The 54,041-nt window shown below is 59.5% G+C and carries 59 protein-coding genes and 1 tRNA gene (2 of these 60 only partly in view); 29 read left to right on the top strand and 31 right to left on the bottom strand.

Translation table 11 applies throughout. From position 1 onward, the window contains the following. The 3 genes from ACSQ3J_RS17975 to ACSQ3J_RS17965 form a co-directional block, all read left to right on the top strand. Window positions 1-682 carry the 3' portion of a cell division protein FtsX gene (locus ACSQ3J_RS17975; RefSeq protein ID WP_060506407.1) on the top strand. Its footprint begins 329 nt before the window's first position, so only the last 682 of its 1,011 coding nucleotides appear in the window; its start codon lies beyond the left edge, outside the window; the stop codon is at window positions 680-682. A 100-nt stretch (window positions 683-782) separates the two neighbouring features. Continuing rightward, window positions 783-1,478 carry a YdcF family protein gene (locus tag ACSQ3J_RS17970; RefSeq protein WP_060506408.1) on the top strand — a complete coding sequence of 232 codons (696 nt, stop codon included), beginning with the start codon at window positions 783-785 and terminating at the stop codon, window positions 1,476-1,478. Window positions 1,479-1,570: 92 nt separating this feature from the next. Continuing rightward, window positions 1,571-2,365, top strand: a complete 795-nt coding sequence (locus tag ACSQ3J_RS17965; RefSeq protein ID WP_060506409.1) for a lysophospholipid acyltransferase family protein — start codon at window positions 1,571-1,573, stop codon at window positions 2,363-2,365. Here the strand turns inward: ACSQ3J_RS17965 and ACSQ3J_RS17960 are convergent. Continuing rightward, the gene (locus ACSQ3J_RS17960; RefSeq protein WP_060506410.1) at window positions 2,362-2,901 is read right to left on the bottom strand and encodes a gamma-glutamylcyclotransferase; all 540 of its coding nucleotides are present in this window, start codon (window positions 2,899-2,901) and stop codon (window positions 2,362-2,364) included. The genes ACSQ3J_RS17965 and ACSQ3J_RS17960 overlap by 4 nt on opposite strands. A gap of 198 nt (window positions 2,902-3,099) precedes the next feature. On the opposite strand from ACSQ3J_RS17960, the gene ACSQ3J_RS17955 reads away from it, so the two are divergent. After that, window positions 3,100-4,143: a DUF2125 domain-containing protein gene (locus ACSQ3J_RS17955; RefSeq protein ID WP_060506411.1), complete on the top strand. Its 1,044-nt coding sequence runs from the start codon at window positions 3,100-3,102 to the stop codon at window positions 4,141-4,143. 177 nt (window positions 4,144-4,320) lie between these two features. On the opposite strand, the gene ACSQ3J_RS17950 is transcribed toward ACSQ3J_RS17955, so the two are convergent. The 3 genes from ACSQ3J_RS17950 to ACSQ3J_RS17940 all read right to left on the bottom strand — a co-directional run bounded on the left by ACSQ3J_RS17950 (window position 4,321) and on the right by ACSQ3J_RS17940 (window position 7,200). Beyond that, window positions 4,321-5,247 carry a prephenate/arogenate dehydrogenase family protein gene (locus ACSQ3J_RS17950; RefSeq protein ID WP_112834512.1) on the bottom strand — a complete coding sequence of 309 codons (927 nt, stop codon included), beginning with the start codon at window positions 5,245-5,247 and terminating at the stop codon, window positions 4,321-4,323. Then, window positions 5,244-6,350 carry a histidinol-phosphate transaminase gene (gene hisC / locus ACSQ3J_RS17945; RefSeq protein ID WP_436039716.1) on the bottom strand — a complete coding sequence of 369 codons (1,107 nt, stop codon included), beginning with the start codon at window positions 6,348-6,350 and terminating at the stop codon, window positions 5,244-5,246. Before hisC ends, ACSQ3J_RS17950 begins: the two co-directional genes overlap by 4 nt. Before the next feature lie 79 nt (window positions 6,351-6,429). Further along, window positions 6,430-7,200, bottom strand: coding sequence for a class I SAM-dependent methyltransferase (locus ACSQ3J_RS17940; protein WP_436039895.1), 771 nt, complete (start codon window positions 7,198-7,200; stop codon window positions 6,430-6,432). 88 nt (window positions 7,201-7,288) lie between these two features. Between ACSQ3J_RS17940 and gloB the strand changes: the two genes are divergently transcribed. Beyond that, on the top strand, window positions 7,289-8,059 hold the full coding sequence (gloB, locus tag ACSQ3J_RS17935; RefSeq protein ID WP_436039714.1) for a hydroxyacylglutathione hydrolase: 771 nt from the start codon (window positions 7,289-7,291) through the stop codon (window positions 8,057-8,059). Further along, a complete protein-coding gene (locus ACSQ3J_RS17930) occupies window positions 8,059-8,502 on the top strand; it encodes a cupin domain-containing protein (RefSeq protein ID WP_436039712.1) in 444 nt (147 codons plus the stop codon). The genes gloB and ACSQ3J_RS17930 overlap by 1 nt, the downstream gene beginning before the upstream one ends. Before the next feature lie 2 nt (window positions 8,503-8,504). Here the strand turns inward: ACSQ3J_RS17930 and yddG are convergent, their stop codons facing one another. Together yddG and ACSQ3J_RS17920 are read right to left on the bottom strand one after the other, a co-directional pair. After that, entirely contained in the window at window positions 8,505-9,395 is an 891-nt protein-coding gene (gene yddG / locus ACSQ3J_RS17925; RefSeq protein WP_060506417.1) for an aromatic amino acid exporter YddG, read from the bottom strand. 29 nt (window positions 9,396-9,424) lie between these two features. Then, complete coding sequence (locus tag ACSQ3J_RS17920) at window positions 9,425-10,201, bottom strand: DUF3108 domain-containing protein (protein WP_436039710.1); 777 nt, start codon at window positions 10,199-10,201, stop codon at window positions 9,425-9,427. 370 nt (window positions 10,202-10,571) lie between these two features. Between ACSQ3J_RS17920 and rpmB the strand changes: the two genes are divergently transcribed. Then, window positions 10,572-10,868 (top strand): 50S ribosomal protein L28, encoded by a 297-nt coding sequence (gene rpmB / locus ACSQ3J_RS17915; protein WP_037163865.1) that lies wholly within the window; start codon window positions 10,572-10,574, stop codon window positions 10,866-10,868. 163 nt (window positions 10,869-11,031) lie between these two features. Beyond that, the gene (locus tag ACSQ3J_RS17910) at window positions 11,032-11,670 is read left to right on the top strand and encodes a VUT family protein (RefSeq protein ID WP_436039707.1); all 639 of its coding nucleotides are present in this window, start codon (window positions 11,032-11,034) and stop codon (window positions 11,668-11,670) included. Window positions 11,671-11,727: 57 nt separating this feature from the next. Here ACSQ3J_RS17910 and ACSQ3J_RS17905 read toward each other — a convergent pair whose 3' ends face one another. The 4 genes from ACSQ3J_RS17905 to ACSQ3J_RS17890 all read right to left on the bottom strand — a co-directional run bounded on the left by ACSQ3J_RS17905 (window position 11,728) and on the right by ACSQ3J_RS17890 (window position 16,487). Continuing rightward, window positions 11,728-12,693: an esterase-like activity of phytase family protein gene (locus ACSQ3J_RS17905; RefSeq protein ID WP_436039893.1), complete on the bottom strand. Its 966-nt coding sequence runs from the start codon at window positions 12,691-12,693 to the stop codon at window positions 11,728-11,730. A 161-nt stretch (window positions 12,694-12,854) separates the two neighbouring features. Beyond that, on the bottom strand, window positions 12,855-14,759 hold the full coding sequence (gene cobT, locus ACSQ3J_RS17900) for a cobaltochelatase subunit CobT (protein ID WP_436039706.1): 1,905 nt from the start codon (window positions 14,757-14,759) through the stop codon (window positions 12,855-12,857). Between the two features lie 3 nt (window positions 14,760-14,762). Further along, on the bottom strand, window positions 14,763-15,758 hold the full coding sequence (gene cobS, locus ACSQ3J_RS17895; protein ID WP_060506421.1) for a cobaltochelatase subunit CobS: 996 nt from the start codon (window positions 15,756-15,758) through the stop codon (window positions 14,763-14,765). A 93-nt stretch (window positions 15,759-15,851) separates the two neighbouring features. After that, window positions 15,852-16,487: a J domain-containing protein gene (locus tag ACSQ3J_RS17890; protein WP_112834521.1), complete on the bottom strand. Its 636-nt coding sequence runs from the start codon at window positions 16,485-16,487 to the stop codon at window positions 15,852-15,854. 152 nt (window positions 16,488-16,639) lie between these two features. Here ACSQ3J_RS17890 and ACSQ3J_RS17885 point away from each other — a divergent pair, with 152 nt between their 5' ends. Both ACSQ3J_RS17885 and ACSQ3J_RS17880 read left to right on the top strand, forming a co-directional pair. Next, window positions 16,640-16,921: a BolA family protein gene (locus ACSQ3J_RS17885; protein WP_037099750.1), complete on the top strand. Its 282-nt coding sequence runs from the start codon at window positions 16,640-16,642 to the stop codon at window positions 16,919-16,921. Between the two features lie 219 nt (window positions 16,922-17,140). Beyond that, window positions 17,141-18,724 carry a caspase family protein gene (locus ACSQ3J_RS17880; RefSeq protein WP_060506422.1) on the top strand — a complete coding sequence of 528 codons (1,584 nt, stop codon included), beginning with the start codon at window positions 17,141-17,143 and terminating at the stop codon, window positions 18,722-18,724. 19 nt (window positions 18,725-18,743) lie between these two features. Here ACSQ3J_RS17880 and ACSQ3J_RS17875 read toward each other — a convergent pair whose 3' ends face one another. From ACSQ3J_RS17875 to ACSQ3J_RS17865, 3 genes are read right to left on the bottom strand one after another with little or no spacing between them, the layout of a single operon-like run. Continuing rightward, window positions 18,744-20,078: an HlyC/CorC family transporter gene (locus ACSQ3J_RS17875; protein WP_060506423.1), complete on the bottom strand. Its 1,335-nt coding sequence runs from the start codon at window positions 20,076-20,078 to the stop codon at window positions 18,744-18,746. Continuing rightward, window positions 20,075-21,208, bottom strand: coding sequence for a 3-dehydroquinate synthase (gene aroB, locus ACSQ3J_RS17870; protein ID WP_060506424.1), 1,134 nt, complete (start codon window positions 21,206-21,208; stop codon window positions 20,075-20,077). Before aroB ends, ACSQ3J_RS17875 begins: the two co-directional genes overlap by 4 nt. A 4-nt stretch (window positions 21,209-21,212) precedes the next feature. After that, window positions 21,213-21,791, bottom strand: coding sequence for a shikimate kinase (locus tag ACSQ3J_RS17865; protein ID WP_037099760.1), 579 nt, complete (start codon window positions 21,789-21,791; stop codon window positions 21,213-21,215). 158 nt (window positions 21,792-21,949) lie between these two features. Between ACSQ3J_RS17865 and ACSQ3J_RS17860 the strand changes: the two genes are divergently transcribed. The 7 genes from ACSQ3J_RS17860 (at window position 21,950) to ACSQ3J_RS17830 (ending at window position 28,134) form a co-directional block, all read left to right on the top strand. Continuing rightward, window positions 21,950-22,099, top strand: coding sequence for a hypothetical protein (locus tag ACSQ3J_RS17860; RefSeq protein WP_037099764.1), 150 nt, complete (start codon window positions 21,950-21,952; stop codon window positions 22,097-22,099). Then, a complete protein-coding gene (xerD, locus tag ACSQ3J_RS17855; RefSeq protein ID WP_436039702.1) occupies window positions 22,096-23,052 on the top strand; it encodes a site-specific tyrosine recombinase XerD in 957 nt (318 codons plus the stop codon). Before ACSQ3J_RS17860 ends, xerD begins: the two co-directional genes overlap by 4 nt. Before the next feature lie 79 nt (window positions 23,053-23,131). Then, the gene (locus ACSQ3J_RS17850) at window positions 23,132-24,085 is read left to right on the top strand and encodes an acetyl-CoA carboxylase carboxyltransferase subunit alpha (protein ID WP_436039700.1); all 954 of its coding nucleotides are present in this window, start codon (window positions 23,132-23,134) and stop codon (window positions 24,083-24,085) included. Window positions 24,086-24,287: 202 nt separating this feature from the next. Then, entirely contained in the window at window positions 24,288-25,958 is a 1,671-nt protein-coding gene (locus ACSQ3J_RS17845) for a L,D-transpeptidase family protein (protein WP_436039698.1), read from the top strand. Beyond that, window positions 25,958-26,188 carry a sulfurtransferase TusA family protein gene (locus tag ACSQ3J_RS17840; RefSeq protein ID WP_436039696.1) on the top strand — a complete coding sequence of 77 codons (231 nt, stop codon included), beginning with the start codon at window positions 25,958-25,960 and terminating at the stop codon, window positions 26,186-26,188. The genes ACSQ3J_RS17845 and ACSQ3J_RS17840 overlap by 1 nt, the downstream gene beginning before the upstream one ends. A 172-nt stretch (window positions 26,189-26,360) precedes the next feature. Further along, window positions 26,361-26,783 (top strand): YciI family protein, encoded by a 423-nt coding sequence (locus ACSQ3J_RS17835; RefSeq protein ID WP_060506429.1) that lies wholly within the window; start codon window positions 26,361-26,363, stop codon window positions 26,781-26,783. Window positions 26,784-26,853: 70 nt separating this feature from the next. Next, entirely contained in the window at window positions 26,854-28,134 is a 1,281-nt protein-coding gene (locus ACSQ3J_RS17830) for an RNA polymerase sigma factor (protein WP_060506430.1), read from the top strand. Here ACSQ3J_RS17830 and ACSQ3J_RS17825 read toward each other — a convergent pair. From ACSQ3J_RS17825 to ACSQ3J_RS17815, 3 genes are read right to left on the bottom strand one after another with little or no spacing between them, the layout of a single operon-like run. Continuing rightward, entirely contained in the window at window positions 28,131-28,886 is a 756-nt protein-coding gene (locus ACSQ3J_RS17825) for a DUF930 domain-containing protein (RefSeq protein ID WP_060506431.1), read from the bottom strand. The genes ACSQ3J_RS17830 and ACSQ3J_RS17825 overlap by 4 nt on opposite strands. Before the next feature lie 20 nt (window positions 28,887-28,906). Beyond that, complete coding sequence (locus ACSQ3J_RS17820; protein WP_060506432.1) at window positions 28,907-30,064, bottom strand: CobW family GTP-binding protein; 1,158 nt, start codon at window positions 30,062-30,064, stop codon at window positions 28,907-28,909. A 28-nt stretch (window positions 30,065-30,092) separates the two neighbouring features. Beyond that, a complete protein-coding gene (locus ACSQ3J_RS17815) occupies window positions 30,093-31,217 on the bottom strand; it encodes a D-alanyl-D-alanine carboxypeptidase family protein (RefSeq protein ID WP_436039692.1) in 1,125 nt (374 codons plus the stop codon). Between the two features lie 141 nt (window positions 31,218-31,358). Between ACSQ3J_RS17815 and ACSQ3J_RS17810 the strand changes: the two genes are divergently transcribed. The 4 genes from ACSQ3J_RS17810 (at window position 31,359) to ACSQ3J_RS17795 (ending at window position 34,583) form a co-directional block, all read left to right on the top strand. After that, a complete protein-coding gene (locus ACSQ3J_RS17810; RefSeq protein WP_436039690.1) occupies window positions 31,359-32,522 on the top strand; it encodes a M20 aminoacylase family protein in 1,164 nt (387 codons plus the stop codon). Window positions 32,523-32,591: 69 nt separating this feature from the next. Further along, the gene (locus ACSQ3J_RS17805; protein WP_037099784.1) at window positions 32,592-33,056 is read left to right on the top strand and encodes an Lrp/AsnC ligand binding domain-containing protein; all 465 of its coding nucleotides are present in this window, start codon (window positions 32,592-32,594) and stop codon (window positions 33,054-33,056) included. 153 nt (window positions 33,057-33,209) lie between these two features. Beyond that, window positions 33,210-34,061, top strand: coding sequence for a 3-deoxy-8-phosphooctulonate synthase (kdsA, locus tag ACSQ3J_RS17800; protein ID WP_060506433.1), 852 nt, complete (start codon window positions 33,210-33,212; stop codon window positions 34,059-34,061). Between the two features lie 159 nt (window positions 34,062-34,220). Next, window positions 34,221-34,583 carry a hypothetical protein gene (locus ACSQ3J_RS17795; protein WP_060506434.1) on the top strand — a complete coding sequence of 121 codons (363 nt, stop codon included), beginning with the start codon at window positions 34,221-34,223 and terminating at the stop codon, window positions 34,581-34,583. 68 nt (window positions 34,584-34,651) lie between these two features. Here the strand turns inward: ACSQ3J_RS17795 and ACSQ3J_RS17790 are convergent, their stop codons facing one another. Beyond that, window positions 34,652-35,692, bottom strand: a complete 1,041-nt coding sequence (locus ACSQ3J_RS17790; RefSeq protein ID WP_060506435.1) for an NAD(P)-dependent alcohol dehydrogenase — start codon at window positions 35,690-35,692, stop codon at window positions 34,652-34,654. Between the two features lie 220 nt (window positions 35,693-35,912). On the opposite strand from ACSQ3J_RS17790, the gene ACSQ3J_RS17785 reads away from it, so the two are divergent. Continuing rightward, window positions 35,913-36,851, top strand: coding sequence for an AraC family transcriptional regulator (locus ACSQ3J_RS17785; protein WP_060506436.1), 939 nt, complete (start codon window positions 35,913-35,915; stop codon window positions 36,849-36,851). A 223-nt stretch (window positions 36,852-37,074) separates the two neighbouring features. Continuing rightward, entirely contained in the window at window positions 37,075-37,863 is a 789-nt protein-coding gene (locus ACSQ3J_RS17780) for an ABC transporter permease (RefSeq protein ID WP_244482364.1), read from the top strand. 53 nt (window positions 37,864-37,916) lie between these two features. Here ACSQ3J_RS17780 and ACSQ3J_RS17775 read toward each other — a convergent pair whose 3' ends face one another. From ACSQ3J_RS17775 to ACSQ3J_RS17740, 8 genes are all read right to left on the bottom strand, one after another. After that, window positions 37,917-38,936, bottom strand: coding sequence for an ABC transporter substrate-binding protein (locus ACSQ3J_RS17775; protein ID WP_060506438.1), 1,020 nt, complete (start codon window positions 38,934-38,936; stop codon window positions 37,917-37,919). A 127-nt stretch (window positions 38,937-39,063) separates the two neighbouring features. Continuing rightward, window positions 39,064-40,743 (bottom strand): flagellin, encoded by a 1,680-nt coding sequence (locus ACSQ3J_RS17770; protein WP_060506439.1) that lies wholly within the window; start codon window positions 40,741-40,743, stop codon window positions 39,064-39,066. Between the two features lie 221 nt (window positions 40,744-40,964). Beyond that, entirely contained in the window at window positions 40,965-41,624 is a 660-nt protein-coding gene (locus ACSQ3J_RS17765; RefSeq protein ID WP_060506440.1) for a hypothetical protein, read from the bottom strand. A 120-nt stretch (window positions 41,625-41,744) separates the two neighbouring features. Continuing rightward, complete coding sequence (locus ACSQ3J_RS17760) at window positions 41,745-42,299, bottom strand: hypothetical protein (protein WP_060506441.1); 555 nt, start codon at window positions 42,297-42,299, stop codon at window positions 41,745-41,747. Beyond that, window positions 42,281-42,511: a hypothetical protein gene (locus tag ACSQ3J_RS17755; RefSeq protein ID WP_156393906.1), complete on the bottom strand. Its 231-nt coding sequence runs from the start codon at window positions 42,509-42,511 to the stop codon at window positions 42,281-42,283. Before ACSQ3J_RS17755 ends, ACSQ3J_RS17760 begins: the two co-directional genes overlap by 19 nt. Window positions 42,512-43,028: 517 nt before the next feature. Next, a tRNA-Met gene (locus ACSQ3J_RS17750) sits at window positions 43,029-43,105 on the bottom strand. Between the two features lie 171 nt (window positions 43,106-43,276). Beyond that, entirely contained in the window at window positions 43,277-44,473 is a 1,197-nt protein-coding gene (mnmA, locus tag ACSQ3J_RS17745) for a tRNA 2-thiouridine(34) synthase MnmA (RefSeq protein WP_112834522.1), read from the bottom strand. A 180-nt stretch (window positions 44,474-44,653) separates the two neighbouring features. Continuing rightward, window positions 44,654-45,400 (bottom strand): helix-turn-helix transcriptional regulator, encoded by a 747-nt coding sequence (locus tag ACSQ3J_RS17740; protein WP_060506596.1) that lies wholly within the window; start codon window positions 45,398-45,400, stop codon window positions 44,654-44,656. Window positions 45,401-45,897: 497 nt separating this feature from the next. Here ACSQ3J_RS17740 and sciP point away from each other — a divergent pair, with 497 nt between their 5' ends. After that, a complete protein-coding gene (gene sciP / locus ACSQ3J_RS17735; protein WP_037099805.1) occupies window positions 45,898-46,173 on the top strand; it encodes a CtrA inhibitor SciP in 276 nt (91 codons plus the stop codon). A gap of 37 nt (window positions 46,174-46,210) precedes the next feature. On the opposite strand, the gene ACSQ3J_RS17730 is transcribed toward sciP, so the two are convergent. After that, a complete protein-coding gene (locus tag ACSQ3J_RS17730) occupies window positions 46,211-46,501 on the bottom strand; it encodes a paraquat-inducible protein A (protein ID WP_436039687.1) in 291 nt (96 codons plus the stop codon). A 322-nt stretch (window positions 46,502-46,823) separates the two neighbouring features. Between ACSQ3J_RS17730 and ACSQ3J_RS17725 the strand changes: the two genes are divergently transcribed. Next, window positions 46,824-47,105 (top strand): GNAT family N-acetyltransferase, encoded by a 282-nt coding sequence (locus ACSQ3J_RS17725; RefSeq protein ID WP_060506443.1) that lies wholly within the window; start codon window positions 46,824-46,826, stop codon window positions 47,103-47,105. Window positions 47,106-47,211: 106 nt separating this feature from the next. Here the strand turns inward: ACSQ3J_RS17725 and ACSQ3J_RS17720 are convergent, their stop codons facing one another. Further along, window positions 47,212-47,562 carry a hypothetical protein gene (locus ACSQ3J_RS17720; protein ID WP_037099811.1) on the bottom strand — a complete coding sequence of 117 codons (351 nt, stop codon included), beginning with the start codon at window positions 47,560-47,562 and terminating at the stop codon, window positions 47,212-47,214. A 441-nt stretch (window positions 47,563-48,003) separates the two neighbouring features. Between ACSQ3J_RS17720 and ctrA the strand changes: the two genes are divergently transcribed. Then, a complete protein-coding gene (ctrA, locus tag ACSQ3J_RS17715) occupies window positions 48,004-48,702 on the top strand; it encodes a response regulator transcription factor CtrA (RefSeq protein ID WP_037099813.1) in 699 nt (232 codons plus the stop codon). A 223-nt stretch (window positions 48,703-48,925) separates the two neighbouring features. Here ctrA and ACSQ3J_RS17710 read toward each other — a convergent pair whose 3' ends face one another. Beyond that, entirely contained in the window at window positions 48,926-49,288 is a 363-nt protein-coding gene (locus ACSQ3J_RS17710; RefSeq protein ID WP_060506444.1) for a response regulator, read from the bottom strand. A gap of 111 nt (window positions 49,289-49,399) precedes the next feature. Beyond that, window positions 49,400-50,047, bottom strand: coding sequence for a histidine phosphotransferase ChpT (gene chpT, locus ACSQ3J_RS17705; protein WP_060506445.1), 648 nt, complete (start codon window positions 50,045-50,047; stop codon window positions 49,400-49,402). Window positions 50,048-50,372: 325 nt separating this feature from the next. Between chpT and ACSQ3J_RS17700 the strand changes: the two genes are divergently transcribed. Both ACSQ3J_RS17700 and ACSQ3J_RS17695 read left to right on the top strand, forming a co-directional pair. Next, complete coding sequence (locus ACSQ3J_RS17700) at window positions 50,373-50,906, top strand: DUF1134 domain-containing protein (protein ID WP_436039891.1); 534 nt, start codon at window positions 50,373-50,375, stop codon at window positions 50,904-50,906. Between the two features lie 165 nt (window positions 50,907-51,071). Continuing rightward, the gene (locus tag ACSQ3J_RS17695) at window positions 51,072-52,271 is read left to right on the top strand and encodes a hypothetical protein (protein WP_436039684.1); all 1,200 of its coding nucleotides are present in this window, start codon (window positions 51,072-51,074) and stop codon (window positions 52,269-52,271) included. 9 nt (window positions 52,272-52,280) lie between these two features. On the opposite strand, the gene ACSQ3J_RS17690 is transcribed toward ACSQ3J_RS17695, so the two are convergent. Both ACSQ3J_RS17690 and ACSQ3J_RS17685 read right to left on the bottom strand, forming a co-directional pair. Further along, on the bottom strand, window positions 52,281-53,102 hold the full coding sequence (locus ACSQ3J_RS17690) for a TrmH family RNA methyltransferase (protein ID WP_436039683.1): 822 nt from the start codon (window positions 53,100-53,102) through the stop codon (window positions 52,281-52,283). 12 nt (window positions 53,103-53,114) lie between these two features. After that, the gene (locus tag ACSQ3J_RS17685) at window positions 53,115-53,498 is read right to left on the bottom strand and encodes a hypothetical protein (protein ID WP_060506449.1); all 384 of its coding nucleotides are present in this window, start codon (window positions 53,496-53,498) and stop codon (window positions 53,115-53,117) included. A 30-nt stretch (window positions 53,499-53,528) separates the two neighbouring features. Between ACSQ3J_RS17685 and ACSQ3J_RS17680 the strand changes: the two genes are divergently transcribed. Then, window positions 53,529-54,041 carry the 5' portion of an RluA family pseudouridine synthase gene (locus ACSQ3J_RS17680; protein WP_436039680.1) on the top strand. The gene runs 510 nt beyond the window's last position, so only the first 513 of its 1,023 coding nucleotides appear in the window; it begins with the start codon at window positions 53,529-53,531; the stop codon falls past the right edge of the window.

The raw sequence follows: 54,041 nt of genomic DNA, 5'->3' as shown, positions 1-54,041 counted from the left end.
CATCGTCGACAAGGCAGCGACCGCACGGTTGCTGGAGCCGTGGCTGGGAGCCGGGCTCGATCTTGACGACCTGCCGGTGCCACGCCTCGTGATCATCACCATCGACGAGCAGAACCCGCCGGACTTTGCGGCGATGCGGACGATGCTGACGGAGACCATTCCGCAAGCCTATCTCGACGATCACCGCACCTGGGTCGACCGGCTGGTGGCGATGGCGCATACAACGGCCCTGATCGGTACCGGCATCCTGGTGCTGGTGTTTTCCGCGATGGTGCTGACCGTGATCTTTGCCACGCGCGGGACGCTGTCGGGCAACCGGCACATCGTCGAGGTCTTGCATTTCGTCGGCGCGGAGGCCGGGTTCGTCGCTTCCGAGTTCCAGAAGCACTTCTTGAAGATCAGCCTGAAGGGCGCAGGCGCAGGCGGGCTTCTGGCAGCGGCCTGTTTTGCGATCGCGGGCTTCTGGCAATCGCGCTCGCTGGCCACCCCGCAGAGCGACCAGACGACGGCCATGTTCGGCAGCTTCTCCATCGGCTTTACCGGCTATCTTGGCATTGCCGCCATCATGATTGTCATCGCGCTGCTCACGACGCTCACGGCCCGCTTCACGGTGATGCGGACCATCGACGAGATCGATCTGATCCGGTCGGACCCGGCTCGCATCGACGGCAATCAGACCTGATCGTCATGATTGCTTTGTCCTGCATCCATCCGTTGCCGCAATCTGCTTCTATGGAAGAATCGGAAGCGGTCCTGATTCTAGCGGAGCAGCCGGAACAGCAATGAGCGACAACGGCGAAACACGGCGGAGGGGAGCGCTGGTGCGACGGCATGTAAGCCTTCGCCGCAGGATCGTGCGCGTAACGTTTTATGTGCTGCTGCTGATTGCCGGTCTTGCCGCAGCCAGCTTTCTCTATTTTGCCGATTCGGTCGCCTCGCTGCAACCGCCAGCCAACCCGAAGGCCGATGCGATCGTTGTTCTGACCGGAGGCTTCCAGCGGATCGACCAGGCTGTCGAGCTGCTGCAGACTGGTGCCGGAAAAAGGCTGTTGATCTCGGGCGTCCACCCGTCGACGACAGGCGGCCAGATTCGCCGCAACACCCAGAGTTCGGCAGATCTGTTCAAGTGCTGCGTCGATATCGGCCATGATGCGATCGATACGATCGGCAATGCCAACGAGACGGCGAACTGGATCCGCGACAACGGCTACCGCAGTATTCTGGTCGTCACCAACAACTACCATATGCCGCGCAGCCTGCTGGAACTGCGCCGGGCCAATCCGGGCATCGAATTCATCGCCTATCCCGTCGTCAATTCCGACCTGAAAAGCACCAACTGGCTGGCAAATCCGATGGTGTTGAAGACGATCCTGCTGGAATATCTCAAGCTGACGATCGCGTCGGCGCGCGATGCGCTGGGCGCTCATCCGGCAAGCGGACTGCGCACCGAAACGAAAGACGCCGGTAGCAAGCAATAGACATCCTGCCGGATCTCGCGAACCCAGCTGTTTTCCTTGCCGGAATATTCGTGTAGGCAGCGGGACAACCTTTTTGCTGCGAAAGCCTGCCGATGATCATCCTGCGTTCAGTCCTGTTCAACATCGTGTTCTACATCAACCTGATCCTCCAGATGGTCGTGATGACGCCGTTCTACTTCCTGGCGCCGCGCAAGACCTCATGGTTCGTTCCGAAAAACTGGGCGCGCAGCAATCACTGGCTGTTCAAGGTCATCGTCGGCACGACGTTCGAGATCGAAGGCCTGGAGAACATTCCCAAGGATGGATACATCTTTGCCCCCAAGCACCAGTCGTTCTGGGACGTTTATGCGCTCCTGCCCTGGCTGTCCGATCCCTTCTTCATCTTGAAGCGCGAGCTTGTCTGGATCCCCCTCTTTGGTTGGTACATCCAAAAGCAGCGCATGGTCCCGGTCGATCGCGGCGCACGCGGCAAGGTGATGGCGGCGGTAATGAAACGCGCCCATGACGAGATGGCGACAGGCCGTCAGCTGATCATCTACCCCGAAGGTACCCGCCGTCCGCCCGGCGCTCCACCCGAGTACAAATATGGTATTGCGAGGCTCTACCGCGACCTGAAAATGCCCGTCGTGCCCGTTGTCATGCATCCGGGTCTGTTCTGGCCGCGCCGCAAGTTCCTGCGGTATCCCGGCCATTTCAAGGTGCAGATCCTGCCGCCGATCGAAGCAGGGCTCGATCCGGACGTGTTCCTGAAGAGGCTCGTTGACGTGATGGAAACTGCCAGCGATGCGCTGCTGGTGGAGACGGTGAAGAACAATCCGCACGTCCCGCTGCCGCCGACGGCCGTCCAGCGCCTGAAAGAGCTCAAGGAGTTGGGCGCTCAAGCCTAATGCTTCGTCCTCTCGATGAGAGCAGCCACCTCTTCCAACCAATGATCGCGAATGCCCATTTCCTTCAGGTGGGCAAGCGTGTTGACCAGATAATCCGTATTGGGTCCTGATTTCCCATGGGAAACGGCCACGGTCGCGGCTGCGTCCTCGGCGCTCAGCGCGCCGGCATATTGCGCATGACCGCGGTCGATCGTGTAGGTGAGAGCTGCGACGCGGCGGCCGTCTGCAAGCAAGACCGGCATGGTGCGCTCGAGATAAACATGGGTGACCAGTTCACGCTCGCGCAGGTAGCCGATAACGTCTTCCTTGTCCTTCAAGGCCACCTTGAATGCCATGCCGCGGCAGGAACCGCCATGGTCGAGACCGAGCACGAGACCGGGGCGTTCCGGGGTTCCCCGGTGCACGAAAGAGCGGACACAGAGCGAGCGCCGATAACCGAACGCCCGGGCTGTCATCTTGTCCTCGAAGGCAAAGCCGGGGTTCCACATCAGCGAACCGTAGCCAAACACCCAAAAATCGTCCATATCCACTGCCATTCACATCCATGCCATTCCGGCGCCACAAACCACGGCCAGGAGCGGCGGACAGTCCACTCTGATGTTTTCCTAGCGCATCTGCCCGGCAATCGGAATCGATTTCCTCCACGCTTTTGAAGCACGGCGGCGGTAAACGGCCAGAGCGGCAGACCAGAAATTCTCGTGCCGCAGCGTCGCGGACGAACGACGGAGCAGACCATGACCGCAGCAGATATCGCCGCCCCCTCCGCCGGCAGCCGGAAAATCAGACGGCTGGCGATCGGCGTCGTGCTGTTCCTCATCGTCTATGCCGGCGCGTGGTTTTTCGCGGCCAACCAGATCGAGACGCGGCTGGCCGCCTTTCTGACAGAGAAGAAGGCCAGCGGCTCATCGGCGGAATGCGACGATTTGAGCGTGCGCGGCTTCCCCTTCCGTATCGGCGTGTTCTGCGACAGCGTCCGCCTCGATAACATTTCACGCGGAGCATCGGCCTCCTTCGGCGCGCTGCGCTCGGCGGCACAAGTCTACCGGCCGGGCCATGCCATCATCGAACTCGACGGTCCGGCCGAAATCCGCTTTTCGCCCGGCATGACTGTCTCTGCCGATTGGGAATTGCTCCACGCCAGCGCGAACGCAACGCTATCCGGCCTCGACCGCACATCGCTCACCTATGACAAGCTGGCTGGCACGGCGATGCTACCGTCCTTCGACGACGACGCTGCACCGGGTGACATGCACAAATTCATCTTCAATGCCGGACATGGCGAGGCGCATTTTCGCCAGAACGGCGCTGATCTCGACGCGGCCCTCAGTGTCGATCAATTCGATCTGAAGCTGGACAAGGGATTAAGCCTGCTGCCCCTCCTTAACGCCAGCGTCGACATGACCTTCGCCGATCGCGCCAATCTGATGCAGCGTGGCGGGTGGAAGCCGGATGCCCTGCGCGGCAGCAAGGGCGAGATGCGCAACCTGACGCTCGATCTCGGCAACGGCATGGTGACATCAGCGTCCGGCCCGTTCACCGTCAACGACCAAGGGCTGATCTCGGGCGAATTCAGCGTCACCATGAAGAATATCGAGGGCTGGCGTCAGAACCTCGTCAAGGTCTTCACCGACGAGGATGGCACGGTGATGGTCAACAATATTGCCAACATGCTGACGGCCCTGGCCGACGGCAAGAACGAGGCAACGGTGAAGCTGAATGTCCGCGACGGGATCGCGTTTCTGGCGTTCTTCCCGATTGGGGAACTGCCGCAGCTTTGAGGTTGGCTGGATAAAACCAAAGCAAGCCTCCCAGCGTCACACGCCCCTCATCCGCCCTGTCGGGCACCTTCTCCCCGTAAACGGGGCGAAGGGATATGCGGCTCACTCCGTCGTCCTCTCTCCCTGCTTGCGGGGAGAGGGCTAGAGTGAGGGGCAAAGCGGAATGTTTGCTGCCACCTACTTCTGATCCATCGCATGCCGCCCGAAATCGGCCATATCGGTATCCTGACCGGCCTGGACGATCGAGCGGCGGATGGCGCGGGTGCGGGTGAAAAGGTCGAACAGCTTGTCGCCGTCGCCCCAGCGGATCGCCCGTTGCAGATAGGCCAGATCCTCGGAAAACCGAGCCAGCATTTCCAGGATCGCATCCTTGTTGTGCAGGCAGACGTCGCGCCACATGGTCGGGTCTGACGCCGCAAGACGGGTGAAGTCGCGGAAACCCGAGGCGGAATATTTGATCACTTCCGATTCGGTCACCGCTTCCAGATCATCGGCCGTGCCGACGATGTTGTAGGCGATGATATGCGGCAGGTGCGAGACGATCGCCAGAACCTTGTCGTGGTGCTCCGGATCCATGTCATCGACCATGGAACCCAGCGTTTCCCAGAAGCCTCGCAGCTTCGCTTTGGCCGTTTCGTCCGTATCGGGCAGCGGTGTCAGGATGCACCAGCGGCCCTTGAACAGGCCGATAAAGCCCGCATCCGGACCGGAATATTCGGTGCCGGCAATCGGATGGCCCGGGATGAAATGGACACCTTCCGGCATATGCGGCGCCATCTGGGCGATGACAGAGCCTTTGGTCGAGCCAACGTCAGTGACGATCGCACCGGGCTTCAGATGCGGAGCGATTTCGGCGGCAACCGCGCCGGAGGCACCGACGGGCACGGAGACGATGACCAGATCGGCATTCTTGACCGCATCGGCAGCCGACGTCGTGTAGCGGTCGCCGAGGTTCAGCGCCTCTGCCCGCTTCAACGTCGCGTCGCTGCGCGTCGAGACGGTGACGGAACCTGCAAGGCCCTTGTCCTTGATTTCGCGAGCGATCGACGAGCCGATCAGGCCGATGCCGATCAGCGCGATGGTTTCAAACTGCTTTGCCATCACGCCCGGCCCATGAACTCGGTGAGCGCGGCAATCACGCCTTCATTGGCTTCCGCCGAGCCGATGGTCATGCGCAGCGCATTGGGAAGGCCATAGCCCCGCACCGCCCGCAGGATGAAACCGCGGCTGGTCAGGAATTCGTCGGCTTCCGGCGCGCGCTTGCCGTCGGTATCCGGGAAATGGATCAGCACGAAGTTGGTGACCGATGGGGTGACGCGCAGACCGAGCGACGAGAAGGCATCGGTCAGCTTGCCGAGCCAAAGCGAATTGTGCTCGACGGCTGTGGCCGCAAAGGCCTGATCACGGATCGCGGCGGCACCGGCAGCGATGGCAGGTGCGTTCATGTTGAACGGGCCGCGCACGCGGTTCAGCGCGTCAATGATGGCAAGCGGCGCATACATCCAGCCGATTCTGAGCGCTGCAAGCCCGTGGATCTTCGAGAACGTGCGGGTCATCACCACGTTCTGGTTGGACGATACCAGTTCAAGGCCGGCCTCGTAATCGTTGCGGCGAACATATTCCGCATAGGCGGCATCGAGAACCAGAATGACATTCTTCGGCAGACCGGCCTGCAGGCGGCGGACTTCATCGACAGGCACATAGGTGCCGGTCGGATTGCCCGGGTTGGCGAGGAAGACCATTTTCGTCTTCGGCGTTACCGCAGCAAGGATCGCATCGACGGTGACCTGGCAATCGTTTTCCGGCACCGTGACCGGCGTCGCACCGGCGCCCATGATCTGGATCTTGTAGACCAGAAAACCATGCTCGGTGATGATGGCTTCGTCGCCGGGGGCGAGATAGACATGGCAGAGCAAGCCAAGCAGCTCGTCTGAGCCGTTGCCGCACATCAGGTTGGCCGTGTTCACGCCGTAGACAGAGGCGATGGCTTCACGCAGCTCGATCGCCTGGCCATCGGGATAGATTTCCAGCTTGGCGGCAGCCTTCTGGAAGGCCTCGATCGCCTTCGGGCTCGCGCCCAGCGGCGTCTCGTTCGAAGAGAGCTTATAGACCTTGGCCACACCCGGCGCATGCTCCTTGCCCGGCACGTAAGCGGCAATATCGAGGATACCGGGGCGTGGGGTTGGGCTCGTAAGGTCTGTGCTCATGGGATCAGCTTTCGGCGACAGGGAAAATGACGCTCTGGCAATACCGGTGCAGCGGGTTTTTGTCGAGTGTGGCGCGACGTCACAAATCGATTCGATTCGCCTGCCCCAGCGGCTTTTCCCGCGTCGTCGGCACGCCGTGCGGCGCCAGCACCGGCACGAAGACGCGGCGCGAGGCGCGGGCGGCGACAGGCAGGCCCTGATAGAGCCGCTTCTGCGCCTCGACGATGATGACGCCTGAGAATACCGGCCAGAGCGAGCGGCCGATGCGCTCGAAGGCCTGGCGCATTTTCAGGATCAGTTTCAGCTTCGAGGGCGGAAAGAACAGGGCATCGGCGGAGGCGCCGGGGGTAAAATTGGTTTCGCGCAGCAGCGACGTCAACTGGCCGCGTGAATAGGGACGGCCGGAACCGAAGGGCGTGTGCTCCATCCGCGCCCAGACGCCGCGGCGATTGGGGACCACGATCACCAGGCGTCCGCCCGGCGCCAGAACACGCCAGAGTTCCTTCATCGTCTCACGCGGGTTTTCGGCAAATTCCAGCGAATGCACCATCAGCACCCGGTCGATCGACGAATCGGGCAGTGGCAATTCTTCGTCGAAGATCAACGCCGTGGACGAGAGCTCCGCGACCGGCCAGTTCACCGCCCCCTGCCCCGCCGGCATAAAGGCAAACGTGCGTTCGGTATCGGCGCGAAAACGATCGAGATAGGGGACCGCGTAGCCAAGCCCCACCAGCCGCTCTTCCGGCAGCTTGGCCCAGACCGACGACAGCGCCATGCTGATCGATTGCTCGGCAAAACGGCCGAGGCGGGAATGATAGAACTGGCGAAGGTCGACGATATCTGCGTGCATGACCTGCATGTTAGACTGGAACGGGTGGACTTCAAGGCGGCGCTCACTACATTCGCCACAACGACGTGTCCTCTTCAGGAATTCCATCATGGCCAAGCTCGATATCGAACTCTTCCCGTGCCGCACCGATAATTTCGGCGTGCTGATCCACGATCCAGCAAGCGGCGCCACCGCCTCGATCGATGCGCCGGAGGAAGCAGCCATTCTGGCGGCGTTGAAGCGCCGGGGCTGGACACTGACCCATATCCTCACCACGCATCATCACCCGGATCATGTCGACGCCAATCTGGCACTGAAGGCCCGCTATGATGCAACGATCATCGGCCCGGAAAACGAGGCATCGAAAATTCCGGGCATCGACAAGACGATCGGCGATGGCGGTGATTTCGAATTCGCAGGCCACCCGGTGCATGTCTTCGAAACGCCTGGGCATACGGCCGGGCATATCTGCTTCTACCTCCCCAACGACAAGCTGCTGTTTTCCGCCGACACGCTGTTTGCGCTTGGTTGCGGCCGCCTGTTTGAAGGTACGCCGACGCAGATGTGGACCTCGCTGCAGAAACTGATGGCACTCCCTGATGATACCATCGTCTATTTCGGCCACGAATATACGCTGTCCAATGCGCGCTTCGCAGTGACTGTGGATCCGGAGAACGCGGCGCTGAAGGCCCGTGCTGCCGAAATCGATGCCCTGCGCGCCAAGGGCGTTTTCACCGCGCCGACAACGCTTGGGCTGGAAAAGGCTACCAACCCCTTCCTGCGGCCGCATGATGCCGCCATAAGGGCACATCTTCAGATGGACAACGCACCGAACGCCGAGGTGTTTGCCGAAATCCGCAAGCGCAAGGACAATTTCTGATGGACGTTCAACTGCCGCTGTCGGCGCAAGCCATCATTGAAACGTTGGAAATGGAGCGCCATCCGGAAGGCGGGTGGTACATCCAGACCTTCAAGGACACAGCGGGCGGTCCACGCGGCCACTCGACCGCTATCTATTATCTTTTGGAGCGCGGCGAGCGTTCTCACTGGCACCGCGTGCGCGATGCGGCCGAGGTCTGGCATTTCTACGCCGGGGCGCCGCTGACGCTCAGCATCGCCGAAGACGGCAAACCGGGCACCACCGTCACGCTCGGCTCGAACATCCTGACCGGCGAGAGGCCGCAGGCAATCGTCCCCGCCAACTGGTGGCAATCGGCAACGTCGCTCGGGGCATGGACGCTGTTCGGCTGCACGGTTGCGCCGGGCTTCGATTTTTCAGCGTTTGAAATGGCCCCGCCCGACTGGCAGCCGCCGGCAGCCTGAACCTATTCAGCGGGCTGTGCGGCTCTGGAGCGGCCACGGAAAATAACGTCCTTGGCCGCCAGAACCGCGCCGCCGGTCACGAACAGGCAGGCCAGCGCAATCCGCCAGGACGGCTCGGCGAAACCGAATGCGATCAGGATCAGCGTCGAGAGAACCGGCGCCGCATAGCTGGCGACGCCGAGGATCTGGATATTGCCGTTCTTGACGCCGTAATCCCAGGCGTAGAAGGCAGCGCCGACCGGCAACAGGCCGAGACCCGCCACCGCGATCCACTGTGTTGCTGTTTCAGGCCAGACCGTCGTTTCGAGGCCAAGGTGGCAGAGGAAGGACAGGGCCGCCGTTGCCAGGCAGAAGCCGGTGACGACATCCGTCGAGACGGCTTCGAATCGCCGCGTCAGCAGCGAATAGCCGGACCAGGTGAAGGCACAGGCCAGAGCCGCACCATAGCCCATGACATAGGCGTCATCGAACTGAACGCCATTGCGCGCCACGATCAGGATCGTGCCGGCAAGTCCGCAGATGGCCCCGGCGACATGATACCAGCGTAGCCGCTCACCCGGCAGAAGCGCGGAACCGACAACGATCAGGAGCGGCCAGAGATAGGCAATCAGTCCGGCCTCGACCGCAGGCGCATTGCGAAGAGCGGTGAAATAGAGAAAATGGTAACCGAACAGCCCGGCAATCCCGACGATCCAGACCTTTGCGGGCTGCTTCAGCAGCGCCAGCCGCTCAGGCTTCAGCGCCAGGACAACGAGGCCGGGAATGCTGCCGATGGAAAAGCAGATGGCAGACAGCTGGAAGGGCGGCATGGTGCCGGAGGCTGCCGTGAACAGCGCCAGCAGCGACCACATCAGGATCGCCGAAAAGCCGATCAGCGTTGCCTTGACTTTCATGCACATGCCCCCCGGCCCGAATGGAAATATCAGCTTCCGAACCGCGTCGCCCAGATGGTGACAGGGCCATAGCTGGTCGGGATGCGGACGTAGACCGGAGCATATACGTTCACAGTGTCAGCCTTGGCAAACCAGATTTCCATGGTTTCCAGCTTGCGCAGGTAATCGACGTCGTCGCGCCCTTTGCGATAACCGGATTTCGGCACGAACTTGATGCCGCAGACGATGACGTCTCCCTGAAAACCTTCCGTCTTGAAGGGCCGGGTCCCCTTCGGCGACAGCTTCAGGTCCATGCGCGATTCGCCGTCGAAGATCGGTACGCTTTTCGGGCAGACCCGCGTATCGGCCGGAAAGATCAGGCCCGAGAGAGGATCGACAACATTGCGCATATCCGCCTTGGTGACCGGCACCCAGTTCTTCGGAATCTTGCGCGGCGGCCTCATCGAGGCGGACACGACATCGCCGTCGCGGAACTGCACGTCGATCGCACGGCCCTTCTTGCCGCTCTGATACTTGACCCGATATTCCGAGGCGCTCAACTGGTCACGCCCGACGACGCCGGAGACCGAGGTCTCCCCTGAGGTCTTCGCGAAGATATCGGCAAGACCAGCGGAGTTCATCGTCCCGGAAATGGTGTAGCGCTTGTCATTCAATTCGGTGTGGAACGAGGCCTTTGCAATTGGCAGGCCGGCAAGCGATATACTGTAGTCCGTCGTGTGCGTCACATCGACGGCATAGGCCGTGCCTGTGGAAAACGTTGCCGTGGCCAATGCCAGAAGCGCCGAAAAACCGTTGCGCCAGTTCATTCCAGTTGCCCTTCCATTTTCGCTGACGCGACACGTCCGTTCACTTAATCTTAGGCGATAGGGCGGGTTTGCGGCATTTCTGCGCCGGAAAACCCGCTTTTGCCACAAGGCTTAACCCATGGAGCAATAAAGTGGAATTGGTCGCAGTAAAGATGTATAGGCACGGAAAGAATCTGAACCGAACGGTATCTCCGGCTTGATGGACCCCGCGTTTCTCAAGAGTTTTTCCCGGAAAACGAAGGTTTGGCTTGACGCCGCGGCTCTCGCTGACTATAGAACCGCAACTTTCCAATCATGGCCAACGGAATGCGGCCTGGGCTTACGGCCCGCCAACGCATGGACCGAAGGCGAAAAGAAAAATAGGTGCATCATGTCCCGTAGTTGCGAATTGACCGGCAAGGGCGTCCAGTCGGGCAACAATGTGAGCCACGCAAACAACAAGACCAAGCGCAAGTTCCTGCCGAACCTGTGCCAGGTTACGTTGATTTCCGACGTGCTCGGCCAGCGTTACCGTCTGCGCGTTTCGGCCGCAGCCCTGCGTTCGGTTGAACACCGCGGTGGTCTCGACGCATTCCTGATCAAGGCTGACGAAGTCGAGCTGTCGATGCGCGCTCGCCTGCTGCGCCGCCAGATCGTTAAGAAGACGGCTGAAGCTGTCGCCGCTTAATCGGCACTCTTGGCTTTACAGATTAAAAGGCTTGCCAGGGCAACCGGCGAGCCTTTTTCTCGTGCAAGATTGACGCTAAACCGTTCGCGGTCTACCGGGTGCAAACCACGGCAAACTGCGGGCTTAGATGACTCCAACTGGTGGCATACCCCAGGATAAAAAAATGCTGACAAACCGCACGTTCCTAACTTATGTCGCGCTGATGACCCTCGTGGTCGTGGCCTCCAATTTCCTGGTCCAGTACCCCCTGCCCGGCTCGATCGCCGGCATGCAGCTGGGTGATCTCCTTACTTTCGGCGCCTTCAGCTATCCGATCGCCTTTCTCGTCACAGATCTCACCAACCGCCAGTTCGGCCCCCGCACAGCCCGCAAGGTGGTTGTCGCCGGTTTCGCGGTGGCGGTCCTGCTATCCGTGCTGGTGGCCAGCCCCCGCATCGCGATCGCGTCCGGCTCCGCCTTCCTGCTCGGCCAGCTTCTGGATATCTCGGTGTTCAACAAGCTGCGGGCACAGAGCTGGTGGCGCGCGCCGCTGGTCGGCTCGCTGTTCGGCTCCTTCCTCGATACGGCGATCTTCTTCTCGTTCGCCTTTGCCGCGTTTTTCGTCTTCTTCGGCCCGAACGAGCCTTTCGCGCTGGAAGGCGCCCCGATCCTCGGCATAATGACCGCAGAGGCGCCGCGCTGGATCTCCTGGGCGCTCGGCGACCTCAGCGTCAAGATCATCGTCGGCCTGGTGATGCTGCTGCCCTATGGCGCGTTGATGAACGTGATAAAGCCGATGCCGGGAGTGAAGGCAAACGCCTGATCTGGAAAGCTGGATAAAAGAACTGAACCCGCATCACCCCGTGGTGCGGGTTTTTTCTTATGCCGGATTCTGTTCGAGCAACCGGAATTCCAGCATCAGGTTGCGCTCGAGAATGGAGTGATTGTCGTCGGAAACGATGATGAGGCGAATATCGCCGCCGGGTTCGACGACAACGTCCAGGCCTTCCATATTGTCGATCTGGTAGCCCATATCGGCGTTGAGCAGGACCTCTCCATCGACCACGGCACCGGGCTTGATATCGTCAGCCTTGATGCGGCGGATCTGCATGCCGATACCTTCGGCGAAGCTGAAGCGGCGCTCCAGAATCAAAAAATCGCCATTGGGCAGGAACGCGCCGTCAGTCACCGCGAACGGGCCTTTTCGAACAACACCGAAAATACCCTTGCGGGGACCATCGAGGACGGCGGCCAGGAGATGCCCATTGCTGTCAAAGCTCAGCTCGGAAACCACAGTGACGCCGCCCGCAAGCGGGCTGTCCTTCGGTGAAACCGCGATGGTTTCAAGACCGCGATTGCCCCGCAGCGCGGTGGCCGGGATAAGAAGCGGCAAGCTCGCCAGCGGCCCTGATTGGGCAAAGCCGGGATCCGGATAGACATCGACGCGGTGGAGCCCCTCATAGCTTGCAAGGACCATACCATCGCGCAACGCCACGCCTTCACAGTCCATGCGCTCCTTGACCTGTTCAGACCGCCCGTTGGCATCGATCATCGAAGTGACCGTCAGATCGCTCGTGCCTGCCAGCCGGCCTTGCTGGTCACGCTCGATTGCACCTTCGACCCAATGCCCCGTGTCCATGATCGCAAGAAAGGATTTCCGGTCCGGGCGAAAGCGGATCGATGAGATCGCGCCAAGCAGCGCGTTCGACGACGACATCTCGATACCGCCGATAAATTCCAGCTTGCCGAACAGCTTCTGGTCTGAACCGATCTTGAAGTTTTCAATCTGCCGGCTCTTTACCGGAACGATTTCCGAGGGCGCCAACGGTGCCGCAACCGATGGCATGACGGCCAGAAGCAGGGAAAAGGCGGCTGCTTGAATCAGTGTCGCTTTCAAAAGACGTCCTTCCGGCAGGCCGGCATGGAGCGCAAAGCAGCTCCGGAAAAATCAAAGAATATGCAAAGCAAGACCGGGGCGCCACGCGACGCACCGGTCAGACAATATTATCAGCTCGCACGCCGCCGCGCAGGCGCGGCCCGGCGGCGGGAACTCTCGTCGTCGAACAGCGAAGCAAGCTGCTCGGTCATCGCGCCGGCGAGCTCGTCGGCATCGACGATGGTCACGGCCTTGCGGTAGTAGCGCGTCACATCATGACCGATCCCGATCGCCAGCAACTCGACCGGTGAGCGCGTCTCGATCTGCTCGATGACGGCACGCAGGTGCCGCTCGAGATAGTTGCCCGGATTGACCGACAGGGTGGAATCATCGACCGGCGCACCATCCGATATCATCATCAGGATGCGGCGCTGCTCAGAGCGGCCGAGCAACCGGTTGTGTGCCCAGATCAGCGCCTCGCCGTCGATGTTTTCCTTCAGCAGGCCTTCACGCATCATCAGGCCGAGATTGCGGCGCGCGCGGCGCCACGGGGCATCTGCGGACTTGTAGATGATGTGGCGCAGATCGTTGAGGCGGCCCGGTGTCTGCGGCTTGCCGCTGGCCAGCCATTTTTCACGCGATTGCCCGCCCTTCCAGGCCTTGGTGGTGAAGCCGAGGATCTCGACCTTGACGCCGCAACGTTCCAATGTACGGGCCAGAATGTCGGCACAGGTGGCGGCAACCGTGATCGGCCGGCCGCGCATCGAGCCGGAATTGTCGATCAGCAGCGTCACGACCGTATCGCGGAAATTGGTATCCTTTTCCCGCTTGAACGACAGCGGCTGCATCGGGTCGATGATCATGCGCGTCAACCGCGCTGAATCGAGATAACCCTCTTCCAGATCGAATTCCCACGAGCGGTTCTGCTGCGCCATCAGGCGGCGTTGCAACCGGTTGGCAAGACGGCCAACGGCACCCTGCAAATGTGCCAGCTGCTTGTCGAGGAACGCCCGTAGACGGTCGAGCTCGGCCTCGTCGCAAAGCTCCTCGGCCGTGGTGGTTTCGTCGAATTCCTCGGTGAAGACGCCGTAATCGACTTTCTCGTTGAAATCGTCGAAAGGATGGTTCGGCCGCTTGACCTCGCCAGGCGTTTCGCTGTCGTCCTCGCCGTCATCCGACATCTCCTCTTCGGAGATTTCGGCGCCGTCCATTTCGCCTTCGTCCATCTGCTCGTCGGCAGATTCGTTCTCGTCGGCGGGCGCTGCGTCGGAACCGGCATCCTCGTCGGAGCTGTTTTCATCCTGCTCCTGGCTGCGCGGCTGATCTTCGTCGGTCTGGGTTTCCTGGTCGTCCGGCTCGACATCCTCGTCGCCGTATTTCTCGGCCATCTCCATCGATGTCAGCATGTTACGCACGACACGGGCGAAAGCCTGCTGGTCGTTGACCGCAGCAGACAGTTCCTTCATGTCGCCGGCAGCTTTTTCCTCGATGAAATCGCGCCAGAGATCGAGCACCTTGCCGGCCGACGCAGGCGGCTTCTGGCCGGTCAGTTTTTCACGCACGATCAGCGCAACGGCTTCTTCCAGCGGCGCATCCGCCTGCCGGTCGATATTGCCGAAATTGGCGCGGGCGTATTTTTCATCCAGCATCGAGGTGAGGTTGCTGGCAACGCCGGTCATGCGCAACGAACCGATCGCCTCGACGCGCGCCTGTTCGACGGCATCGAAGACGCCGCGCGCATCAGCCCCCTGCGGGGCCATGGTCGCGTGGATGCGGGCATCGTGGCAGGCCTTGCGAAGAGCCATCGAATCGCCAAGCCCGCGGGTGACGGCGAGTTCCTGGCGTGTCGGCCGCTTGGAAATTTCGGGCAGCCGCATGCGCTCGCCGGAAAGGCCCGGGCGCTCGTTGGCAAACACGACCTCGATTTCCGAATCCCCGGCAATCGAGCGGATGCAACCGGTCAGTGCGCGGCGGAATGGCTCCACATCCACGACACCGGCCGGCCTTGCTTTCGAATTATCGCCCCGGCCTGCCATGGATCAGGCCGTGGCTTCGAGCACGATATTGGCAGCACTTTCCTTCAGCTCTACACCGAAGGCGCGCTGATAGTGTTCCGCCACCAGCGCACGCTCAAGCTCGTCGCACTTGTTGAGGAAGGTAACGCGGAAGGCAAAAGCGATATCGCCGAAGATATGTGCGTTTTCAGCCCAGGTGATGACGGTACGCGGGCTCATGACGGTCGACAGGTCGCCGTTGATGAAGGCCGCGCGGGTGAGATCAGCAACGCGAACCATCTTCGAGACGGTTTCGCGGCCGCGCTCCTTGGTGAAGCCCTTGACCTTGGCGGCGACGATATCGACTTCGTTGTCATGCGGCAGGTAGTTCAGCGTGGTGACGATCGACCAGCGGTCCATCTGCGCCTGGTTGATCTGCTGCGTGCCGTGATAGAGGCCGGTCGTATCGCCAAGGCCGACGGTGTTGGCCGTTGCGAACAGGCGGAAAGCCGGGTGGGGGCGGATGACGCGGCTCTGGTCGAGCAGCGTCAGGCGGCCGGATGATTCCAGCACGCGCTGGATGACGAACATCACGTCCGGGCGGCCGGCGTCGTATTCGTCGAAAACGAGCGCCACATTATGCTGGTAGGCCCAGGGCAGGATGCCGTCCTTGAATTCGGTCACCTGCATGCCGTCCTTGACGACGATGGCATCCTTGCCGACGAGATCGATACGGCTGACGTGGCTGTCGAGGTTGACGCGTACGCAGGGCCAGTTGAGTCGGGCCGCGACCTGTTCGATATGGGTCGACTTGCCGGTGCCGTGATAGCCGGAAACCATGACGCGGCGATTGTGCGCAAAGCCGGCGAGAATGGCGAGCGTCGTCTCGCGGTCGAAGAGATAGTCGGGATCGAGATCAGGCACATAGGCATCGGCCTTCGAATAGGCCGGCACGCGCAGATCGGTATCGATACGGAAGACGTCACGGACGGAAACTGTCGTATCGGGGAGGTTGGAAATGTCGAGGTCTACCTTGCTCATCATGTCTCCAGCACGGTAAAGCCCCTTGACTCGATTAGCGGGGGCGTTCCCGTCTATGCCTTTATAAATGTGTGACCGTAATAAGACGGGTTCCTAGCAGAAGCCAGCCTGTTTTAACAATTGATATGCTTGGATCACGGCGCGAAAACGCTCTTCCGATCCCCTGTCTCCGCCATTTGCATCGGGGTGATGCTTTTTTACCAGCTCTTTGTAAGCCGATTTCACATCTGCCGCAGTCGCATTGGCATGCAGACCGAGCGTTTCGAAGGCCTTGGCCTCCAGCGTTTTCAGTTTGCGCAGCCGCGGCTCCTGCCGGTTGGCGCGGGCGCGTGCCTGATCGACGAAGCCGAAGGGATCGCGCATGCGGGCCTGCGCACCGGCGGAACCGGAGCGCTGATGCGATTGTTGCGGCGCATTCTTGGCATTCTTGTTGACGCCGACAGTCCAGGTCGGCCGGTGGCCGGTGATGGCTTCCTTCTGATAGCGGGCAATCTCGTTATCAGACAGGCCGGAAAAGTAGTTGTAGCCCTTGTTGTATTCCTTGACGTGCTCGAAGCAGAACATGAAAAACTCGTTTTCCGCGTGGCGGCCCACGGGTGCACGATGAACAGCATTCTCCTCGCACCCGTCCCATTGGCATTTGGGTGCCATCGGCTCGGGTTTCTGGGTCACCCTGCGGCGCGTCCGTATCCCGTCGAAGTATTTTGAATCGAGTTTCATGGCGCTAATTATGGGGCGTGGCGGACGCCACAACAAGAATTGACAAATCGGAATGTTGCAGGCTTTGTGAACCCATTTTGCACCGCGCAAAAAGCAATCCCGCACAGGTTGCCCGATCGAGATCGGAACCTACGGAAAAGCCAGAGAAACGGGGCTAAAACATGTCACTTCAAAGCCGCATCGAAACCAAGCTCACCGCGGCCTTTTCTCCCGAACGATTGATTGTTGTCAACGAAAGCCACCTGCATGCCGGCCACCATCCCGATATCGACGGCACCGGCGAAACCCATATGCGGGTGCGAATTGTTTCCAGCGCTTTCATCGGCATGAGCCGCGTCGCTCGCCATCGAGCCATCAATGATGTCCTGAAGGCCGAAATCGACGCGGGATTGCATGCGCTCGCCCTTGAACCGGCTGTTCCCGGGGAAACAACCCGCTGGTAAGGATAGCGATAGCGTTTAGTGAAGCAACGAACCGGGATCGAAGGGTCTAATTCGTGCTGAATTGACGAAATTGTGGCCAACATCTACAATTGCAGATGGGACGACAGAATAGTCGGATCGTACGATCCGTTCCTTTATTACGACATACAGAAAATTTTCATCACAGGCGGAGCCGGTTCAAGGTTGTCCGGTGAGCCCTCTATTTTTGAGGTCAAGACGATGCTCAGGAGGTTTGGGCTTGTCGCGGCGTTCGTCGCCGCGTTTCTATCATTCAGCGAGGTATCGGCAGCAACGCCGTCCGGTAAAAAAGTAGCCCTCGTCATGGGCAACAGCGCCTACAAGCACGCAGTCGAGTTACCAAATCCGAAAAACGACGCCAAACTGATGGCGGAAACGTTCCGCACGGCAGGCTTCACCGTCATCGAAGGCGAAGATCTCGACAAGACGGCGATGAGCGCATTGGTCGATCAGTTCACCGAGATCGCCTATGACGCCGACATTGCCGTTGTCTACTATGCCGGCCACGGCCTGCAGGTCGATGGACGCAATTATCTCGTGCCGGTCGACGCACAGCTGGAAAAGGCAGCTCAGTTGCAAACGCGCACCGTCCCTGCCGAAAAGTTCCTGGCCGCCCTGCCGCCGGACCCGGCCGTCAGCATCATCATCCTCGATGCCTGCCGCGACAATCCGCTAGCGCGTTCCTTGGCAAAGGTGATGCCAGCCAGCCGCTCCGCCTCGATGGGCGTGGGGCTGGCGCCGGTACAGGCCAACAATCAGGCAGCCGGCGCGGGCGGCCTGCTCATCGCCTATGCAACCGATCCCGGCGCCGTTGCGTATGACGGCAAGGGCATCAACAGCCCCTATACCACTGCCCTTGCGCGGCATCTGACGACGCCGGGCCTTGAAATCCAGAGTGCACTGACGCGGGTTCGCGCCGATGTTTCGGAAGCGACCGGCGGCGCGCAGCATCCCTGGCACAACGCCTCGCTGTCCCGCGAAGTCTTTATCGGCGGCGATCCGGCAGCGCAGGCCGCTGTTACCATCCCCTCCGAAGCAAAGCCTTCCGGTGAAACGGCTTCCGCCGGCGCCAACGACGTCAATTGGACCGTCGAGCAGAAATTGTGGGAAGAAGCTTCCAAGCGCAACACCGTCGCCCATTACGAGCTTTACCTGCAGCAATATCCGAGCGGCAATTTCGCCACCCTTGCCAAGCTCAATCTCGACCAATTGAAAGCAACGGCGACCACGCAAATTGCTTCCATTGCCCCTGCCGGCGAGGCAGCAGCCTCGGCTTCGCAGGTCCGTACCGCGGTTGCCATGCCTGATGATGTCAAGCTGAGCATCGGAACGCCGGAAACGGAAACCACGCTCAACCTCGACAAGGAAGGCCGGATCGATCTGCAACTGCGGCTCGGCGCACTCGGTCATGTCACCGGTGGTGCGGATGGTGCGCTCGGCGCCCGCTCTCGCGCAGCGATCGGGGCATGGCAACAGCAGAACGGCATGGTTGAGACAACCTACCTGACGCAGCAGCAACACATGTTCCTGGTCGTGCAGACCGATCCGATGATGCCGCAGATCCGCGCGCAGTACGAAGCGCAGAAAGCTGCCATCGCGGTTCGCAAGGCACAGAACCCGGTTCGCCAGAAAGTGGCTGGGCAGCGCGTCAAGCGGCAGCACGATGGCGCAACCCTGGAAGGTCCTGTCGAACGACAGGGAAATAGCAGCATGGATCCGGCAGGCGCGGCCTTTGCCGGTGGCCTGCTCGGCGGCGCCCTTGGCGGTATCATCGGCAGCCGCTAGGCTTAACGCAGCCTGCCAATCATTCGATGCCTTCGCTCTTCACCGCGAGCGAGGGCATTGTTACATCATCGGCCGGCCGGATCCGCAGCCGCGTGATCCGGTTTTTCACCCGCTTCATCACGGTGAAGCGCTTGCCGTAAAACGTGAACGCCTGCCGTTCTTCGGGAATCGTTTTGGATTCGTGGATCACAAGACCAGCCACCGTGGTTGCCTCCTCGTCCGGAAGGTTCCAGTCGAGTGCGCGGTTAAGGTCGCGGATCGGCACGCTGCCATCAACAACGACCGAACCGTCCGCCTCCTGCCGCACGCCCTGGATTTCGATATCATGCTCGTCGGAGATATCACCGACGATTTCTTCCAGAATATCCTCCAGCGTCACCAGACCCTGCACCTCGCCATATTCATCGACGACGATGGCGAAATGCACCTTGCGGCGCAGGAAGGCATTGAGCTGCTCTTTCAAATTGGTGGTTTCGGGCACGAACCACGGCTTTTGCGCAATCCGGACAATATCGAGATTTTCCGGCTCGACATCCGGTTCAGCCAGGGCCCGCAACAGATCCTTGGCATGCACGACACCAATGATGTTGTCGGTCGATCCCCGCCAGACCGGCATACGGGTGTAGGGGCTTTCCAGCACCGCGCGAACCGCCACTTCCGGCGCATCGTCGGCATTGATGCCGCGCATCGACGTGCGGTGGATCATGATGTCGGAGATTTCGAGTTCGCCGAGATCAAGAACGCCACCAAGCCGGTCGCGGTCAGCCTTGATGACGGACCCTTCGCGATGCAGGAAATCGACAGCCCCGCGCAACTCTTCATGCGCCGTCAGCATCGGCATTTCCGAAGACAGGTTGATGCCGAACAGGCCGAGAATGCGCCGGACGATCCAGTTCACCAGGCTGGAGACCGGACCGACAATGCGAACGACGATATCGACCGCCCGGGCAACGACAAGCGCAAACCGGTCCGGCGATGCGATCGCCCAGCTCTTCGGCAACACTTCGGCGAAGATGACCAGAATGACCGTCATCGCCAGCGTCGCATAGGCAACGCCGGACGCTCCGAAGAAATGCAGGAACAGACTGGTTGCGATCGACGACGACAGGATATTGGCCAGGTTATTGCCGATCAGCAGCACACCGATCAGCCTGTCGCGGCGCTCGATCAGGCGGTTGACCAGTCCAGCGCGCTCATCACCATTGTTCTCCAGCGTGTGCATGCGTGACCGGGACGCAGCCGTGAGCGCGGTCTCCGAGCCCGAAAAGAACGCCGATAGCAGGATCATCGCGACAATGATCAGGATGCCCGGACCGTAGTCAGCCAGAAACAGTGTGAATGTCTCGTTGCTCATCCCGGATGCTTTTCCTTCAGAAAGGCGCTGACTTCCGATCCCGGAACGTCATCGGCGACAAACGACTGGCCGATGCCGCGCGTCAGGATGAAGGTAAGCTTGCCACCGCTGACCTTCTTATCCTGGGCAATCGCATCCATCAGTTTGTCCACAGGCGGCAGGGTGCCAGGGATTTCATCCATGCGCGTCGGCAAGCCGACCGTCTTCAGGTGCGCTTCCACACGTTTGGCGTCGTCCGGGCTTGCCAGATTCATGCGCGCCGAGAACTGATACGCCAGCACCATGCCGATCGCCACGCCCTCGCCGTGCACCAAGCGCGTACCATCATACAGTGTCGCTGCCTCCAGCGCATGCCCGAATGTGTGCCCGAGATTGAGCAGCGCACGGCGGCCATTCTCGCGCTCGTCGGCCGCAACCACATCGGCTTTCGCCTGACAACTGATGGCGATCGCCTCGATACGGGCGTCGCCACCGGCAAACACGGCCTGCCAGTTGTTTTCCAGCCAGATAAAAAAGTCCGGCTTGTCGATCAGCCCGTATTTGGCGACCTCGGCATAACCGGCCCTGAACTCGCGCTCGCTCAGCGTATCCAGCACGTCGGTATCGGCGAGCACCAGGTCGGGCTGATGGAAGACCCCGATCAGGTTCTTGCCGTGCGGCGAGTTGATGCCGGTCTTGCCGCCGACGGAGGAATCCACTTGTGCCAGAAGCGAGGTCGGGATCTGGATGAAGCGCGAGCCGCGCCGGGCGATCCCGGCGGCAAAACCGGTGAGATCGCCGATGACGCCGCCACCGAGCGCGATCACCGCATCGTTGCGCTCGATACGGGCGCCGAGGATCGCCTCGCAGACGGGGATCAGATGTTCAAAACTCTTGGTCTTTTCACCCGCCGGCAAAACCAGCGACACGGCCGTGATGCCCTTTTCCTTCAGGCTATCCATCAGCGGCTCGAGATAGAGCGGCGCGACATTCTCGTCGGTGATCACAGCCATGCGCCGCCCCTTCAGCCGGCCGGCGATCTCGTCCGCGGCGGTGGCGATCAGGCCGGGGCCGATCAGAATATCATAGGAACGGTCGCCCAGGTTGACGCGAACGGTTTTACGGGCGGCGGACAGGCTGGCAGTGGTCATGGCTTCACTTCTTCGGCATGGCGGCAAGAGCGGCGAGAACCTCTTCCACCATCACCTCTTTCTTCACATCACGGGACAGCACGGTCAGATCCGCCTGTGCATAGATCGGATAGCGGGCGTGCATGAGGTTTTCGAGCGTCTGCTTGGGGTTTTCAGTTTTCAGCAGCGGGCGGGTGTCGCGCTTGTTGACGCGCTCCCACAGAACGTCGAGTTCGGCATTGAGCCAGACAGACAGGCCGTGCCGCTTTATATGCTTGCGGGTGCGCTCGTTGATATAGGCGCCGCCGCCGGTGGAGACGATGCGCGGGCCGGTGTTCAGCAGCCGCTTGATGACGCGGGCCTCCAGCGCACGAAACTCGTCCTCGCCATAGGCTGCGAACAGTTCGCTGATGGTCATGCGCGACACGCGCTCGATCTCATGATCGGAATCGACGAAGGGAACCCCGAGCGCCGACGCGGTCATCCGGCCGATCGCCGATTTTCCGGCCCCCATCAGACCGACGAAGACGAGGTTTCGTCGCCCGAGCGCGGCCTTCGCCCGCTCGATCAGCGCTTCGGAAACCGGTTCAATCACGTCGCTCATGCAGTTTCAATTTCCCCGTTCCGTTCCGGTATCGACAAATCAGCCGGAAGCGTCAAGACTTCACGGCATACAAGGCAACCGGAATCCGGTGCGATACAGCGGTTCTTGCACTTGCAAACAGGCATGGTCATATAGACCCCTGACCCTAGGAGTTGAAAATGCCCAGCCTGTTCCGGTTCCTGTTCATCTGCGCCCTGATCGCCGGCGTGATCTATGGAACGATGATCGCGCTGGTAACCTTCGTCAATCCGGTGGAGCGCGACGTGACCATCCGCATCCCTTCCGAGCGGGTCAACAAACCGCAATGATCGATCTCTCAGCCGCCCATATGGAATCCTTCCTGGAGATGATGAGTGCCGAGCGGGGCGCCGCAAACAACACTCTGGTCTCCTATGAGCGGGATCTGGAAGACGCCTATTCCTTCCTCAAGCAGCGCGGCGTCAAGCCGACGGATGCCGCCTCCGAAGACCTGCGTGCCTATCTCCAGCATCTGGCCCAGCAGGGGTTCAAGGCCTCGTCGCAGGCACGCCGGCTGTCGGCATTGCGGCAGTTCTACAAATTTCTCTATGCCGAGGGGCTGCGCACCGACGATCCGACCGGCGTTCTCGACGCACCGAAAAAAGCCCGGTCGCTGCCGAAGGTGCTGAGCATCGACGATGTTTCAAAGCTGATCGGCCAAGCGGAGCAGGAAGCAGCGCAAGGCGGCAACGATCCTGTTGCCCGCCTGCGCATGCACGCCCTGATCGAGCTGCTCTATGCCACCGGCATGCGCGTCAGCGAACTGGTTTCGCTGCCAGCCTCGGTGCTTGCCCAGAATGGACGTTTTCTTGTCGTGCGCGGCAAAGGCAACAAGGAGCGCATGGTACCGCTGTCGCATGCGGCGATCCGGGCGATGCAGGCCTATGGCGCGGCGATGGCCAGCAACAATGCCGCCCAGGAAACCCCACCGCCGGAAAGCCCGTGGCTGTTCCCCTCCTCCGGCAAGGCGGGATATCTGCCGCGTCAGGTTTTTGCCCGCGACCTCAAGGATCTCGCCGCCCGCGCCGGCATCCGCGTTGCAGCGATCTCGCCGCATGTGCTGCGCCATGCCTTTGCCAGCCATCTTCTGGCCAATGGCGCCGACCTTCGCGCCGTGCAGGAACTTCTCGGGCATTCGGACATTTCAACGACACAAATCTATACACATGTACTGGAAGAACGGCTGCATCAGCTGGTCCAGAACCATCACCCTCTTGCCAAACAGGCGAAAAAACAGGATTAGGAGCGCCAGAACCCTTGGCAGGGACGACGGGATCGTCATGTCCGAAGCCACTGACGCAATATGATCGGAAACGCATCACATGCACAATTATCTCGATTTCGAAAAACCAATCTCCGATCTCGAAGGCAAGATTCACGAGCTGAAGAAGATTGCCAGCGAGGACGAGAGCATCGACACGGCCGACGAGGTCGAGCGTCTGGAAGTCCGCACCCGCGAGGCGATGGCCGAAATCTATTCCAAGCTGAACCCCTGGCAGAAGACGCAGGTTGCGCGCCATCCGCAGCGCCCGCACTTCCAGGAATATGCCGCCAATCTGTTCACCGAATTCACGCCGCTCGCCGGCGATCGGAAATTTGCCAATGACGAGGCGATCCAGGCTGGTCTGGCGCGCTTCCGTGGCACCCCTGTCGCGGTCATTGGCCAGGAAAAGGGCAACGACACCAAATCGCGCATCAAGCACAATTTTGGTAGCGCCCGTCCCGAAGGTTACCGCAAGGCGATCCGCGTCATGGAAATGGCGGACCGTTTCGGCCTGCCGCTGATCACCCTGATCGACACCGCCGGCGCCTATCCCGGCATCGGCGCCGAAGAGCGCGGCCAGGCGGAAGCTATCGCCCGTTCGACGGAAATGTGCCTCAACATGCGCGTTCCGATCGTCTCCGTCGTCATCGGCGAAGGCGGTTCCGGCGGGGCGATTGCCATCGCCACCGGCAGCCGCGTCTATATGCTGGAGCATTCGATCTACAGCGTGATCTCGCCGGAAGGCGCTGCCTCTATCCTCTGGCGCGACTCGACGCGTGCCAAGGAAGCTGCGACCAACATGAAGATCACCGCCGAGGACCTGAAGTCGCTGGGCATCATCGACGGTATCATCGGCGAACCGGTCGGCGGCGCACATCGTGATCCCGATGCCGTGATCGAGAAGACCGGCACGGTCATCGCCGACGCACTCAAGGAGCTTTCGGGCCGCACGGGCGACCAGCTGCGCTCCGACCGCCGCCAGAAATACCTGGCCATCGGGCGTCAGCTCTAATCACATTTGCCGGTTTTGGACAGTCCAGAGTGAAAACGGAGCGCGCGGTCCAACCTTGGCCATATTCGTGCGCTCTGGAACGCTTGCGGTAAGGCGCTTTTCTAGGGTTAATATTTTGTGAAGTATAAGGGAATATTGATTCCCTGTGGACTGCCGAAGCGGGAACGCCACGTTCGACAATTTTCTTGATGGACCTATGCCGATGCGTTTGACACATCTTGTTGCCACAGCCGCCATCGCTGCGCTGCTCGCGAGCTGCACCGCCAATGAGGCGATGGACACAGTCGACGTCGACCTGAAGAAGGTTTCCAGCAAGGTCAATTACCAGCTCTCCGGCAAGATCGTCCAGAAGATGCAGGCAATGAGCATGGCGAAGGACTCGCCGATCATGCTGCGCATCTTCAAGGAAGAAGGCGTTCTCGAAGTCTGGAAGGCCAATACGTCCAACCGTTTCGAGATGCTGCGCCAATACAAGATCTGCGCCTGGTCCGGCAAGCTCGGCCCCAAGGTCAAGGAAGGCGACCGTCAGGCGCCAGAAGGGTTCTATCCGATCTCCCCCGGTCAGATGAACCCGAATTCCAGCTATTACCTCGCGATCAATACCGGCTTCCCCAACCGTTACGACCAGGCCAACGGCCGCTACGGCACCAATCTGATGATCCACGGCGCCTGCTCCTCGTCCGGCTGCTACTCGATGACCGACGAGCAGATGCAGGAAATCTTTGCGCTATCGCGTGACGCCTACAAGGGCGGCCAGCAGGCAATCCAGCTGCAGGCCCTGCCCTTCCGCATGACTGCGGAGAACATGGCGCGCCACAAGAACAGTCCGAACATCGACTTCTGGAACATGCTGAAGCCCGGCTATGACCAGTTCGAGATCACCAAGCGGCCGCCGGAAGTCAACATCTGCGAGAAGAAATACGTCTTCAACCAGCAGACCGACGGTAAATTCTCGCCGACCGGTCAATGCCCGGCGCTGTCGACGCCAGCAGCAATGCAGGGCGCACTGGCGAGCTATAACAAGAAATACAACGACGACTACGCCAAGGCGACGAAGAAGCTTGACGGTCTGGTCTGGTATGAGCCCACTGAGGCCGAGCGCAAGGCGATCGTCGCCAAGCAGCGTGTCGGCAAGGAACTGGCTTACGCCCCGACCGGTACCTCGCTCGACGCCGGCAAGCTGATGAAGGTTGCCGATCTCGAAAAGCAGGAAGCCCGCCGGGCCGAACTGGAAGAGGCCAAGAAGGCAATCGAAATCCAGCAGGCCGAGCTCGCAAAATCCACTCGCGACGGCAAGAGCGTGCCAGTACCGGCCGAGAACCCGTTGCCGCGCCCGGTTGAGACGGCATCCGTCGGACAGACGGCGGCCAAGAAGGGTTTCTGGGGAGGCCTGTTCTCCAAAAGCGCTGATAACGCGCAACAGTTGCAGCCAGCCGCTGCCGCACCTGTCGATACGGCCCAGCAAACAGCAATCGTAGCTGCAGCCGGGACAAACGGCGCGGAAGCCGTGCAGAAACCGTTGGAAGCCGCAAAACAGGGAACTGCCACGATCCAGACTGCTCCTGTGGCCGAGCAAATTGCCGAGCCGGCGCCTGCAAAAAAGGGGTTCTGGGGCAGCCTGTTTGCCAAGGGCGGCAATGGCGCCCAGACATCTCAGCCTGCAGCCATGACGGCCGCCAACGTTGCCGTTCAGCAACCTGTCGTCCAACAGCAGGTCACAGCCACGGCCAAGCCTGCAGCCACCGAAACGGCGAAAAAGGCCACGGAAACTGCAGCGCAGACAGTGGCCAGTACCGAGGTTGCGCCAATCGCCGAGCATGCCGTTGCCGAGCAGCCGAAGAAGCGTCCGTTCTGGAAACTCTGGGGCAATTGATGCCTGACAGCCTGGTCTATGACCTCAAGGGGCTGAAATGCCCCTTGCCGGTCTTGCGAACCCGCAAGCGCATGCTGACCGTTGCTCCTGGCACGCTGATCACGGTCGAGACGACCGATCCGCTTGCCATCATCGACATCACGCATTTCTGCAATGAAGACGGCCACAGCTTGGAGCAATCCGAGACGCTGGCGGGCGGCCATCGTTTCGTCATTCGCAAGAAGGCTTGAGCGCTACCGTTTTGCCTCAAACCCCATCTGACGGCCTGCTTCGTTCTATCCTGTCGATCGCGTTCTGAAAAATTCTTCAAAAAAAATTTGAATTGATGTCGATCGGACCACAACTCGTTCGTCGTATGATCAGGAAGGCCAATCCGGCGTCCTTCACCCAAGGGAGAATACGATGCGTGTCATGGTTATTGTAAAGGCGACGAAGGACAGTGAAGACGGCATCATGCCGACGACCGACCTCTTGGAAGCCATGGGTAAATACAACGAGGAACTGGTCAACGCCGGTATCATGATGGCCGGCGAAGGCCTGCATCCCTCGGTCAAGGGCAAGCGGATCGCCTTCGATGGGCCAAGCCGTACTGTTATCGACGGCCCTTTTGCCGAAACCCGCGAGCTGATCGCCGGTTTCTGGCTCTGGGAAGTCAAGGACATGGCCGAAGCCATCGAATGGGCCAAGCGTTGCCCAAACCCGATGCTTGGCCCAAGCGAGCTGGAAATCCGCCAGGTGTTCGAAGCAGCCGACTTCGGCGAGGCGTTTACGCCGGAATTGGCCGAGCAGGAAGAACGTCTGCGCGAAAAGGCAGCCAAGCGCTAAAACCCGTCAAGCTGCGTCAAGCCGCCCCCCCCGCTTGACGCAGGCCTTGCTCCTCGCCTAAGCGGGATGCATGGCAGTAAACGAAACGCATCACGCGATAGAGACTGTTTTCCGGATCGAGCAGGCCAGATTGATCGGCGGCTTGGCCCGGATGGTCAGGGATGTCGGCCTTGCCGAAGAACTGGCGCAGGACGCGCTGGTGATCGCCCTGTCCGAATGGCCGAAAACCGGTGTCCCCAAAAATCCGGGCGCCTGGCTGATGGCAGCGGCCAAGCGGCGGGCCATTGATGGCTTTCGGCACAAGAAGATGCTCACCCGCAAACATGCCGAAATCGGCCGCGACCTCGAAGACGAACGCGATACCAGCGTCGAGGATGTGGAAGCTGCACTGGACGACGATCTCGGTGACGAACTGCTGGGGCTGATCTTCACGGCCTGCCACCCCGTCCTGTCGGCGGAAGCGCGTGCAGCACTCACCTTGCGGCTGATCGGCGGCCTGACAACCGACGAGATCGCCCGCGCCTTTCTCTCCAATGAAGCGACCATCGCCCAGCGGATCGTGCGGGCCAAGAAGACACTCGGCAATGCCGGCCTGACCTACGGCGTGCCGCGCGGGCCTGAACGCAGGGAACGCCTGTCATCGGTTCTGGAGGTGATCTACCTGATCTTCAACGAGGGCTATGCGGCTACCACCGGCGAGGACCTGATCCGTCCTGCCCTGTGCGCCGAAGCCCAGCGTCTCGGCCGTATCCTCGCCGGCTTGCTGCCGGGCGAGCCGGAAGTGCTGGGCCTGCTCTCGCTGATGGAAATCCAGGCTTCCCGCCTCAACGCCCGCACCGCCCCGGACGGTTCACCGATCCTGCTGACAGAGCAGAACCGCGCCCATTGGGATCAGTTGCTGATCCGCCGCGGGCTTGCTGCCCTTGAGCGCGCCGAAGCACTCGGCGGCGCCAACGGTCCCTATGCCCTGCAGGCGGCGCTGGCGGCTTGCCACGCCCGCGCCCGCAAGGCGGAGGACACGGACTGGCAGAAAATCGCCGGGCTCTACGACACGCTGCGCGAAATCATGCCGTCTCCGGTGGTCGACCTCAATCGGGCGATCGCACACTGCATGGCTTTCGGACCGGAAACAGGCCTCGCGCGCCTCGATGAAATCGATCCCGCAGCGGGCTTGCACGCCTATGCTCCCCTGCCGGCAGCACGAGGCGATTTCCTCTTTCGCGCCGGGCGGCTGGATGAAGCCAGGGTCGAATTCGAGCGGGCGGCAAATCTTACCCGCAATGCTCGTGAAAAAGCGTTCTTTCTCGGCCGCGCTGCCGCCTGCGGCCGTGGAGCCGTTCGCGCCGGCTAATCCGCAGGGCCATCGTCAGCCAACAGGTTGTGTTCGGCCCAGTCGCCTTTCGGAATCTCGCTGCCAACGGCAAAGGCAAACGACACGACCTGCTTCAGGTCCGGGGTCACCTCGCAGTTGAAGCCGATATTATACCAACGGCCTTTGCTGCGAAACGCGCCGCCATGGGCCGTCAGCTTTTGTCCGGAAAATTCGGTATCCGCCATCGCATAGGCAACCAGAAAATCCGGTTTCAGCGCCGCTTCCCAGAGATGGACCTGTTCCATCGCTTCGATATTGCAGAGCTGGACGATGCGCTCGGACGGTGCCAATTGCCCAAGCGTCTTGCGCGCCTTGGCGCTGCGCGGATCGGCCAGAACCTTTGCCGACCGCAGATGTGTTGCCTGAACCATGACGGGTGCTTGCGCAGGTGGCCGGTCCGTCGGCAGCTTGGCAAAATCTGGCGCGGGGCTTTCGGTTGATGGCTGAGACGACGCATCGTCCACGAGCTGAGGCAAGGGCTCAGCCGGGATTTGTGCCTCGGCAACCGGCGCCCTGCTTGCGGCTTCAAACTGTTGCGGCGTCAGAACATCGACACTGACGCTCTCTTCCGATGAAGGCCCCTGCGGGCGCGGCGCTACCGCGAGAAGGAGAGCGAGCCCGATCAGCAGGTGGAAGCCAAGAGAGGCGCTGACACTCCAGCCGCCGGGGCGGCTGGCAGCAGAGGCTGGCGCCCGCATGTTGCCGATGACTTCGCCCGCCTCGAGAAACATGCCAGCCCCTTGCCGGTGTGTTACATCCTGAGCCCGGGCACCGCGAGCGGATTGTCTTCCAGCGCCTGCCGGTCCGGCCGGTCGATACGCGGCTTGCCGGTGAAGGCGTCGAAGAGATCGCGCACGAACGCTTCCGGCAGGTCCTTGGTGATCAGCACCATGCGGGTGCGCCTGTCGGACGGGTCGGGCCAGGCCGCCATGCGCTGCGGCGTATGAAACACCGTCTGTACGCCGTGCAGGATCAGCGGCCTGTCCGGATTGTCCGACATCGAAACGATCGCCTTCATCCGCAACAGCTTTTCACCATGGGCGGAGCGCAGGAGGTCGACGAACATTTCCAGCGCCATCGGATCGATCGGCCGGTCATGCACGAGGCTGAACGAGCGGATATCGGCGCCATGCCGGTTTTCATCATGGTGGTGGTGATCGTGATGATGGTCATGACCGCAGTTTTCATGGCCACAATGGTCATGGTGATCATGATGGTGATCGTGGTCTGCCACCGCCTCATCCTGCAGCCAGCGTCCAACATCGGCGATCTTGGTTGCCGGGTCGTAGAGCCCGCAATGAAAGAGTTCGGCCTTGCCCGCTTCAGGCAGATCGCCATCGATCATCGGCGCGCGTGGATTGAGCGCTCGCAACCGCGCCTTCAGCGTGATCACCGCATCCGGCGTCGCAAGCTGCATCTTGCTGATCACCAGCCGGTCGGCCATCGCTACCTGCTTGACCGCCTCTTCGTGATGATCGAGCGTCGACAGACCATTGGCCGCATCGACGACGGTAACGACGCCATCGAGCCGGAAGCTCTGGGCGATGACCGGATTGCCCATCACCGACTGCAGCACCGGCGCCGGATCGGCAAGACCGGTGGTCTCGATAACGACGCGCTTCAACGGCTTGATCTTGCCGGTCTGCATCCGGTCCATCAGATCGGCCAGCGTATCGACAAGTTCGCCGCGCACGGTGCAGCACAGGCAGCCATCCGACAGCTCGATGATCCCGTCGCTCGATGCCTCGACCAGAAGATGATCCAGCGAGACGTCGCCGAATTCATTGATGATCACGGCGGTATCGGTGAGATCAGGATCCTTCAGCAGCCGGTTGAGCAGCGAGGTCTTTCCCGCACCAAGAAAACCGGTGAGGATCGACACCGGCACGGCGTTCAAAACAGGGCTCATGGATTTATCCGATCAGTATGCGGGATGCTCAGAAGACGGGACGCGGAACCGGGACCGGCACATTGGCGACATCGCCCTGGGCGGCCTCCGTCTGTGCCTTGCCCTTGACGTCAGCCGCCTTCTCGGTGCCCGGGATAAGCCCGGCGGCAACAAGGTTCAGCGGACGGTTGATCTCGTGGATATAGGGCGACAGCAATTTCTGCCGGCCACCTTCGTCACGGTTTTCCGAACGCACCTTGGCAGCCTTCGGATTGCAGATTTCCTTGCTGACATCGGCGACCATGTCGCGGGTCTCGCCATAGGGCGCGATCTGGCCAAGGCCCGGCTTGCCGCCGCCGCTCGAGGTCAAACCGAGTTGAAGCAGTCGCGCCGACTCGTCCGCCCGCCCGCCAAGACTGTCTGCTCCGAGAACGACAGAGACGACCGCACGGCCATTGCGCGTGGCGGAAGAAACCTGATTGAAGCCCGAAGCGCAAATGAACCCGGTCTTCATGCCATCGGCACCATCGAAGCGGCCGATCAGCATGTTGAAGTTGGGATAATTCTTCTTGCCGGTGGTAAAACCCTCATAGGCGAAATACGGCGCGTATTCCGGAAACTCGCGCTTGATGGTGATCGCCAGAACCGCAAGATCCCGCGCCGTCGTATACTGACCGGCACCCGGCAATCCGTTCGGATTGATGAAATGCGACGAGGTCATGCCGATCCGTTTGGCTTCGGCGTTCATCTGGTTGACGAAGGCAGGCTCCGAACCGGCGACTGTCTCGCCAATCGCGACCGCAATATCGTTGGCCGACTTGATCAGCATCATCTTCAATGCGCTGTCGAGCGTGACGGCCTGGCCGGGCTTGTAAAACATCTTGCTCGGCGGTTCGCCCGCGGCGTTTTTGCTCATCACCACCGGGGTTTCGAGCGTCAGCTGGCCGGATTTCAGGGCGCGGAAAGTCGTGTAGGCGGTCATCAGCTTGGTCAGCGAGGCCGGATACCATTTCTGGTAAATTTCCCGCTGCTCGTAGACCTTCAGCGAACTGACATCGACAACCAGCTGCGGATTGGCAGCACTTGGCAGGGTGGCAGAAAGCAGCGACGCGCAGGCGCCCGTCAGGACTGCGAATAACTTCAACGCGCCAGTCTTGCGAATTCCAGTTGTCACATCAAACCTCGAAATTTCGGGAATTGCCTCGTATCGTCCGGCTATTTAACCTATATGGCGAGGAGATGGCAAAGACCATTCTTTGTGCCGATGCCGAATATCCCGTATCCCATGCCCGCAATGGACCCACAGGAAGCCAAAATGCCTATTCTGAACCGCGCAGCAGAGCTCCAGACCGAAGTCACTGAATGGCGCCGCCATCTTCACACCAAGCCGGAACTGCTGTTCGCCGTCGAAAATACGGCAGCTTTCGTCGAAAATAAATTGCGCGAATTCGGCGTTGACGAAGTCGTGACCGGCCTTGGCCGCACCGGCGTCGTCGGCCTGATCAAGGGCAATCTCGGCGAAGGCCGCACCATCGGCATGCGCGCCGACATGGATGCGCTGCCGATGACCGAAACCAGCGGCAAGCCCTGGGCCTCGACCACCGCGGGCAAGATGCACGCCTGCGGCCATGACGGCCACACCGCCATGCTACTCGGTGCTGCAAAATACCTCGCAGAGACACGCAATTTCAAAGGCGCGGTCGCGGTGATCTTCCAGCCGGCCGAAGAAGGCGGCGCCGGCGGCCACGAGATGGTCAAGGACGGCATGATGGAGCGGTTCGCCATCGAGGAAGTCTACGGCATGCACAACATGCCGGGCATGCCGGTCGGTGAGTTCGGTAGCCGTGTCGGCCCGATCATGGCCTCCACCGATGAATTCACCATCACCATCGATGGCCGCGGCGGTCACGCTGCCCAGCCGCACAAGACCATCGATCCGATCGTGCTCGGCTCGCAGATCGTCAACGCGCTGCAGACCATCGCCTCACGCTCGGTCGACCCGCTCTCCTCCGTCGTCGTCTCTGTAACGAAGTTCAACGCCGGTTTTGCCCATAACATCATCCCGGAGCAGGCCACGCTCGGCGGTACGGTTCGCACCCTGATGCCGGAAGTGCGCGATCTCGCCGAGCAGCACATCAAGCAGATTTCCGAGAGCCTCGGTGCCGCCTATGGCGCCAAGGTCACGGTCTCCTACGCCCGTAATTATCCGGTCACGGTCAACCACCGCGAAGAAACCCGACACGCGCTTTCGGCGGCGGCAAACATCGCGGGCGAGAACCAGGTATCGGGCGATCTCGATCCGATGATGGGTGGTGAGGACTTTTCCTACATGCTGCTGGCCCGTCCGGGCGCCTTCGTCTTCATCGGCAATGGCGATACCGCCGGTCTGCATAACCCGGCCTATGACTTCAACGATGAGGCAATCCCGCACGGCATTTCCTATTGGGTGAGGCTCGCCGAAATGCGGCTGGCGGCCTAAGCTGCTTTCGCCATTGAAGACATGGCGCGCAGATGGGTTTTTGCGCGCCGAAGGGTTTGGAGGCATCCCATGCATGAAATAGACAAGATCGACCGCCGGATCCTCAACATCCTGCAGGCGGATGGCCGGATTACCAATCTGGAACTGGCCGACCGCATCGGGCTTTCCCCCACGGCCACCAGCGAGCGGCTGCGCCGTTTGCTGAAAGAGGGTTATGTCTCCGGCTTCGGCGCCCGGCTCGACCCGCACAAACTCGGCTTCGGGTTGCTCGTCTTCATCGAGGTGATGCTGGACAAGACGACGCCTGAAGTGTTCGACAAATTTGCCGAGGCGGTCAAACAGGCACCCTCCGTGCTTGAATGCCACATGGTGGCCGGCGGCTTCGACTATCTCGTCAAGACGCGCTTCGAAGACATGAACGCCTATCGCAATTTCCTTGGCCAGGTGCTGTGGACCTTGCCGGGGGTCAAGGAAACGCGGACTTACGCCGTCATGGAAGAAATCAAGAACGACGGGCCGCTGCCGCTGGGCTGATATGCGCCGGCGCCGCCGTCCCGTTCCTCAATCTCAAATTGCAGCCTTCGCGAAATTCCATATTGTGCGCATCTGCGGTGATCAGAGGTGTGATTCTCGCTTCAATCCACAGAGTGCCGGCGCACCGCTGTGCCGTGCAAGGGAAAGTCGACCATGGCCGTAGCTCACCTGAAACACTGGAACATATCGTTTGGCGAGGGCCAGCCTTTGGCCGTTATCGCAGGGCTGAATGTTCTTGAAAATCTGGAGCTGGCACTGGGGGTCGGGCAGCACCTGAAGGCGGTGACGGCCGATCTCGGCTTGCCTTTCGTGTTCAAGGCAAGCTTTGACAAGGCAAACCGCTCCTCGAACGCCAGTTACCGAGGTCCTGGGCTGAAAGACGGCCTCGCCATGCTTGCGGAAATCAAGCGAACCTTGAATGTGCCGATTGCCACGGACATTCACGAAATCGACCAGGCAGAGGCGGTTGCCGCCGTTGCCGATCTGGTTCAAATTCCGGCGTTCCTCTGCCGCCAGACGGATCTGATCGTTGCCACCGCCATTGCCACGCAGCGTGCCGGTGGCCTGCTGCACGTCAAGAAAGCCCAATTCCTCGCTCCATGGGATTGCAAGAACATCATCGCCAAGGCGCGGGCGGTCGCGCCGGATCTCCAGATCGTCTTGTGCGAACGCGGCAGCTCCTTTGGCTACAACAATCTGATCGTCGACATGCTGGGTATCGCCGAAATGCAGCGCCTCGGCGTTCCGGTGACGATCGATGCGACCCATTCGGTGCAATTGCCGGGCGCCGACCCCCGCACCAACGGTGGTTCGACAGGTGGGCGCCGCGAGGGTGTTCCCATCATCGCCAAGGCGGCCGTGGCGGCCGGTGCCAATGGCGTGTTCCTCGAGTTCCATCCTGACCCTGACCGTGCGCTTTGCGACGGGCCAAGCTGCCTGCCGCTCGACACGGCTGCAAGCCTGCTTTCGACCCTGCGCGCGGTGCACCGGGCGGTGCGGAGTTAGCGCGGCGGCCACACGACGGCGGCCATCTTCGTGATGAAATCTGCCGATCTGGGGCTCCCCCGCGCACCAATCAGCACAATTTTGGTTCTTTTCAAACGGCCCTGATTGCGCATAGGCTCAAGTGCAGCTCGATCATCGAGCATTGCTTTGAGGGGTTAGATGAAAAAGATCATTTTCGCCGCAGCACTCGCGCTTGAGGCCGCGACCACTGCGCATGCGCAGACTGTCAACGCCGGAAAATACACGGTCGAGGGGACCAATCTTGATGGATCGAGCTATTCCGGCACGGCTGAAATAACGCTCGCCAGCGAAACCACCTGCGTGATCGAATGGGAAACGGCAGGCGTGAAGTCGACCGGTGTTTGCATGCTCAACGGCAACGCGTTTGCGGCCGGCTATGTCTTGGAAGACGCGCTGGGTCTGATCGTCTACAAGGTCAACGGCGATGGTACGCTGGATGGCAAGTGGACGATTACCGGCAAGGACGGCTCCGGCACGGAAGTTCTGACCGAAGTTAAATAGTCCGCCTTTTGGTGGCAGGACAATGAAAGGTCGGCAAGTCGAACCTGCCGGCCTTTCGTTTGAATGGATTACAGTGTCGCCATGTCGATGACGAAACGGTAGCGCACGTCGCTCTTGATGACGCGCTCATAGGCTTCGTTGACCTGATCCATGCGGATCAATTCGATTTCCGAGACGATATTGTGCACGCCGCAGAAATCGAGCATTTCCTGGGTTTCCTTGATCGAGCCGATCATCGAGCCGGCAATCGAGCGGCGGGACGGAACCAGCGAGAACGCATGGACCGGCACCGGCTTTTCCGGAATGCCGAGCAGCACCAGCGTGCCATCAACCTTGAGCAGGCCGAGATAAGCGTTCCAGTCGATCTCTGCCGACACGGTGCACAGGATGAGGTCGAACGTTCCTGCCAGTTTCGTGAAGGTCTCAGCGTCGGCGGTCGCGTAATAATGATCGGCACCGAGCTTCAGGCCATCTTCTTTTTTCGACAGGGACTGGCTGAGCACAGTGACATCCGCGCCCATCGCGTGGGCCAGCTTGACGCCCATATGGCCAAGCCCGCCCATGCCGACGATAGCCACCTTCTTGCCCGGGCCAGCGCCCCAGTTGCGCAGCGGGGAGTAGAGCGTAATGCCCGCACAAAGCAGCGGTGCCGTTGCCTCGAAGGGCAGGTTCTCCGGGATGGAGAGGACATAACCTTCCTTGACGACGATAAAATCGGAATAGCCGCCCTGGGTGGGTGTCTTGCCGTCGGCTTCGACGCTATTATAGGTGCCGACAAGGCCGGGCATATACTGTTCCAGGTCGACATCGCGGCTGGCGCAGGTGGTGCAGCTATCGACGAAGCAGCCGACGCCAACCCGGTCGCCGACCTTGAATTTTGATACTTTCGAACCGACAGCCGTAACGATACCGGCGATCTCATGGCCGGGCACCATCGGGAATGCCGAATTACCCCACTCGTTGCGGGCCTGATGGATATCCGAATGGCAGATGCCGGAATACTTGATGCTGATGACGACGTCGTCCTCGCGGGGTTCGCGCCGTTCGAATGTGAAGGGCTGCAGCGGCTTCGACGCATCCGTCGCCGCATATCCTCTTGCCAGGGCCATGGATCACTCCTTTATCTGATGAAGCGGGGATGTGATGGAAGCACAGATCGCCTCTCCCCGGAAGCATACTGGCAGATCGCACAGACAGAACGTTAGAGCAATCCTGCAAGATTATTGTACGATCCTGCAAAACATGTCGCCGCGGTTTTGCAAATGCACGCAGGAGGACTAACTTCCGGTGTGCGAGACACAATCTAAATAGCTGGAAAGACTTTCGATTATGACAGCTTCACGAACCCCACGCAGTCAGGAACTGATTGATCTTATTGCCCGTTTCGCCAAGGAAGATGGCGATCACCCAACGGCCATTCCGGGCGTCAGCGTGCATCGTCGCTCCGGAACCGGCACAAAATCCTGCGGCTCCTACAGACCGAGCCTGGCGTTGATTGCCCAAGGCGCAAAACAGGTGGTGCTCGGCGACGACGTCTATCGCTATGGCGGCGCCGATTATCTGCTGACCTCGATCGACCTGCCGGTCACCACGCAGATCGTCGAAGCCTCGGAGGACAAACCCTATCTGAGCGTGATGTTCGGCATCGATACCACGCGCATATCCTCGCTGCTGGAACACGCCGGCAGCGGCGGCACCCCTGCCCCCTCCGCACGCGGCATGACCGTGAGTTCGATGACAGTGGAACTGGAAGACGCGGCCATACGACTTCTCAAGCTGCTGGATCGGCCGGAAGACATACCGGCTCTGCTGCCACTGATCGAGCAGGAGATTATCTACAGGCTTTTGACCGGTCCTCAGAGTGCGCGCCTGCGCCAGATGGCAGTGACCGAAAGCCAGTCACACCAGATCAGCCGCGCCTGCGTCTGGCTGAAGGAACACTACGCCCTGCCCCTCAAGATCGAGGAACTGGCCAGCCGTGTCAGTATGAGCGTCTCCTCCCTGCATCATCACTTCAAGGCAATCACTGCCATGAGCCCAATGCAGTATCAGAAACAGCTGCGGCTGCAGGAAGCCCGCCGGCTGATGCTGGAAGACATGCTGGATGCAGGCTCTGCCGGCCATCAGGTCGGCTATGAAAGCCAGTCGCAGTTCAGCCGCGAATATGCCCGCCAGTTCGGCGAACCGCCGCTACGCGACGTCGGCCGTGTCCGACGCAGTCTGATGGACCGCTTGACCGGCGGCATGGAAATGTTGAGCGAAGGGTGAAGAGCGGGCGAAGTGCCAATCCTCGTGCTGCTACCTGCGGCTCCTGCGGGAGCCTGTGTTTAAGACACTCCTCCACTTCGACACCTAGACATCACGCACGTCCTGGCGCAAGGCGATTACAGACACAAGGTCCACGAAACGCGGTGGTGGTACGGCCTTGCCGAGGACCATTTGAACCCAAGTGATTTTGTTGAAGCGATTGCCTTTTCCAGCCAGAAAGCCCGTGCTGCATAACCTGGCCCCCCGGTTATTGGTGCGGATTGCGGGTTTCCTCATCCTCATCGTGGCTTGGCAGCTTTATGTCATCCTCGCTGGCGTACCAGCCTACATTTTGCCAAGCCCGCTCGCCGTGGCCAATTCCATCGTGACCGATTGGCCGATACTGGCGCCGGCTCTTTGGGTCACCACGAAAACGACCCTGTTCGGACTGATCCTTGCGGTCATCGGCGGGGTCGGCGCTGCGGTGGTTCTTGTTCAGGCCCGATGGGTCGAAACACTGTTCTCCCCGCTCATCGTGACCCTTCAAGTCACACCGATCGTCGCGATCGCGCCACTGATCCTGATTTACGCACCGTCGCCACAAATCGCTCAACTCATCTGCGCGTTTATCGTGACGTTCTTTCCGGTCCTTCTGAACACGCTTCAGGGCCTGAAAAACGCAGACCGGGATTTTACCGATTTGCTTCGAACATATGGTGCATCCCGGTGGCAGACGCTTCGTTATCTCGGCGTGCCATCGGCACTGCCGCATTTTTTCGCCGGCCTTAAAATTGGTGGCGGGCTGGCATTGATCGGTGCCGTGGTCGCGGAATTTGCGGCAGGCTCCGCCGGTGCGACGTCGGGGCTGGCATTCCGCCTGCTTGAAGCACAATACAGGCTGAACACCCCTCGCCTTTTCGCCGCCCTCGTATTACTTGCTTTGCTCGGCTACCTGATGTTCGAAATCACATCCCGTTTGTCCAGGCTGGCGCTGCGGCGGTGGCATCCAAGTGAAGCCGAGCGCGAAGGCTGAACCAGGTCCTGCCGCAGCAACATTCCGATCAGTACCGATCCGAGAGCGATACTCTACTTCTTCAACGCCAGCCCTACGCCTTTGCAAGAAAAGCGCGTATCGAATGCCACGGTATAATCGGTCTCCGCACGCAACAGCTTCACCTTCACCAATTCGTCAAAGAGCTGTTTGTAGCGGGCCCCCGTCATGCAGCCGATCCCCTTTTCCAGGGTATCGCCACTATCGACAATCCCATATGCCTTGATTTTGCCGATGGCATAAGCGATCTGGCCATCGGTCATCTCCGGGTTTTCCGCCTTGATCAGAGCATTGGCAGAGGTGTTGTCATTGTTGAGGTAATTGTACCAACCCTCAATTGATGCATCGACAAACCGCTGGACAAGGTCGGGATTGGTGTCGATGAGGCTCCGCTGGACGGTGATCATGTTCGCATAGGGTTTGTATCCGCTATCCGCGAGCAGGAAGATCTTTGGCTCGGTGCCGGTTTGTTTCTGGATCTCGTAGGGCTCCGCTGTGATCAGGCCCTGCTGTGCGGAGTTCTTGTCCAGGAGGAATGGCGCAGGACTGAAATTATAGGGCCTGAATTGCTCATTGCGGAAGCCGGCGAAATTAGCTTTCATCCATTCGAAATATGCGCCAAACCCACCGTGCGTCATGAAAATCGTTTCGAGCTTGGCAAGGCCTTCGAAATTCTCGATGCCTCTGTCAGGGTGCGCAAGAATAACTTGGGCATTCTTTTGATAGAACGCCGCGACATCGACCAGCGGAATACCCTGCTCGATCCCGATCAGTTGCTCCTGCTGGGTGCCGAGGTAAAAATCAAGCTTGCCTGCGAGCAGCATGGTGCGATTTTGGGTTCCAGGGCCGCCTTGGGTAATTTCCACCTCAAGACCGTACTTGGCATAGGTGCCGTCGGCAGCAGCCTGATAGAACCCCCCGTGATCGGCCTCGGCGAGCCAATCGGTGCCGAACCGGACCTTATCCAACGCATAGGAAGGAGAAACCATAGCGGCTGTCGCGATTGCCCACAGAGCGGCGCTACCCAGCCTGTGCAACGAAACATATGAGTTCATTCAAAATTCCTAAGATAGTTGACATGGGGGACAAACGCATGCGTTGTAAAGACATCCGTTTTGCCCGTGTCAATGGCAGTTTGTGAAAACGTCAAGCTATGGTTGGCTCGAGCCGATTGCCCGCCAATTATTGAAACAATTGCAGGACATTTTCGGCATTCACGTTGGCGATCTGAAGTGCTTGTATCCCAAGTTGCTGCTGCGTCTGGAGGGCTTTCAGCCGGGTCGAGGCTTCGTCCATATCGGCGTCGACAAGACGGCCGATGCCCTTGTCGATCGTGTCCATGAGGGTCTGCACGAAACTTTCCTGCATATCGACCCGCGTCTTGACGGCACCGAGCGTGCTTGCGCCTGAAATGACCTTTTGCAGCATGATATCGACGCCGGTCAGATAGTTGTCGAGATCATTGGCTGGGTCGGTGATATCCACGTCGAGGATGTCGAAATCCGGTACAGGACCGATATTGTCGGCAACGTTGCCGATGCTCATGAACGAGCGGGTACCGGCATTCGGATAAAGGGTCTTGTCGATGTCGAAGGTCACGGCCGTTCCGGTAGAACTGACATTCAACCCTCTCCCTGCAAGCTCCAGGCCAAGAAGCGTTGCCATGTCGGCGGCGGATGTGATTTTACCGTCCGATGTACCAAGCGCCAAATCCACCTTGTCGCGGGTGATGGTGAGGGTTATCGCCGGATCGCTTCCGACCTGAATGTCGAAGCTGAACTCCACGTCGCGATGGACCGACACAGGACCGGAAAAGCTAAAACTCCATTGCGGATACATGTTGGCCTGCTCGGCGACCGGTGGCAACTCCAGCCCGGCTCCAAAGTTCCCAGGGGCAACACTCGACGTGACGCCGGAAACGGCGATGCTGGAGCCGGGATGACCGGTCGTTTCATTGCTCCGAATAGAAAATGCGCTGCCGCCAGCCCATTGCGCTGTCGCTGGAACGCCGCCGGCGGCGAGAACATGCTGCAGCACTGCGGCATAAGCCTGGGCAGTCGAAACAAGGCCATCAGTCGTACCGAGAGCGGCATCTACCGCCGCCCTGTTGATGGTGATGGGGTAACTCGTGCCGGCCGCAAGCGGGCTGTCATCGACCAGAACGTCAAAGCTGATCGTGTCAGCAGCGTCCCATGTAAATGGACCGGAGAAACCATACTGCTGATAGCCAGCGCCCCCCGCCGCATCAATGTCTGTTGGCCTGAACCCGCCGATGTTTCCAAGCGCACGGATATCCTTCTGCAAGGCGGCACCGCCACCGGCATTGAACAGGCTGATATCGGCGGTATCGACTTCCGTTGTGCCGACGTGAACAGTGCCATCCGCAGAGCGCGTGAAGGCGGAGACGATGTTCGTGGGAAGCGAGGATAGATCCCAAAGATTTTGCGGTGCATCCGTCTTGAGCCAGTTGACGCCGTTAAAGCTCGCAGACGTGGCGATGGAGACGAATTGCTCCTTGAACTGTTCAAGTTCCTTCTGGATTTTGGCCTTGTCCACGCCTGGTTCTTTTGCGGCCACCAGCTTTGCCCGGAATTCGCTGAGAACATCTTTGGCGGCATCAAGGCCGGTATAGGTCGTATCGACCTTCGCCGCACCAAGCCCGATCGCATCAGCCACGGTGGAAATCGCCATATTGTCGGAGCGCATGGTGGTCGAAATCGACCAATAGGCTGCATTGTCTGCTGCGGTTTGAACGCTCAGGCCCGAGCTGATCTGAGACTGCGTTTCAGCCAGGCGGGAGCCTATGCCGCGCAATGTCTGGAGGGCAGCCATAGCGGCGGTGTTCGTCAGGATACTGGTCATGTTAAAAGCTCCTTGAGCATAGGCTAGCGCCCGGCGGTCAGAACCAGTCCGGTAAAAAGCTAGCAATGATGGGAACACTTTTAACGGTTAACCACGAGGGTGCCCGCCGTCATGGCGAGACCGTCACCCTAAAAAACGAGAACACTTGATATTTAGAGTTGCCCGACGAGAATCGAGCATATTTCATTAACCTTACTGCATTAAGATAGGTTAACAAAAAGTTAACGCCGCGCGAGCGCCTCTCTGACACGCAAGAACTGCGGTATGACGCGTGCGACCAATTCGAACTCCGGTTCGAAGTCAGCCATAAGCTGCACGATTTTACTCTCCACACCGTCCGTGTCGCTCATATCTTTCACAGCGGCGGAGTTTTTCCGCAGGAAACGTGAATAAAGTCCCCGTTCGTCAACGGCACCCGGCGGGAACTGGATGCGTTCCAGCCCTTCGGCAGATGCTGCCATCCGGATCGCCTCGATAATCCCCTTGCGGGTCTTATGGTCTGAAATGGGACCGACTTCCGCATTCAGCTTGAGGACCCCTGTGATTCCATCATCGCCAGCCCGTATCTCCACCCAGGCAATAAACGGATAGCCGGCCCACCAGTTCTCGCAGCCAGGCCACCTGCCCTTCGTCTTGTCCAACTCCTCGTGCCATCGTGCAGGCAGAAAACTTACGAGGTTTTTCTGAATCCCAGGACATACGACCGTGCTGTTGCCTATCCTGACGGGCTTCTCCCGCTCAGGTTTGTCACCAAACAACCGCTGGGCGGCGAGCTCAAAGCCCGTACCGGAACTGCGCTCCGCAAGCAGGCCCAGCACCTTTTTATGGTCGCGGTAAAGCTGACGTGCCAGGTTTTCCATCTCGGAGCGTTCTTTACCCATACCGGTCATTTCCTCAACAATTTGGAGGTGTTGGACAAGGCACGTAGCCGCATGGAGGGAAAAAAGAAAGATGCCTTGTCATTCCGCCGACACGCAGACGAAAAGTTCAACATCGAAGGCCTAGATTGTCGAAACCAAGGTATCGAGAATGGCAATCGGCTCTGCGCTCATGAAAAACCTCGGAATTCTAAAGGCGTAGTCTTGCAATCTTTGCAGGCTGCTCCTGCTCGCCATCGTGGCCTGCCGTTGAAGCTGCCTGATGCGCAGCAGCCTCAACGAAGCGACGTCGCTGGAATCACTCGAAGCAATTTTCACCACGGAGGCCGCAGCTTTCACTGCATCCTTCAACCGATCGGCATGCACCAAATAGTCTCGCTTCCTCCGATAGAGCTCAACGCTGTTTGGGAGTGAAGAAATGCCGTTGTCCAAGGTCGATATCGCGGCGGGCAAATCGCGAACCCGCATATTGAGGTGTGCAAGGTGAAGGATGTCTGCGGTATTGCGTGGAGCAAGGGAGACCACGCGCGCGGCAGCTTCGCGAGCCTCATAATTGCGCGCCAGAGCGTCGAGGCAATCCCGCCGGCGCCGCAACGCAAGAAGGCTTGCATTGTTGTCGATTGCGGCATCGATATGCTGAAGTGCACCAGAATAATTCTTTAGCGCGCCCTGCCGCAAAACTGCGTAACAACGTCCGCAAAATCTTGGAGACTTAGGTCACGGTACCAGTTATCGGCGCGCTTCTTGACGGCGATAACGCTGCAACCGCTTTTTTCAAGAAATTGCTGGCCAAAACCAGGCAACAATGGATCGTTTTCTCCAAACGACGAAAAGGTAATCACGAGCCTCTGGGCCGAGATAGGCGCATGACCGGCTTCGATGACAGTCATGCCATTGTCAAATAGAACAGCCCTCATTATTAGAACTCACTACAATAGTATAATCTAAAATTAAATAAAAATGTCCAGAATTCGCGAAATCAACACCTCGGATTCAGAAGCTCAATGCACTTGAATCGATCGGCTTTGGCAGTATTTAATGTTTGATCAACCTAAAAAGCCAGAGAATTTTGCTCCGGAGTCCTGCCGAAACAGCTCATAATAGTCAACTCAATATTGCAAGGACCCGACTAGCAGCTCTTGCTATGCTGAAAGCCAGCGTTCAGCCTGGACGATTTCTCGTTCCGGGCGGCTGTAAAAGTGCAGATGGATTGTTTTAGCCGCTGCGAGCTCAAACCTCGACGGCGTTACGCTGCAACAATGCCAGCGTTAAAACTGCGCGAATAGGTTCGAGCGAGCCTAACGCGGCCAATGAATGAAGGGGTGTACAAATGTACCGGAATGGCACCAGCAAGATTTTTTCAATAGTAGAGGTGGATTCTTCAATACTACTCTTGTTGAAGAGCAGTGGTAGCGGGAGAGGGACTCGAACCCCCGACACGCGGATTATGATTCCGCTGCTCTAACCACCTGAGCTACCCCGCCATCAGGCTGCGACTTGGGCTCTTGGCCGCTGTCGTCGCCGTCAGTGGGGCGGCTTATAAGGTGCGGTTCATGCTGGTGTCAAGCCGAGGTGTTTCAAAAAACGGGAAGTTTTTCAAGGGACGGTGGACAACGGCCGGAGACGGCATGTTATGGACCGTCCCCTGCCCTCAATCAGGCCGCAACCACGCCCTGCAGCAGATCCTTGAGCGCGGCCTCGGCCGCTGCCTCACGTTCGGAACGCAGGATGAAGCCGCCGCCGTAGACGCGGGCATCTTCGCCGATACCGGAATAGAGCGCGCAAGCCTGGCCGGGGGCAACGCCCGCCTCACCTTCCAGAAGCTCGACCGAGACGCCATTCTCGTCGGCACGCAGGATCGCAGGTGCCGGTTGGCGGGTGGATCGAACCTTGGCGAAACAGGCAAAACCATCGGCCGCCACATCGAAAACATCGCCGTCGCCCAGCCAGTTGATGTCGCGCAGATAGACGCGGCGTGTTTCCAGCGCCTCCTTCGGGCCGACGATGACGCGGCGCGAACGGGCATCGAGATGCACGACATAAAGCGGCTCGCCGGTAGCGACGCCGATGCCGCGGCGCTGGCCGATCGTATAGTGCAGGATACCATCGTGGCTACCGAGCACGCGGCCGTCGAGGTGGACGATATCACCCGCCAGCGACGCATTCGGCTTCAGCTTGTTGATGATATCGGCATATTTGCCCTGCGGCACGAAACAGATGTCCTGGCTGTCGGCCTTCTTGGCAACGACGAGGCCCATCTCTTCGGCAAGCTGCCGTGTTTCAGCCTTGGTGAGATTGCCGAGCGGGAACCGCAGATAATCGATCTGCTCCTGCGTGGTGGCAAAGAGGAAATAGCTCTGGTCGCGATCAGCATCCGTCGGACGAAACAGCGCGCGACGGCCCGGCGCACCCGGCTGCGGATTGGCCTTGGAGCGAATGTAGTGGCCGGTCGCCAGCGCATCGGCGCCGAGATCGCGCGCGGTTGCCAGAAGGTCGGCGAATTTGACGGTCTGGTTGCAGGCAACGCAAGGGATCGGCGTTTCGCCGGCAACATAGCTCTCGGCGAAAGGATTGATCACCGTTTCGCGAAAACGCTGCTCGTAATCGAGCACATAATGCGGAATGCCCAGCACCTCGCAGACACGGCGGGCATCGTCGATATCCTGTCCGGCACAGCAGGAGCCGGCGCGGTGGACGGCAGCGCCATGATCGTAGAGTTGCAGCGTGATGCCGAGGACGTCGTAACCTTGCCGTTTCAGGATGCCGGCCACCACGGAACTGTCGACGCCGCCGGACATGGCAACGACGACGCGCGTATCTTCGGGCTTGCGATCAAAATCGAGACTGTTCACGGCATCCAATCCGGCATTCCGGTCCATCGGCGGGTTGTTCGGCATTTTCGCGCGACCATACCCTGTTTCCTGCAAACGGCCAACGCCGCAGCGAAGCGGTCGCCGGGCAGACCGGCCATACCGCAAGCCGCTATATAGAAAGTCGGGAAGAATTGAACAAGGGCAAGGGCTCTGCCGCGTTCAGATCAGCTTCATTCGCATGGCGCGCGCGATCGCCTGCATGCGATTGACGGAATCGAGCTTGCGGGTAGCGGTCTTGAAATAACTGGAGACCGTATAGGCGGAAATGCCGAGAATGATCGCGATCTCATCGCTGCTCTTGCCGGCTGCAGCCCAGCGAAGACATTCAATCTCGCGCGTCGACAGCTTGTCGCGCGCCGAGGCGCCGACCTCGAAGGTGCGCTCGAGAGTTTCGAACAGTTGCAGCAATGTCAGATAGAGGTCAGCCGTCTCGGCCCTGTCAGGTTCACCACGCGGCCCGCAGAGCAGGACGGCAAACGCTTCCCCGTGGGTGGTGTGCAGCGTAACGGCAAATGTGTTGCTCATCGCCTGCCCGCCAAACAGCGCATCGACATGTTCACGTGCCGCAGGTCCTTGCGCATTGAGCAGGGATTGTGTTGCGCCGAAAACTGGCAGCTTCGTATGGCGCAGCTGCTCGATCAGCGCACTGGCCTGGAAAACCGTAGCGGCGTCATATTCCCGCACAAGCTCCGATGGCCAGCTGCTCAAAACGAGACGCTCGGCGAAGCGCTGCTGCTCGCCGAACGGAACGCGCGCGATCATGAAATGGCTAAAACCGAACTGCGCCGTACACTGGCGCATCAGGTGGAGCACTTCATACTCCGTCTGGACTGCGGAACTGTTCATACCGGAAAGGAAATCAGCATAAGCCTCGCTTCGCAAGGTCAGCTTGTCAGGGTCTCTCATATTTTTAATCACCAAACTGCCGGCCATACCACCAGCTCTCCAAAAAATTCTCGTTCCGGAATTTTTTCGGCAGCACGCTATAAATCCAACACCGACAAAACCCCGAGAGGCCCCAAGGGACACAATCGAAGCGAAAGGAACGGTATTTTGAAATAAAATGGTGCATCGAGAGCATTCCAGAGCAACAAAATGCTGCATATGCTCAATTACTGGCCGTTACTATCAACAATTTTATGCAAATTGAACCATTATATTTGCATAGCTCCCATGCAGACCTTGAAGACACGAATACAAAACTTTAACACCTTATAATAGAGCCACGCACCCGGGAAAACTCATGATGTATGTGCACGGGGTTTTCGAGATCTGCAATTGGTCGAAGAGCACGCTGGAAGTCTCTAAAATTATTAGCAAATTGTTACCACTCGCTTAGGCAAATGTTAAATGTGGCAGGGTAAGTTGAGCCTATATGGTCTTGAGTATGTGTAGAGAGTCCAATGACCGAAATGATACGACCCCGCGTGAAATATGTCATCGGACCCGATGGCAGCCCTTTGACAATTGCTGACCTTCCTCCGGCCAATACGCGCCGTTGGGTGATCCGCAGAAAGGCAGAAGTCGTCGCCGCCGTGCGTGGCGGACTGCTGAGCCTGGAAGAAGCCTGCGACCGCTATACCCTGACCGTTGAAGAATTCCTGTCCTGGCAGTCCTCGATCAGCGACCACGGCCTTGCCGGCCTGCGTACGACGCGAATCCAGCAGTATCGCCACTAGCCAGATACTTAATTTGCAAGAGCTCAAGCGGCCGCATTCAGTGCGGCCGCAGCCGCATTTGAACGAGCCCCGTCAGCACCGCCGATCCGGCATAGAACCATAGACCGGGTTGAGTGAAAGCCTCGGCCATTCCACTGGTCTTGGCTGCAAAGATGACGAGCGCCACAAGCATCACATCCATCATCGACCATTTGCCGAGGATCGGCAGAAGGCGGGCAACCACGCCCGCAGCCTTGCCGTCCGCCGACGCTGTCGCCTCGAAAGTCATGCCGACCAGCTTCGCCAACGGGAACACGACGGAAAAAAGCGCCACAATGACGGCAAGCATCTGATTGCCCTCATCCCAGAGTGACGACACGATTCCGAGAAGCGACGGCGTTTCGTTGAAAATACCAGTTTTTCAAACCTGACCAGCGGCAACACAAGCCCGAGAGCCAGAAAAAAGGCTGAAAGGACAAGGAAAAGCGGTGTGATAAGACGCATGATTCTTGTCTTCTGTTGCGCGGACAGGATTACATATCATCTTTGGCGATGCTGAACAGCGAGGTCCTTGGTGGTGCGCCGGGGACCTTGGCCTGAACATGTGCGGCAATGAACCAACCACGCAACGGAAACGGTCCCGGCTCAGCCGGAAAAAAGGGAGAGATGTCATGGATATCATCAGTGAGGAAACCGGCTCGCATGGCCGCTACAGCACAACGGTCGAGGGCCATACCGGAGAAATGACCTATTCCCGGTCATCGTCGCATCTGATCATCATCGATCATACCGCCGTTCCGGACGCGTTGCGCGGCAAAGGCGTCGGCCAGGCGCTGGCGGCGCACGCAATCGCCGAGGCGCGAAAAGGTGGCTGGAAGATCATTCCGCTCTGCCCTTTCATGCGTGCCCAGACGCAACGCCATCCCGAATGGCAGGATGTGATCCAGGCTTAGGAAGTGCTGCTAAAAACAGCTGGGAAATACACAAGGCCCTTCTCACGAACTTGAGACAAGTCCGTGAGAAGGGCCTTTTGGCCTTGAGCAAAAGCTCGAGCGCGCCTTAAGCGCGCATGCGAGCACCGCTATCACGTTCTTCAAGCGCTGCGGCCTTGGCGAATTCCGCCTGAACCTCTTCCAGCGCGAGTTCCGCCGCATCCTGCTGCACCTTCAGCTCCCGAACCGAGACCTGGAGATTGTCTGCCCGCTGCCGCGCAGCCTTGGCAAATGTCGGATAGGCGAAATGGGTGGGATCAGTGATCCCGGACTTCTTTTCCTCGAACGTGATCTGGTTTTCCAATTCCTTGGTCATCCGCTCAAATTCGGACATCATCAGCTGCAACTGGCTCAACTGACGCTGTTTCTCCTTCACCTGAAATTCCTTCAGGCGAACAAGGCTCTCACGTGACTTCATACGCAATACTCCCGTGATGCGAGACCCCGGTTACTGGATTTGACCCGTCCAACCGACCTTACGGTGTCGGAAACAAAAAAAATTACAGCGATCTTAACAAAATCCTACCGCTGGTAACCTTTCGTTTACGGGCATCGTTAATCATAGGGACGATCATTTAAGGGTCAGTAAATGCTAAGCGCAAAATTTGGTGTTTGGCATAGATTGAGTCAGATGAGTCAGATAGCCGATTTCCTTAATGTTACGCATTAAGGATGTCATTCTAGATTCACATGCAAAATCAGGGGACTGCAAAAAATATTTAACATTTTCGGTACACCTTGCCAGAGTGAATCAGAATTTGTTAACCATTTGCTGGCAGCCTCCAAATCAGGCAACGACTGGATCCGTATCGCGTAAGGGGGCCATCAACACCTTTCGGCGGCGGAAAAGGGGACAATTATGCGGGTTCTACTCATCGAAGACGACAGCGCGACAGCGCAGAGCATCGAACTGATGCTCAAGTCGGAAAGTTTTAACGTTTACACCACCGATCTTGGTGAAGAGGGTGTCGATCTCGGCAAGCTCTATGATTACGACATCATTCTGCTCGATCTTAACCTGCCGGACATGTCCGGTTACGAGGTTTTGAGAACGCTGCGCCTATCCAAGGTCAAGACACCTATTCTTATCCTGTCCGGCATGGCCGGCATCGAAGACAAGGTTCGCGGTCTCGGCTTTGGTGCCGACGACTACATGACCAAGCCGTTCCACAAGGACGAACTGGTCGCACGCATCCATGCGATCGTGCGCCGTTCCAAGGGGCATGCACAGTCGGTCATCTCGACCGGCGAACTGATCGTCAACCTGGATGCCAAGACTGTTGAAGTCGGCGGCCAGCGCGTTCACCTGACGGGCAAGGAATACCAGATGCTGGAGCTGCTTTCGCTCCGCAAGGGTACGACGCTGACCAAGGAAATGTTCCTCAACCACCTTTATGGCGGTATGGACGAGCCTGAACTGAAGATCATCGACGTGTTCATCTGCAAGCTGCGCAAGAAGCTCGCAAATGCTGCCGGCGGCGCAAACTACATCGAAACCGTCTGGGGCCGCGGCTATGTGCTGCGCGAGCCTGAAGGCGAACTCGCAGAAAGCGCCTGATCGGCGCTTGAAAGACAATACGGGCAGCCGGTTGGCGCTCAGCATCCCGCATATGCGCGGGCGCCATGACGGCATATGCCCCGAAGTTTCAGAAACCCGCCAGAAATGGCGGGTTTTTCGTTGCCACCTGCCAGGATAACCGGCACAGGGACTGAAAACAGAGACGAAAAAGCCGCGACCAAAGGGGCGCGGCTTCAAAGAAACTGGAAACTTGGCGAAGGGATCAGGCGGCGATCGACAGGCTGCCGAAGACGCTCGTCAGGATCTTCCGGTCGAATGGCTTGAGAAGAAAATCATCGGCACCGGCGCGTTTGCCAGCCATCATCTTCTTCAGGTCCGCCTCGACGACGCAGTAATAGATGCGCACGGTCTTGCCTTCAGGCAGATTGCGGATGTTGGCAATCAGATCCAGCGCGCCATCAAGACCGGCATCGACGATGATGATGTTGGGCAGTTCCGCTTCGCAGCGCACGAGTGCTTCGAGACCATTGGCAGCTTCGGAGACGAGGAAATTCAGGCCGGAGAGAATGCGCTTTCCGACCTTGCGTACGACGTCCGAATCATCGGCAATCATCAAGCGTTGCATCTCAAGCTCCCTCTCTGCGCTACAGCGGGAATTTAATCCCTATCAACAACCGTAGGCCGCTTTGGCAAAGAATCAGTTACCGCGACGCCTAAAAGCAGATTTATCTCCGCCTCAGGCTGCAACCATCTTCGCGGAAAACACGATTTCTTCCGCGTTCGAGTTGACCTCGATTTCCATGCCGGCCTCCTCGGCAAGCAGAACCGTGTAATAGGGCTGGATCGTATGGGCATCGACGGCTTCTTCGAGTGTGCCCGAAAGAAGCTCGACCAGTTTTGGCGGTACACGCATCATCCGCCCCTTGCAGATCAGCTTGAAAGCCGCGTCATATTCAGGGTTTTCCAGGATGACATCGATCGAACCACCGCGCGGAATGGCGCCGTAAGCGATCAGGAACAGGTTGAGCAGCAGCTTGACGCGGTTCTTGGCGATGATCACGCGCGGGCCGGTCCAGGTGACTTCCGTCTTCTTTTCGACGGAAGCGAAATCCTTGGCTGCTTTTTCCGCTTCACCGGTATCGATCGATGCGCCGACCGAGCCCGAGGCGCCGAACGCCAGCCGGGCGAATTTCAACCGGACGGAAGCATTGAGCGCGCTGGTGCGGATCAGGTCCATGGCATCGGCATCCGCCCCGCCCTCGTCGAGCAGTTCAAGGCCGTTGTTGATCGCGCCGACCGGCGAGATGATGTCGTGGCAGACACGGCTGCACAGAAGCGCTGCGAGATCGGGACCGGTCAAGGTCAGGTTCGGGTTCTTTCCCATGGTCGTATCCTCAATAGCCTTCGAGCGGCTCACAAGCGAGATCAGGCGGCCTTCCGCGATCCTTTTGCCCCATCGTCTAACCCACGAACATTGTGCGGGCATAGCCTCGGGACGAAGATCATAAAGACACCACATTTGGTAAACCGATTGTTAAGATCATCGGTTCAAATTGCTGACGATCAGCCCGAAGCCCGTCACCAAGTGAGACGGGACAGGACAGCGGCCCGCGCATGACGTCGCAGGCAGGCCTGAGTTTACGGAGAAGAACATGCAGCGGATCGTCAATGCCGTGAAATTCCCACTATTGCGCACATTCGTGGCGTTGATGGCTGCGTTCAGCCTCATGCCGGCGGCGTTTGCGCAGAGCAACAACGGCGGCCAGTATACGATGCAGGAAATCGTCGATGCCGGCCACGGCTTCTTCGGCTCCACCTCTGGCGGACTTGCCAAGGTGGTCGAGAACGCATTTTCGAAATACGGCCTGCCGAATGGTTATATTCTCGGCCAGGAGGGATCCGGCGCATTCGTGGCTGGCCTGACCTATGGCGAAGGCGACCTCTATACCAAGAACGCCGGCCAACATAACGTGTTCTGGCAGGGGCCGTCCCTTGGCCTCGACTGGGGTGGCCAGGGCAGCCGGACGATGATGCTGGTCTACAACCTGCCGGCCGTTCCTTCACTCTACAAGCGCTTCGGCGGCGTCTCCGGCTCGGCCTATGTGGTCGCCGGGGTTGGCATGACCGTGCTGACGGACGAAAACATCGTCCTGGTTCCCATCCGCACCGGCCTTGGTGCACGCCTCGGCATCAATGTCGGCTATCTGAAGCTGACCCAACAGCCGACCTGGAACCCCTTCTAAACGCTCCGTCTTTTCCAAAAGTCTTTCCAGTCGCCGAGGCGGCTGGAAAAAAATGCGCGTTCGCGAACACTTGAAGTGATATTGTCGTTCGTCTTTAGTGCGAATGAAACGAAAACCATCGATTATGGCGTATCGCCGCGTGTTCAGAACTGAAATGGCCAGCCCGTGATTGAATTCGCACTCCTGTTTGCTCTGGGTTTTCTGACCGCGGCTCTCCTCGGTCTGCTGGCGGCACCGATCGTTCACAGGCGTATCGTGCGCTTTGCAGAAGACCGGCTGACAGCAACGATGCCGCTATCGCCACAGGAAGTTCGCGCCCAGAAAGACGCGGCCCGCGCTGGTTATGCAGCCGAAAATGCCCGGACAAGCCAGATGCTGAAACGCGAGCGCGACAAGAACGTCGCGCTGCTGCTCCAGAATGGAGCGACGCTAAAAGAAACCCAGCGCCTCGCTGGTGAAAATGCCGACCTGCATGCGCAACTTGCCGACATGAATGTGGAGGCGGCGGACCTGCGCTCGGCAGCCCGCCAGCTCGAGCAGAACATCGAGCGGCTGAAAGCGACGCTTGCCGATGTCGAACGGGACAGTGTCAAAAAGAACGTCGACATCAAAACCCTGAACAGACAGGTGGACCATCTGACCGGCGACATGGACAGCCTGAAGATCGACGTCGCCGCCCATGATGCAGAGGCCGAAAACCTGAAAAGCCGTATTGCCGGCCTGAAGGATGAGCGCGAGATCATGCGCAACGAGTTGAAAGCCGAAAGCACCAAGGCGCGGGAACTGGAAGTACGGCTTGCCCGCGACGAAACCCGCCTGAAGCAGTTCGAAGTCAAGCTCGCCCGGGAAATGGCCGCCAATGCCGACAAGGACAATTTTCTTGAACGCAGGGGCAGTGAGATCGAACGCTTGAAGGCCAAGGTCAGGGATACGGGCACGGACCTGCGCGATGCCTCCAAGGCGCTGCGGGCCGCCGGCCTGACCATGCCCGTGCGCCGCGAAAAGAAACCCGCAGCAGCCGGCACGGCAACAGGCGGCACCTTGGGAACACAGGACAACACCGATGCACAGAACACCATGTCACCCGTAGCAGCTATCAATCTGACCGTACCGGCCGACTATGCCCGCAACCGGGCTGCAGCACTTTCGGAGCAGCTGACACACTCGACGTCTTCAGCGCATGACGATGCCTTGCGCGAGGAAATTGCCGATATCGCGGCAACTATGGTGGCTCTGACAGCGGCCAAGGAAGGTCCGGCGTCACCGATACCCTCCCTTCTCTCGACGACAGGCGCGCAACCCAACGCCCCAGACAAGAGCCTCGCTGCCCGCGCCCGCGACATGCTGCCGCCGGAACAGAACTAATCTTTGCCGTCAGATAAAGCCGTTGATCATCGCCACCTGATGCAGAGCGATGCCGGTGGCGGTAGCGACATTCAGACTGTCCAGTCCCGGCCGTTGGCGGATACGGGCGGTCTGGATCGATGCCATGATGTTTTCAGGCAACCCCTCACCTTCCGTCCCGGCGAGAAGCACGGTGCGCGGCGACGGAGGAATATCGTGCAGGCCGGTCTTTCCGCGCGGCGACAGACCCCAGATCGCAAAGCCTTCAGCCTGCAGACGCCCGATCAGCGCCGTCACTGATCCTTCGCGGGCGAAGGGGACACTCAGCACCGAGCCGACAGAGACCCGGATCGCCTTGCGGTACATTGGATCGCAGCTGGTTTCGTCCATCAGGATGGCATCGACGCCAAAGGCAGCGGCGTTGCGGAACATCGATCCCATATTGTCGTGGTTGGAGATTCCGCACGCGGCAAGAACCAGGCTTTTGGCGGGAAGATCATTAACCAGCGCATCCAGACCAGGCGCCGTTTGGCGCTTACCGAGCGCCAGCACACCACGGTGCATGTTGAAACCGGCTATGGCGTCGAACACGGGAGCACTGGCGACATAGACCGGAATGTCCGCGGGGAATTCGGCGAGAATGCCGCTGACACCATCGACGCGGTTTTCGAGAAGAAGAATGGCTTCAGCCTCAATGCCACGGCCCGCTTTATGCGCCACCGCCAGCATGCGCAGCACGACCGTGCCCTCGGCGATAAAGCGGCCATGCCGGCCCGTCAGGTCGCGCTCCTTAATCGAGACGAAACCGGCGATGCGCGGATCGGCCGGATCGTCGATACGGAGCGGTGTCACAGCTCAGCCTTCTCAGTTGGTCTTGACGGAGACATCCGCAACGACGCGGCCGGCAGCGATATCGAAAACGATCGCCTTGCGCTCTCCACCAGCAACCGCGCCGTAGAACAGGATCTGCCCGCCCGACAAGGCAACATTCGAAACTTCAAACCCGGCGGGCAGTGCTGCGATTGCCGTGATCGGCGCATCGCCCGGCACCGAGACTGAGGCGCTTTGCTCCACATCGGCCTTGCCCGGACGCGTAAGCTTATAGACAATCGCTGCAAGCACGACCATAAGCATCACCAACATGATACCACCCGAGACCAGCTGCAGCTTGATCATCTTGCGGCGCACGTTCTCCATCACCGGATCGAGCGGCTTGTCTTCCTGTTCGACTGGTTTCTGATTGGACATGGCTGGCCTTACCTGCGGAATGGAACGAGAATGAACGACCCCTTTAAACAAGCCCCGGCAATTAGGAAAGTCCTGACGGCAAATGAAGACGCGGCTGGGCGTTTGGACGCATACCTGACGGAAGCGCTGGGCGGCGAGTTTTCCCGCAACCGCATCAAGGCCCTGATCGAACAGGGTGAGGTCTCCATCAACGGCAAGACCATTACCGAAGCCAAGAAAAAGGTGCAGCCCGGCGACATCTTCGAGATCGGCCTGCCGGAAGCGGAGGATCCGGAACCGAAGGGCGAGGATATCCCGCTCAACGTGCTCTATGAGGACGACGATCTGATCGTGCTGGTCAAGCCCCCGGGTCTGGTCGTCCATCCCGGCGCCGGCAACTGGACCGGCACGCTGGTCAACGCCCTGATCCACCACTGCGGCGCAAGTCTGTCGGGTATTGGCGGGGTCAAGCGGCCCGGCATCGTCCATCGGCTCGACAAGGATACCAGCGGCGTCATGGTGGTCGCCAAAAACGATATCGCTCATCGCCACCTCTCAGACCAG

Source organism: Rhizobium sp. LjRoot98 (assembly GCF_964252935.1).
Lineage (GTDB): Bacteria > Pseudomonadota > Alphaproteobacteria > Rhizobiales > Rhizobiaceae > Pararhizobium.
Note: the sequence above shows the minus strand (reverse complement) of the source record. Positions and strands in the feature narration are given on the sequence as shown.

Excerpts from the sequence above, each read along its gene's own strand:
- ACSQ3J_RS17910 (WP_436039707.1), top strand. The coding sequence starts at position 11,032 with ATGCTGACAAACCGCACGTTCCTAACTTATGTCGCGCTGATGACCCTC.
- ACSQ3J_RS17830 (WP_060506430.1), top strand. The coding sequence starts at position 26,854 with ATGGCAGTAAACGAAACGCATCACGCGATAGAGACTGTTTTCCGGATC.
- ACSQ3J_RS17940 (WP_436039895.1), bottom strand. The coding sequence starts at position 7,200 with ATGCACGCAGATATCGTCGACCTTCGCCAGTTCTATCATTCCCGCCTC.
- ACSQ3J_RS17970 (WP_060506408.1), top strand. The coding sequence starts at position 783 with ATGAGCGACAACGGCGAAACACGGCGGAGGGGAGCGCTGGTGCGACGG.
- ACSQ3J_RS17865 (WP_037099760.1), bottom strand. The coding sequence starts at position 21,791 with ATGAGCGACGTGATTGAACCGGTTTCCGAAGCGCTGATCGAGCGGGCG.
- ACSQ3J_RS17725 (WP_060506443.1), top strand. The coding sequence starts at position 46,824 with ATGGATATCATCAGTGAGGAAACCGGCTCGCATGGCCGCTACAGCACA.
- ACSQ3J_RS17840 (WP_436039696.1), top strand. The coding sequence starts at position 25,958 with ATGCCTGACAGCCTGGTCTATGACCTCAAGGGGCTGAAATGCCCCTTG.
- xerD (WP_436039702.1), top strand. The coding sequence starts at position 22,096 with ATGATCGATCTCTCAGCCGCCCATATGGAATCCTTCCTGGAGATGATG.
- ACSQ3J_RS17880 (WP_060506422.1), top strand. The coding sequence starts at position 17,141 with ATGCTCAGGAGGTTTGGGCTTGTCGCGGCGTTCGTCGCCGCGTTTCTA.
- cobS (WP_060506421.1), bottom strand. The coding sequence starts at position 15,758 with ATGAGCAAGGTAGACCTCGACATTTCCAACCTCCCCGATACGACAGTT.
- ACSQ3J_RS17920 (WP_436039710.1), bottom strand. The coding sequence starts at position 10,201 with ATGAACTGGCGCAACGGTTTTTCGGCGCTTCTGGCATTGGCCACGGCA.
- ACSQ3J_RS17820 (WP_060506432.1), bottom strand. The coding sequence starts at position 30,064 with ATGAGCCCTGTTTTGAACGCCGTGCCGGTGTCGATCCTCACCGGTTTT.
- kdsA (WP_060506433.1), top strand. The coding sequence starts at position 33,210 with ATGGCCGTAGCTCACCTGAAACACTGGAACATATCGTTTGGCGAGGGC.
- ACSQ3J_RS17850 (WP_436039700.1), top strand. The coding sequence starts at position 23,132 with ATGCACAATTATCTCGATTTCGAAAAACCAATCTCCGATCTCGAAGGC.
- ACSQ3J_RS17785 (WP_060506436.1), top strand. The coding sequence starts at position 35,913 with ATGACAGCTTCACGAACCCCACGCAGTCAGGAACTGATTGATCTTATT.
- rpmB (WP_037163865.1), top strand. The coding sequence starts at position 10,572 with ATGTCCCGTAGTTGCGAATTGACCGGCAAGGGCGTCCAGTCGGGCAAC.
- ACSQ3J_RS17845 (WP_436039698.1), top strand. The coding sequence starts at position 24,288 with ATGCGTTTGACACATCTTGTTGCCACAGCCGCCATCGCTGCGCTGCTC.
- ACSQ3J_RS17700 (WP_436039891.1), top strand. The coding sequence starts at position 50,373 with ATGGCTGCGTTCAGCCTCATGCCGGCGGCGTTTGCGCAGAGCAACAAC.
- ACSQ3J_RS17765 (WP_060506440.1), bottom strand. The coding sequence starts at position 41,624 with ATGGGTAAAGAACGCTCCGAGATGGAAAACCTGGCACGTCAGCTTTAC.
- sciP (WP_037099805.1), top strand. The coding sequence starts at position 45,898 with ATGACCGAAATGATACGACCCCGCGTGAAATATGTCATCGGACCCGAT.
- ACSQ3J_RS17740 (WP_060506596.1), bottom strand. The coding sequence starts at position 45,400 with ATGAGAGACCCTGACAAGCTGACCTTGCGAAGCGAGGCTTATGCTGAT.
- ACSQ3J_RS17810 (WP_436039690.1), top strand. The coding sequence starts at position 31,359 with ATGCCTATTCTGAACCGCGCAGCAGAGCTCCAGACCGAAGTCACTGAA.
- ACSQ3J_RS17885 (WP_037099750.1), top strand. The coding sequence starts at position 16,640 with ATGTCACTTCAAAGCCGCATCGAAACCAAGCTCACCGCGGCCTTTTCT.
- ctrA (WP_037099813.1), top strand. The coding sequence starts at position 48,004 with ATGCGGGTTCTACTCATCGAAGACGACAGCGCGACAGCGCAGAGCATC.
- ACSQ3J_RS17730 (WP_436039687.1), bottom strand. The coding sequence starts at position 46,501 with ATGCTTGCCGTCATTGTGGCGCTTTTTTCCGTCGTGTTCCCGTTGGCG.
- ACSQ3J_RS17930 (WP_436039712.1), top strand. The coding sequence starts at position 8,059 with ATGGACGTTCAACTGCCGCTGTCGGCGCAAGCCATCATTGAAACGTTG.
- ACSQ3J_RS17905 (WP_436039893.1), bottom strand. The coding sequence starts at position 12,693 with ATGCCATCGGTTGCGGCACCGTTGGCGCCCTCGGAAATCGTTCCGGTA.
- ACSQ3J_RS17790 (WP_060506435.1), bottom strand. The coding sequence starts at position 35,692 with ATGGCCCTGGCAAGAGGATATGCGGCGACGGATGCGTCGAAGCCGCTG.
- aroB (WP_060506424.1), bottom strand. The coding sequence starts at position 21,208 with ATGACCACTGCCAGCCTGTCCGCCGCCCGTAAAACCGTTCGCGTCAAC.
- ACSQ3J_RS17965 (WP_060506409.1), top strand. The coding sequence starts at position 1,571 with ATGATCATCCTGCGTTCAGTCCTGTTCAACATCGTGTTCTACATCAAC.
- ACSQ3J_RS17755 (WP_156393906.1), bottom strand. The coding sequence starts at position 42,511 with ATGACTGTCATCGAAGCCGGTCATGCGCCTATCTCGGCCCAGAGGCTC.
- ACSQ3J_RS17825 (WP_060506431.1), bottom strand. The coding sequence starts at position 28,886 with ATGTTTCTCGAGGCGGGCGAAGTCATCGGCAACATGCGGGCGCCAGCC.
- ACSQ3J_RS17710 (WP_060506444.1), bottom strand. The coding sequence starts at position 49,288 with ATGCAACGCTTGATGATTGCCGATGATTCGGACGTCGTACGCAAGGTC.
- chpT (WP_060506445.1), bottom strand. The coding sequence starts at position 50,047 with ATGGGAAAGAACCCGAACCTGACCTTGACCGGTCCCGATCTCGCAGCG.
- ACSQ3J_RS17835 (WP_060506429.1), top strand. The coding sequence starts at position 26,361 with ATGCGTGTCATGGTTATTGTAAAGGCGACGAAGGACAGTGAAGACGGC.
- ACSQ3J_RS17685 (WP_060506449.1), bottom strand. The coding sequence starts at position 53,498 with ATGTCCAATCAGAAACCAGTCGAACAGGAAGACAAGCCGCTCGATCCG.
- cobT (WP_436039706.1), bottom strand. The coding sequence starts at position 14,759 with ATGGCAGGCCGGGGCGATAATTCGAAAGCAAGGCCGGCCGGTGTCGTG.
- yddG (WP_060506417.1), bottom strand. The coding sequence starts at position 9,395 with ATGAAAGTCAAGGCAACGCTGATCGGCTTTTCGGCGATCCTGATGTGG.
- gloB (WP_436039714.1), top strand. The coding sequence starts at position 7,289 with ATGGCCAAGCTCGATATCGAACTCTTCCCGTGCCGCACCGATAATTTC.
- ACSQ3J_RS17795 (WP_060506434.1), top strand. The coding sequence starts at position 34,221 with ATGAAAAAGATCATTTTCGCCGCAGCACTCGCGCTTGAGGCCGCGACC.
- ACSQ3J_RS17775 (WP_060506438.1), bottom strand. The coding sequence starts at position 38,936 with ATGAACTCATATGTTTCGTTGCACAGGCTGGGTAGCGCCGCTCTGTGG.
- ACSQ3J_RS17805 (WP_037099784.1), top strand. The coding sequence starts at position 32,592 with ATGCATGAAATAGACAAGATCGACCGCCGGATCCTCAACATCCTGCAG.
- ACSQ3J_RS17720 (WP_037099811.1), bottom strand. The coding sequence starts at position 47,562 with ATGAAGTCACGTGAGAGCCTTGTTCGCCTGAAGGAATTTCAGGTGAAG.
- ACSQ3J_RS17960 (WP_060506410.1), bottom strand. The coding sequence starts at position 2,901 with ATGGCAGTGGATATGGACGATTTTTGGGTGTTTGGCTACGGTTCGCTG.
- ACSQ3J_RS17860 (WP_037099764.1), top strand. The coding sequence starts at position 21,950 with ATGCCCAGCCTGTTCCGGTTCCTGTTCATCTGCGCCCTGATCGCCGGC.
- ACSQ3J_RS17770 (WP_060506439.1), bottom strand. The coding sequence starts at position 40,743 with ATGACCAGTATCCTGACGAACACCGCCGCTATGGCTGCCCTCCAGACA.
- ACSQ3J_RS17955 (WP_060506411.1), top strand. The coding sequence starts at position 3,100 with ATGACCGCAGCAGATATCGCCGCCCCCTCCGCCGGCAGCCGGAAAATC.
- hisC (WP_436039716.1), bottom strand. The coding sequence starts at position 6,350 with ATGAGCACAGACCTTACGAGCCCAACCCCACGCCCCGGTATCCTCGAT.
- ACSQ3J_RS17875 (WP_060506423.1), bottom strand. The coding sequence starts at position 20,078 with ATGAGCAACGAGACATTCACACTGTTTCTGGCTGACTACGGTCCGGGC.